Genomic DNA, 57,671 nt, shown 5'->3' with positions numbered 1-57,671 from the left:
CGACGGCGCCGGATTGCGCTTTTTTGACCTTTGCTGGCAGGTGAGACCATGAGCTTTGACCCGCACTCCTTCCGGAATTTTGCCGATGTACTGTCCTTCCATGCCGAGGAGCGCCCCGATGCGGCGGTAATCCGTCATATCGTGCAGGACAACGAGTCGCCCGACATCACCACCTACGGCGTTCTGCATCGACAGGCCCGGGCGCTGGCGGGCTACCTTCAATCCCACCTGGGGCCGGTCGCGGGTGAGCGTTGTTTGCTGATGCTGCCCAGCGGGCCCGACTTTGCGGCGGCGTTTTTTAGTTGCTTCCAGGCTGGCGCGATCGCCGTACCTGCATTCCCGCCGGAAAATAACCGTCAGGCCTACCTGGACCGGCTGGCGGGGATCATTCGTGATGCCAAGCCCAAAGCAGTATTTGGGCTGGTGGCGGACCTGGATCGCTACCAGCAGCAGCTCCAGTCACTACTACCAAAAGAGGGCCAGTTGATTGCGGTAGATCGGGTGCCCCTGGACTATCGGGAGGCATTGCAGCCCCACCGCATCGATCAGAACGACCTGGCTTTCCTGCAATACACCTCCGGCTCGACCTCGGCTCCCAAAGGGGTGATGGTCTCTCACGCCAATCTGATGGCCAATGAGCGCGCCATGGCCAAGGGGTTCGGCGCGAGCCAAGACGATGTCTGGGTCAACTGGCTGCCGCTGTTCCACGATATGGGACTGATGGCCGGTCTGCTGTTGCCAATCCTGCACGGCCACAGCGTGAACCTGATGACACCGAAGTTCTTCCTGGCGCGACCGGCGCGGTGGCTGGAGGCGATCAGCCAGAACCGGGGCACCTTCTCTGGCGGCCCGGATTTCGCCTACCGCCTGTGCGCCGAGCGCATCCGTGATGAGGACATCGAGACGCTGGATCTGTCCCATTGGCGGATGGCGTTCACCGGCTCGGAGCCGATTCGTCCGCAAACGCTCGCACGGTTTGCCGAGCGCTTCGCTCCGGCTGGATTCCGGGAGCGGGCCTTGGCGCCGAGCTACGGCCTGGCCGAAGCGACCCTGTTTGTCTGCTCCCACGCCTTCAACGGCGAACTGCGGGAATACCGCTTCGATCACGAGCAGATGGCTGCCGGCCCCGCACTGGAAGCGGCGAAGAGTAGCAAACTGGTGGGCTGCGGCTGGGCGGACGAGGATCACGCCATTCGTGTGGTCGACACCCAGGATGGCCGCGTGCTCGGCGCGGGCGAAGTGGGCGAAATCTGGGTCGCGGGGCCGAGCGTGGCTCAGGGCTACTGGCAGAACCCGGAAGCGTCGGCGGCCACGTTTGTCGAGGCCGACGGCCAGCGTTGGGTGCGCACAGGCGACCTGGGGATTGCATGCGGCAACGATCTGTTTATCGCCGGCCGACAGAAGGACATGATCATCCTCAACGGTCAGAACCTCTATCCGCAGGACATCGAGAGCGTCCTTGAGCGGGAGGTGGAACTGTTGCGCCAGGGTCGGGTCGCTGCGTTCGCGACCGAGAAGGATGGCGTAGAAGGCATTGGGCTGGCGCTGGAGATCAGCCGAAGCGTTCGCAAGATGATCAAGCCGCGGAAGATCTGCGAGACCATCGCGGAAACGCTTACCGAAACCCTGCAAGTCGCGCCGCAGCTGATCCTTCTGCTGGAGCCCGGCACTTTACCCCGCACCACCAGCGGCAAACTGCAACGTTCCGCCTGCCGGGTTGGCTGGCAGCGCAAGCAGTTGGCCGTCTTTGCCGCCTGGCAACAGGGGCGAATGCTGGAGAATGACGACGAGCAGGAAGCGGGCGCAGCTGACGACTTGCTTCCGGAGGTGGTCGCTGCCTGGCAGGACATCCTCGAGCAGGACACGCTGGATGGCGAGTCCCATTTCTTCTCGCTGGGTGGCGATTCAGTAGCGCTGGTGCAAGTCGTGTCCCGGTTGAGCACGGAGCTGGGCATCGATCTCGACCCCGGCGCCTTGTTCGAAGGCCCCCGCCTGGCGGCGTTCTCTGAGTGGGTCGCGCAGCAGAAGCAGGCAGGCTCGGGGCGTGGCGCTATCCAGCCGCGTCCGGCCGATGCTGCGCCATTGCAGTCCTATGCCCAGCAGCGCCTATGGTTCCTCGACAAGCTCGAAGGCCGTTCGACAGCCTATCACCTGGCCGGTGAATGGCAGTTCAAAGGCGAACTTGATCGGGCTGCACTGCAACGCAGTCTCGATAAGCTGGCGGCCCGGCACGAGAATTTGCGCACAGTGTTTGCCGAAGATGCCGAGCAGCGTGCGATCCAGTGGGTTCTGGCCCCCCAGCCGGTTCCGCTTCATGTCCATAGCCTGATGGCCGCCGACGACCCCGAAGCCGCGCTGGCCGCGCTCAATCGCTTGCTGGTCGGTCAGGCCATGAACCTCGAAACCGGGCCGCTCTGGCAGGTGCACCTGGCCCAGGTTGGCGAGGACGACCACCGGCTCCTGCTGATCATCCATCACATTATCGCCGACGGCTGGTCGGCCCAGATCCTGGTGAAGGAGTTTGCCGAACTCTATGCGGCGCAGGTTGAGGACAGGGAAGCCAGCTTGTCCGCACTGCCGGTTCAATACACCGATTTCGCCTACTGGCAGCGCGAGAGGCTGGCCTCCGGCGAAGGCGAGCGCCAGCTCAATTGGTGGAAACAGCACCTGGGGGACGATCAGCCGGTGCTGGAACTGCCGGCAGACCGACCTCGGCCTAAGGTGCAAAGCCATCGCGGCGCGCGTGTCGGCTTCCAGTTCCCGGCTGAGCTGAGCGACCGGCTGCGGGCATTGGCCCGGGAGCAGTGCGTCACCCTGTTCATGCTGATGCTGGCACTCTACAAGACCCAGCTCTACCGCTATTCCGGTCAGCGCGATATTCGGGTCGGTGTGCCGGTGGCCGGGCGCGGGCGGCCAGAGACGGAGGGGCTGGTCGGCCTGTTCGTCAACACCCTGGTGATGCGCAGCCAACCCAGCGCCAGCATGCGTTTCACCGAATTCCTGGAAACCGTGAAGCTCACCACCCAGGGCGCGCAGGCGCATGCGGACCTGCCGTTCGAACAGCTGGTGGACGCGCTGCAGCCGGAGCGTAACCTTCGACACAACCCGCTGTGCCAGGTGAAGTTCACCCAGCAATTCTCGTTGCCGGAAAACATCGAATTGCCGGGCCTGAATCTCACCATGCGTCAGCGTGAAGACGACACCGCGCATTTCGACCTGGGCTTCGATATTACCGATCGGCCGCACGGCATCGAAGGCGTGCTGACCTACGCGTGCGACCTGTTCGACGAGGCCCGGGTTTGTGGCTTTGCCGAGGACCTGGTCAACCTCGCCGGGCAAATTACATCAAATCCCGCGTGCGCTTTAGGTGAGCTCGAGTTACTGGCCGTGCCCTCGGCTCTGGAAGGTCCACAGGTGATCTTTCCTGTGAAGGACTTGGTGTCGCTCTGGAACGGTCACATCGATGCCAGCGCCCAGCGCCAGGCGTTGCACTACGAGGATCAGGCCTACGACTACGCCTGGCTTGAAGCCGAATCCAACCGGCTCGCCCGCGCGCTGAAAAAACGGGGCGTCACCGCGGATGCGTCAGTCGGCCTCTGCCTGGACCGTTCCCCCGAGTTTGTTGTCAGCGGGTTGGCGGTGTTGAAAGTGGGCGGCGCGTTCGTACCGCTCGATCCAAAATGGCCCGAAGATCGGCAGGCATTCGTGTTGCGTGACTGTGGAGCGCAGTGGCTGCTGGGACACGAGAGCGTATCTGGTTTTGAAGGCACCGTGATCGACTTCTCTCCGGGTGCGGAGTGGCGCACCGAGCCCGACGCCCGGCTCGACTCTGTTACCGATCCGGCCCAGGCGGCCTACATAATCTACACCTCTGGCACCAGCGGCACACCCAAGGGAGTGGTAATCAGCCACGGTGCCATCGCGAATTACGTTCAAGGTGTATTACGCACGATCAAACCGTCCGAGAGCGCCAGCATGGCGATGGTGTCCACGGTTGCGGCGGATCTGGGGCACACGACCTTGTTTGGCGCCCTGTGCAGTGGCCGCACGCTCCATCTTCTGAGCGCCGACCGAGTGATGGATGCCGAAGCGTTCGCCAGCTACATGGCGGAGCATCGGGTCGACATCCTCAAGATTGTCCCGACTCATCTGAGCGGCCTGTTGCAGGCAGCCGACCCGGCCCGTGTTCTGCCACGGGAAGCGCTGATCCTGGGCGGCGAAGCCTTGCCAACGACGTTGGTTCGACAGGTTCGTGAATTGCGTCCCGATTGCCGGGTGTTCAACCATTACGGCCCGTCCGAATCTACCGTGGGCGTGCTGACCACGGAGGCGGGCGACGCGTCCGGTATCACCGTGCCGTTGGGCGCACCGCTGCCCAATATTCGGGCCCAGGTGCTGAACGAAGAGCGTCTGCCGTTGCCTCAAGGGGCTACCGGCGAACTCTACCTCGGCGGCGCCGGTTTGGCCCGCGGCTACCTGGGACAGCCGGAACAAACCGCTGCGGCCTTTATCGCCGATCCACTTCGGCCTGGCGAGCGGCTCTATGCGACCGGCGATTGCGTCAAGTTGTTGGCCGACGGTCGATTCGATTTCCTCGGCCGCAAAGATGACCAGGTAAAAATCCGTGGTTACCGGGTCTCTCTCGGCGAGATCGCCCAGTGCATCCGCGGATTCGACGGCGTCAGCGATGCGCACGTGCAGTTAGACGAAAACGGACAGATCCTGGCCTATCCGCTGGCATCGGCGCTGGATATTCAGGCGCTGCGCGCTGCCCTGGAAATGCAGCTGCCGGACTATATGATCCCGGCCCATATCCTGCCTGTGACAGAATTCCCCCTGACCGCAAACGGCAAGCTCGACCGTAAGGCCCTGCCACAACCGGAGCGTCAGGGTGAGGACTTCGCCGCACCGCTCGAAGGCGTGGAAACCATCCTGGCCGAACTCTGGCAGGCGCTGCTGCACGTGGAACGGGTTGGCCGCCACGATAACTTTTTCAGCCTCGGCGGCGATTCGATCATCAGCCTCCAGGTGATCGCGCGGGCGCGTAAGCAGGGCGTAAAGCTCACGCCCAAGCAGCTGTTCGAGAAGCAGACCATCGCCGAACTGGCGCAAGTCGCCGAGGTCCAGCAGGCCGCTGGAACCGAACCCAAAGCTAACACCGAAGCCGCTGAGGCGTTCGCACTGACACCGGTCCAGCAGCGTTTCTTCACACAAGCGATCGACAACCGCAACCAGTGGAACCAGGCGGTCCGCTTGAGTGTCCGCACCCCGCTCGAAGCCGGGCCGTTGCGCCAGGCACTGGCTGCGGTGGCCCAGGCCCATCCGGCCTTGCGGCTGCGTTTTGATGCCGATAAACGCACACAGACCTATGTCGGTGAAGAAACAGCCGACCTGCTCTGGACCGTGGAAGCCGGGGATGAGTCGGCGTTGCTGGCCACCTTCAACGATGCGCAGCGCAGTCTCGATCTGACCGGTGGGCCGCTAATGCGCTGTGTGTTGGCCACAAGGCCAGGTGATCGGCAGACGCTGATGCTGGCCGCCCATCACCTGGCGGTGGATGGCGTGTCCTGGCGCGTGCTGCTGGAAGACCTGCAAGTGGCCTACGAACAGGCGGCCGCCAGCAAGCCGATCACGCTTGAAGGGGAAGCCGCTCCGCTTCACGACTGGACGAACTACCTGCACCAGACGTTGGCGGATGGGCGACTGGACGACGAGCTGGGCTATTGGCAGGCGTTTTCCGGCGAAGATGCAGCGCTACCTTGCGACTACCCCGAAGGCAGCTCGCGCGTCGCTGACGGCGAGCGACTGCGTATGTCCCTGGATGCGGACCAGACCCGGCGCTTGCTCAATGACGCGCCCGCCGCCTTTCGAACGCAGATCAATGACCTCCTGCTGACCGCGCTGGCCCAGGCGCTGGGCCAGTGGACCGGGCGGGTGCGCAACGTGATCACCCTCGAAGGTCATGGGCGGAACACCCTCGGTGACGGCCCGGACGTCAGCCGCACTGTGGGCTGGTTCACCACGCTTTTTCCGGTGGCCCTTGAGACTGCCGACGACGCGATTGCCACGCTCAAGCACACCAAGGAAATGCTGCGCCAGGTGCCTGGCGAGGGGCTCGGCTACGGTGTGCTAAAGGAACTGGGCGGCGCCCAGCTGCCGGAATTGACCGGCGCCGGGCTCACCTTCAACTACCTGGGTCGGTTTGATGCGGATGCGGACACGCCGTTCGTGCTCAAAGACGGACCGGTAGGCGACATGCGTCACGTCTCCGGACCCTTGGCCAATGCGCTGGTGGTCGACGGCCAGGTCCGCAACGGCCAGTTGCAGTTGGACTGGACCTACAGCCGGGCCCGATTCAGCAAAACCCGGGTGGCCAGGCTGGTTGAACTCTACCACGATGCGCTCGCAGCGCTGATAGACCAGTGCGTGACTCATGCTGGCGGTCTGACTCCCGCCGATGTGCCGCTGGCCGATCTGGATCAGTCGCAACTGGACGCCCTGGAAAATCCCGCCAATATCGAGGATATCCTGCCCCTGGCGCCGATGCAGGAAGGCATCCTGCTGCACAGCCTGTTGGAGCAGGGCAGCGGCATCTATCTCATGCAGGACCAGTATGACGTGCGCAGCGAGGTGGATTTCGACGCCTTCAAGGCAGCCTGGTACGCCGTGGTCCAGCGCCATCCGATGCTCAGGACCGCCTTCCATGGGCTGGATGGCGGTACCCAGCACCAGATCGTCTATCGTGATGTGCCGTCGCCCGCACAACTGATCGACCTCAGCCATCTTGACCGGACGAGTGCCGAAGCGGAACTGGACGATCTGCTGGTTCGGGAGCGCCGTGAAGGATTCGATTTCTCCCGGCCGCCACTGCTGCGCCTGCGCCTTGTGCGCTTCGGCGACGCGGACTACCGCATTGTCCAGAGTCACCACCACGCCTTGATCGACGCCTGGTGCCGGGGGCTCATGCTGGCGGAATTCTTCGACAACTACCGTACCCTGGTCGCGGGTCGCCAGCCGGTGGTGACGCCGGCCCGTCCCTATCGCGACTTTATCGCCTGGCTGCACCGCCAGGACGCGGAACAGGCCCGCGGCTTCTGGCGCGGCAACCTGAGCGGCTTTACCGACATCACGCCGCTGCCGTACCAGCATACCGCCGCGGGTGAGTCTTCGATCCAGGCTGTTTCTCTAGCACTAACGGCTGATGAGACGGCACAACTGGGTGAGCGGGCCCGAAGCGAGAAGCTGACGGTCAACACCTTTATGCAGGCGGCCTGGGCGCTGTTGCTGATGCGCCACAGCGGGCTCGACGACGTCCTGTTTGGTGTCACGGTGGCCGGCCGCCCGGCGGAGTTGGAGGGCATTGAGGACACCCTGGGCCTGTTCATCAACACCCTGCCTTTACGCATCCACGCTGAAAATCCGGCGCAGTCCGGTTTGGACTTCCTGCACGCCTTACAGTCGGCCAATGCCGCCATGCGCCAGCACGAGCACCTTTCCCTGGCAGAGGTGCAGAACCTGGCGGATACACCTCGCGGTGACGCACTGTTCGATAGCCTGTTCGTGTTCGAGAACGTGCCTATGGGACCAGAGGTCCAGCAAGCGGCCGAGGCATACGGCATCAAGCCTCGGGCCAACCGGACCCACACCAATTATCCTCTGACGGTGGTGATCCTGCCGGGGGAGACCTATCAGGTGCAGTTCAGCTATGACCAGCGCTTTTTCCGGGGGCGGGACATGCAACGGCTGTTGGCGCAATACCATCAGGTTCTGCGTCAGTTGATGGATGCGCCGGAGCAGCCGTTGTCGCGCATCGAGCTGGTATCCGACGACGAGCGTGGCGAGTTGTTCAAGCTGGGCCGGGGCCCTCTCGAGCCAGACTGGACGAGCCTGAGCTGGCTCGAACGCTTTGAAGCCTGGGCGCTGGCCGATCCGGGAAGGGAAGTGGCTCGCTGCCAGGGCGAATGTCTCAGCTACACGAACCTGAACCGGCGCGCCAATCGCATCGGCCACGGTCTGATAGAAGCCGGTGTGCAGCCGGATCAGGTGGTGGCGATCTACTCGCCGCGCAATCTGGACTTGCTGACGATGATCGTCGGCGCCTTCAAGGCGGGCGGGGCCTACCTGGCCTTGGATGAGCGCCACCCGCCGGCACGCAGCGGCCGCATGCTGCAGAGCAGTCAGGCACCGGTGCTTGTGACGCCGCGGACCTGTCTGGATCAGGTCGAGGCCATACTGGCTGAAACCGAAGCCAATCCGCAGGTCATTACGCTCGAGACATTGCTGGCGGTCGACAGCGACCGTAATCCGGGCCTCTATCCGAGCATGGATCAGTTGGCCTACGTGATCTACACCTCCGGCTCCACGGGCGAGCCTAAGGGCGTGATGGTCAACCAGCAGGGCATGCTCAACAACCAGTTGTCCAAGGTGCCGTACCTGGAACTGGGTGAGGGGGATGTGATCGCCCAGACCGCCGCCACCGGGTTCGACATCTCCGTCTGGCAGTTCCTGACTGCGCCGCTGTTCGGCGGACGTCTAGAAATCATCCCCGACGAGATCACCCACGATCCCCAGCGACTGGTGCAAACCGTGGCCGAAAGCGGCGTCACCTTACTGGAGAGCGTGCCGGCGGTGATCGAGGGTATCCTCGCGGTGCCGGAACATCGTCTCAACCTGCGCTGGCTGCTGCCCACCGGGGAAGCGCTCGGCCGCGAGCTGGCTCATCGCTGGTTCGAACGTTATCCGCGTATTCCTTTGGTCAATGCCTATGGTCCTGCTGAATGCGCCGACGATGTGGCGCTGCATACGCTGATCGGGGTTGCGGATACGCGCGCGGCGATTCCGATCGGCAAGCCCACGGATAACAACCGCCTGTATGTGCTCGATAGCTATCTGGATCCGGCACCGCGTGGCGTGACGGGTGAACTCTATATCGGCGGTACCGGTGTCGGCCGGGGCTATGCCGGCAAACCTGGGCTCACGGCGGAGCGCTTCGTGCCCGATCCCTTCGGCCATCCCGGTGAGCGCCTGTACCGCACCGGTGACCTGGCGCGCTGGAACGAGAACGACGTGCTGGAGTATGCCGGCCGCGCGGACTTCCAGGTGAAGATTCGCGGCCAGCGCATCGAGCTCGGCGAGATCGAATCCTGTCTGCTGGCCTTTAACGGCATCCGGCAAGCGGTCGTTGCGGCGCAGGATACGCCGCATGGTCCCCAATTGGTCGCCTATCTGGTGCCGGAAGATGGTCTCCACCTGGAAACCGAAAGCCTGCGGGATCGCCTGGCCAACGAGCTGCCGGCGGTCATGGTGCCGACCCACCTGATGGTGCTCGACCGGCTGCCGTTGAACGTCAACGGCAAGCTGGACCGCAAGGCACTTCCGCAGCCGGAACTGGAGGCGCGTCGCTACGAGGCCCCAGAGGGCGAGCTGGAACAAACCCTGGCCGACCTCTGGAAAGACCTGCTGCAGGTCGAGCGGGTGGGCCGCCACGACCACTTCTTCGAGCTGGGCGGCCACTCCCTGCTGGCCACACGTCTGTTGTCCCGCATCCGCGAACGCCTAAACGTCAATGTACCCCTCGCAGAAGCCTTCGAGGCGACCACAGTGGCCAGCATGGCAGAGGTGATCGAACGCGTACGCGGTCAAAGCCTGGACCAGGATCGTCTGGACAACCTCGATGCATTGATGAGCGAACTTGAGGAGATCGAATAATGCAGGACAATGCGATGGCCCTGTCACGCCGCTTCCTGGGGCTGAGCGCCGACAAGCGTCGGGTCTTCCTGCGCAAACTGCAGGCGCAGGGGCTGACGCTGTCAGCCCTGCCGATTCCCTCGGGTGTGGCAGGGGAGGTCAGCCCCGCCTCTTTCGCCCAGCAACGGTTGTGGTTCATCGATCAACTGGAACCCGGCAACCCGGCTTACCACCTGCCTGGCGCCATCCGCCTCACCGGTACGCTTGACCACGCCGCCTTGCGCTCGGCCTTCGATACCCTGGCCCGTCGCCATGAGAGCCTGCGTACGACGTTTCGGGCGAATGATGATGGCGAGCCGCAGCAGATCATCAATCCGGTAGCCCCGGTGGAATTCCTGCAGTTGAGCGCTGATAGCGAAGCCGCGTTCCAGGCCCGCGCAACTGAGGTGGCGCGACAGTCGTTTGACCTGGCCAAGGGGCCGCTCTGGCGGGTGGTTCTGGTGCGGATGGCGGACGACGATCATCGCCTGGTGCTGTGCCTGCATCACATCATCGCCGACGGCTGGTCGATCCAGGTCATGCTGATGGAGTTTGCCCAATGCTATCGTGCAGCCCTGGCTGGTGACGTGTCCGACCTGCCGCCATTGCCGCTGCAATATGCCGATGTCGCCTTGTGGCAGCGCCGGGCCCTGGAAGCGGGTGCCGGGGAAGCCGACCTTGAATACTGGACGCAGCAACTGGGCGACGAGCCGCCGGTACTCGAATTACCCACAGACCGACCCCGGCCGGCGCAGCAGTCGTTCCGGGGTGGGCGGTACCACTTTGCCCTGGGTGACGGGCTGTCTGAATCCCTGAATACCCTGGCCCTTAGCCAGGGAACCACGTTCTTCACCGTCATGCTCGCGGCCTACAAAGTGCTGCTGCATCGTCTGAGTGGTCAATCCGACCTGAGTGTGGGCGTGCCCATAGCCGGCCGCGAACGGACCGAACTGGAAGGGCTGATCGGTTTCTTCGTCAACACCCAGATCCTGCGCAGTGCCCTGGACGGTAGCGAAGCGTTTACGGTAGTGCTTGCCCGCGAGCGCGCCGTAGCGCAGCAGGCACAGGCGCATCAGGCCCTGCCGTTCGAACATCTGGTCGACCACCTGCAACCCGAGCGCAGCCTGAGTCATAACCCGCTGTTCCAGGTGCTCTACAACCACCAGCAGCGTGACGGCGAGCGTTTCGAACTGGTCCCTGGTCTGACCGCGGAATTGCTGCCGCAGGATACCGGGGCTGCCCAATTCGACCTGGCGTTGCATACCTGGGCTTTTCCGGGCGGCCGGGTCGGCGGTAACTGGAACTACGCCACGGATCTCTATGACGAAGCGTCCGTAGCCCATCTTCACCAGCGATTCGAGCGCTTGTTGCAGCAAATCGTGGACGCGCCGGACGCGGCTATCGGCGATTATGATCTATTGGATGCCTATGACCGCATGCGTTTGGTGGACTGGAATGCCACGGATGAGGATTTCGGTCAGCCGCAGCCGGCGCATCGTCTATTCGAGCATCAGGCCGAAACGCACCCGGATCGCGAAGCCCTGGTCTTCGGCGACCAGCGCCTGAGCTATGCCGAACTGGACCAAGCCGCCAACCAACTGGCGCATGCCTTGATCGGGCAGGGCGTGGACGGCAACAGTCTGGTCGGCGTGGCCGCCGAGCGTTCGATAGCGATGGTGGTCGCGCTCTACGCCATCCAGAAGGCGGGCGCTGCCTATGTGCCTATCGATCCGGATTACCCCGAAGCCCGTCAGCAGCAGGTGTTGGCGGATGCCGGTGTCGATCTGTTGCTGACTCATGATGCAGTGATCGACCGGTTGCCTGAGTTGAGTGGTTTGGCGGTACTAAATTTGGACCAACTCGATCTGGCCGAACAGCCCACGACTGCGCCGACTGTTAAGATCCATCCGGAGCAGCGGGCTTACGTCATCTACACCTCCGGCTCTACCGGTAAGCCGAAGGGCGTGGCGAATACCCATGCGGCGTTGTACAACCGGTTGCAGTGGATGCAGGCGGCTTACGAATTGGGCGAGGGCGATACGGTCCTGCAGAAGACGCCCTACAGCTTTGATGTCTCCGTCTGGGAATTTTTCTGGCCGTTTATGGTGGGCGCACGTTTGGTGGTAGCTCAACCGGGTGATCACAAAGACCCGACCAAACTCGTTGACCTGATCCAGCGCGAAGCGGTCACCACGCTGCACTTCGTACCCTCTATGCTGTCCGCCTTCCTGATGCAGGACGACCTCACCGGCTGCGAGAGTCTGCGCCGGATCGTCTGCAGCGGTGAAGCGCTCCCCAAGGACCTGCAGGACGAAGCAATCCGCCGTCTGCCGCAAGCCCATCTGTACAACCTCTATGGCCCCACCGAAGCGGCCATCGACGTGACCCACTGGACCTGTGGCCAGGATGAGCGCACCACCGTCCCGATTGGTCAACCCATCGCCAACCTGCAGATCCATATCCTCGACGAGCGTCTGAATCCACAACCCGTCGGTGTGCCGGGGGAACTCTATATCGGCGGCGCGGGCTTGGCCCAGGGCTACCATGGCCGGCCGGACCTGACGGCGGAGCGCTTCGTGCCCAGTCCGTTTGCCACAGGTGAACGGCTCTACCGCAGCGGCGACCTGGCACGGTGGTGTGTCGACGGCACGCTAGAATACCTGGGTCGGCTGGATCACCAGATCAAGCTGCGAGGACTGCGGATCGAACTGGGCGAAATCGAAGCCGCCCTGCGCGAGGCGGCGCGGGTGACCGACGCGGTGGTGATCGCCCGTAACGAGCAACTGGTCGGCTATGTACTGGGCACCGGCATCGACCACGACGCCATTAAAGCTGAACTCAAGCGCCACCTGCCGGACTACATGGTGCCGGCGAACATCGTGGCCCTGGACCACTTCCCGCTGTCGGCCAACGGCAAGCTGGACCGCAAGGCCCTGCCAGATCCGGAGATCGACACGGCCGCATACGCCGCTCCGCAGGGCGAGATGGAACAGGCTCTGGCCGCATTGTGGCAAGAGGTGCTGGGCGTTGAAAAGGTAGGTCGCGACGCCAATTTCTTCGCTCTGGGCGGTGATTCGATCCTCAGCCTGCGCATTATTGCGAAGGCCAAAACCCGCGGTGTCGCGCTCACGCCACGGGACCTGTTCGAGCGCCAGACCGTCGCCGAACTGGCGCAAGTTGCCCAAGCCATCGAAACCAAAACGGTTCACGTCATCGACCTCGACCGTGCCTTCCCGCTCTCGCCAATCCAGCAATGGTTCTTTGATCAGGCAATGCCGCATCCTTCGCACTGGAACCAGTCGCTGCTGCTGAAGCCGCAAACGCCGTTGCAGCCGGACGCAATGGCGAGGGCACTGAACGCACTGCTCAATCATCATGATGCGCTGCGCCTGTCCTTTAATCTGGATGGCGAAAATAGGCTGCAGCGTTATCGCCCCGATGTTTCCGAGCATGCTGTGCTTTGGGTACGGAACAGCGATGAAGCGGGTTTGGAGGCCGTTTGCAACGAGGCCCAGGCGAGCCTCGATATTGCCGACGGTCCGCTGCTCCGTGCAGTACTGATCCGATTGGGCAACGGTGAAGAGCGACTGCTGTTGGCGATCCATCACCTGGCTGTTGACGGCGTGTCCTGGCGAATGCTGCTGGACGATTTGATGCGCGCCTACCAACAGGCCTCGGACGGTGAAACACCCGAACTGGGCGACAAATCCACTGGGTTCCAGACCTGGGCCGACAAGCTTAATGACGAACGCTTTGATGGCGAGCAAAGCTACTGGTCCGCCATTCCGCAACCTCAGCCCCTACCGGGGACGCACACTGACGGCGCAAACACCGTCGCGCATCGGTCCGAGCAGCGGTTCCAACTCGACAGCGAGCGCACCCGGCAATTGCTGGAGCAGTCGCCGGCGGCGTTCCGCACCCAGATCAACGACCTGTTACTGACCGCACTGGGCCAGGCATTGCGTCAGTGGACCGGTCAGTCCTCACCGGTCATTGCCCTTGAAGGTCATGGCCGCGAAGACCTTTTCGACGGCGTCGATCTATCCCGGACGGTGGGCTGGTTTACGAGCCTTTATCCGGTCCAGCTGCCGTGTGGCGACGATCTGGTTTCCAATCTCAAAGCCACCAAGGAAGCGCTGCGCGCTGTACCCCACGGTGGGATTGGTTATGGCGTATTGCGCTATCTTAAAGACGCACGGGACTTGCCTGATCTATCTCCTGCGGTCCTCTTCAATTATCTCGGTCAGGTCGGCGGCGAGGCTGATGCAGGCATGACCCTGGCCAGCGAATCGCCTGGCATCACACGTGCCCCGAATGCCCCGCTAGGTTTCGAACTGTCGCTGGATGGACAGGTGCGGGATGGCCAGCTGGAGTTGGTCTGCAGCTATAGCGCCGAGCGCCATGCGTCTGACGCCATTGAAACGTTGATGGCCTATTTCCAGGACGCCCTGGATGCAATGCTCGCAGTGTGCCGGGAGCAATCGGGACTGACGCCATCCGATGTTCCCCTGGTCGCGCTTGATCAGACTGCATTGGATGTGCTTCCCCTCGAACCGGGAGCCATCGACGACATCCTGCCGCTGACGCCTATGCAGCAGGGGCTTTTGTTCCATAGCGAGTTAGGCGGTTCGACGGATCTCTATGTCAATCAGGTGTCGGTCACGATCGACGACCTGCCGCTGGATGCCTTTAAGCAGGCCTGGACGGATGCGGTGAGCCGTCATCCCATCCTGCGGGCCGCCTTCATTCACGCGCCGGGCACCCAGGTGCCGCTGCAAGTTATCCATCGCTCAGCAACGTTGGCGATCCGGGAGCTGGATGGACGGGATGATGCTTCGGTGGATCTGGACGCCCTTTGCGAACAGGAAAAGGCCACGCCGTTCGATCTTGCCCAGCCGCCGTTGATGCGGCTGGTGCTGGTGCGGCTGGACGAGCGGCGTTGGCATATGGTGTGGACGCTGCATCACATCCTGCTCGACGGTTGGAGCAGTGCCGCGCTAATAAGCGAAGTCATGGCGCAGACGCTGGGCGACCGGCCGCAGACAGCGGCCCGGTATCGCGATTACTTCCAGTGGCTGGCTGGCCGGGATACGGCGCGGACTGAGTCCTTCTGGCGTCGTCAGTTGGAGACGGTCAGCGAGCCCACCCGTTTGGTGCCCTTGTTGGCCGACGCCGGCAAGACAGGCGAAGGCGATGCCAGCGGCGAGATCGTCATGGCGCTGGATCACCAGCGTTTGGGAGACTTTGCCCGAGAGCAGCAGGTTACGCTGAATACACTGATCCAGGCCTCTTGGACATTGCTGCTGCAGCGCTACACCGGTCAGCGCCAAGTGGCTTTCGGCGCCACCGTTGCCGGCCGTCCGGCGGACGTGCCGGGGATGGACCGGCAGCTGGGGCTGTTCATCAATACGCTGCCCGTGGTGCAGGCGCCCGCACCCGAGCAACGGGTCGGCGACTGGCTGGCTGAACTGCAGGCCCACAATCTGTCCCTGCGCGAGCACGAACATACGCCGCTCTATCAGATCCAGCAACTGGCGGGGCAGGCCGGCCGGGAATTATTCGATACCTTGCTGGTGTTCGAGAACTTCCCTGTAGATGAAGCGCTTCGAGGTAACGACGCTGAAGAAAGCAACGGAAGCCGTCTGCGTTTCAGTGACCTGCAGATCAGCGAACGGACGCATTATCCACTTAGTCTTGCGGTCGAGGCCGGCCTGGTGCTGCATCTTCATTACCAGAAATCGCAGGTTTCGGACTGCCGAGCACAGGCGCTCTCCGAGCATTTGCAGCAGTTGCTGACCGCTATGGTCCAGCATGCGCAGCAATCCATCGGCGATCTGCCGTTATTGACTGACGCCGAGCAGAAAGTCTGGGATAGCTGGAACCGGCCCGACCATTCGCCGGTTGATCCACGCCCCATCTGCGCCCTGATCGCCGACCAGGCGGTGGAACGCCCGGAAGCCATCGCGGTGGTGCACGGCGAGAATCGCCTGACCTTCGCAGACTTTGATGCCCGCGCCAACCGCCTGGCCCACTGGCTGATCGGGCAGGGCATTGGCGCAGAGAGCCGCGTTGGTGTGGCCCTGGAACGGGGTGTCGACATGCTGGTGGCGCTCTATGCGGTTCACAAGACCGGCGCCGCCTACGTGCCGCTGGATCCGGACTATCCCGCCGAGCGGGTGCGCTACATGCTGGAGGATTCCGGCGCCGCCCTGCTGCTGACCCATGACGCTGCCCTGGATCGGCTGCCGGTGGTGGACGATGTCGAGACGGTGAACCTGGATCACCTGAAGGTCGATGATCAGCCGTCGACCGTGCCGAATGCCTTTATCCACCCGGAACAGCTGGCCTACCTGATCTACACTTCCGGCTCCACTGGTAAACCCAAAGGCGTGGCCGTACCCCACGGCGCGATGTCCATGCACTGCCAGACCATTGGCGAGCGTTATGGCCTGACACCGGAGGACCGGGAACTGCACTTCCTCTCCATCAGCTTTGATGGTGCCCACGAGCGCTGGCTGACGGCGCTCAGTCACGGGTCCCGCATCGTATTGCGGGACCAGGCCCTGTGGAGTGTGCAGGAAACCTACGACTGCCTGATCGAGGAAGGCATCACCGTCGCCGCCTTCCCGCCCAGCTACCTGCGCCAGTTGGCCGAATGGGCGGAACTCAAGGGCCAGCCACCGGGCGTGCGTATCTACTGCTTCGCCGGCGAAGCCTTCAGCCGTCAGATGATGCACCACGCCATCGAACACCTGAAACCGGACTGGGTGATCAACGGCTATGGCCCGACCGAAACCGTGGTGACCCCCACGCTCTGGCGGGTCCCGGCAGAGACCGCAGACTTCGACAGCCCCTATGCGCCCATCGGCGATCTGGTGGGCGACCGCCAGGGCTATGTGCTCGACGGCGACCTCAACCTGTTGCCCCCGAATGTGGCGGGGGAACTCTACCTGGGTGGCGCCCTGGCTCGCGGTTATCTGGACCGTCCGGGAACCACCGCCGAGCGCTTCGTACCCAATCCGTTCCGTTCGGGCGAGCGGCTCTACCGCACCGGCGACCGGGTGAAGCTGAACCCGGACGGTCAGTTGGAATACCTGGGCCGGATGGACCAGCAGGTGAAGCTGCGGGGCTTCCGGATCGAGATCGGGGAAGTGGAAGCGGCCTTGAAAGCCTGTGCGGGGGTGAAAGATACCCTGGCCGTCGTCAAGGACACGCCGGCCGGCCAGCGCCTGGTGGGTTACGTGTCCGGTGAGGAACTGGATGAGCACGCCATCAAGGCCCGGCTCAAGGAACAGTTGCCGGAGTATATGGTGCCATCCCATATCGTGACGCTGGCGCGGCTGCCGCAACTGCCCAATGGGAAGCTGGATCGCAATGCGTTACCTGAACCGGCGGTGGGGCAAACCGATTACGAGGCCCCGGCAACGGCCAGCGAGCATCGCCTTGCCGCCATCTGGCAGGACTTGCTGCATCGCGAAAGGATCGGTCGCTACGATCATTTCTTCGAGTTGGGTGGCCACTCGCTGCTGGCCACGCAACTGGTGTCTCGCATCCGTCATGAGCAAGGTGTCGAGCTGCCGCTAAAGGCGATCTTTGAAGCGCCCCAATTGGCCGACCTTGCGACATGGCTGGATGATCTGGACGGTCAAGCCGATCGTCATGGCATTTGTCGCTTGGGATTGGAACAGGCCCCGCAGTCCTTCGCGCAGCAACGTCTCTGGTTCCTGGACCAGTTGGAGCCGGCATCGACGGCCTACAACCTGCCGGGTGCACTGCGGTTGACCGGTGACCTCGACGAGCAGGCGCTCAAGCAGGCCTTCGATGGGCTGATGGCCCGTCATGAAGTGCTTCGCACCCGGCTTCTGGCACCTAGCGACGGCGCTGATGTTCCGCGTCAGATCGTCGACCCGCCGAAGCCGGTCACCCTCGAACGCGTGGATCTGCGCAAGTCTGCCGATAGCGAGGCCGCTTTCCGCGCCCATGCCCTTGAGTTCATGGCAAGGCCCTTCCGCTTGGCGGACGAGCCCTTGTGGCGGGTTGGCCTGGTGATGCTGGGTGATCGTGAATGGCGCTTGCTGCTTTGCATGCATCACGGCATTTCTGATGGCTGGTCCGTGTCAGTCCTGCTGAGGGACTTTGCGGCGCTCTATCAGGCTGCGTGCCAAGGGCATGCGCCAGGGCTGGACCCGTTGCCCATCCAGTATGCGGACTTTGCGGTCTGGCAGCGGGAATGGCTGGCCGGCGGTGAGGGCGAGCGCCAGTTGGATTATTGGCGACGGCAACTGGGGGATGACCATCCAGTGCTGGAATTGCCCATGGACCGCCCGCGCCCGGCGCGGCAGAGTTTCCGGGGAACCCGGCATCCTTTTACTTTCGACAGCCCCTTGGCCGAACAGCTGCGCGAGCTTGCTGCAGCTCATGACGCAACCCCTTTTATGGTATTGCTTGCCGCGTACAGCGTGCTGTTGCATCGGCTGAGCGGTCAGGATGATGTGCGGGTCGGCGTACCAGTGGCGGGTCGTAACCGTCAGGAAACCGAGGATCTGATCGGCTTCTTCGTCAATACCCAGGTGCTGCGTTGCCAGGCGGAACCGACGATGACCTTTAAACAGGTGCTCGATGCAGTCCGCAATACGGCCATTGATGCCCAGGCCCATCAGGACCTGCCGTTTGAGCAACTGGTCGAAGCGCTTCAGCCGGAACGGAGTCTCAGCCACAACCCGCTGTTCCAGGTCGCTTACGACCATCAGCGTCGTGACCATACCGGCCTCGCCGACTTGCCGGGGCTGGATGTGGACATGCTGGAGCTCAATGACGGCAATACCCAGTTCGATCTGGCGCTGAATACCGTCGAAGACGCCGATGGCGAGCTGTCCGGCAACTGGAATTACGCCACGGACTTGTTCGATGCCGCCACTATTGAGCATCTGCATGAGCGGTTCGAGCAATTGCTGGCACAAATCGTCATGGCGCCTGAGCAGGTTATTGGCGATTACGACTTGCTGGATGCCGACGACCGCACACAGTTGGCTGACTGGAATACCACCGCCGTGGACTACGGCTCGCCGCAGTCGATACACCGGTTGTTCGAACACCAGGCCGAAACGCATCCGGACCGCGAAGCCCTGGTCTTCGGCGACCAGCGCCTGAGCTATGCCGAACTGGACCAGGCGGCCAACCGCCTGGCGCATGCCTTGATCGGTCACGGCGTTGGCAGCAACGGCCTGGTCGGTGTTGCGTTCGAGCGCTCGATTGAGATGGTGGTTGCGCTCTATGCTATCCAGAAAGCGGGCGCCGCCTATGTGCCTATCGATCCCGATCATCCTGAAGCCCGTCAGCAGCAAGTACTGGCGGATGCCGGTGTCGAATTGCTACTGACTCACAATCCGGTGATTGGTCGATTGCCTGAATTGGGCGATTTAGCGGTGCTGAATCTGGACCAGCTCGATCTGTCTGGTCAGCCAATTTCCGCGCCAACTGTTGAGATCCATCCCGAACAGCGGGCCTACGTCATCTACACCTCCGGCTCTACCGGTAAGCCGAAGGGCGTGGCCAATACCCATGCGGCGCTGTACAACCGGTTGCAGTGGATGCAGGCGGCCTACGCCTTGGGCGAAGATGATGTCGTGCTGCAGAAGACCCCCTACAGCTTCGATGTGTCGGTCTGGGAATTCTTCTGGCCGTTGATGGTGGGCGCACGCTTGGTGGTGGCTCAACCGGGTGATCACAAAGACCCGACCAAACTCGTCGACCTGATCCAGCGTGAAGCGGTCACCGCGCTGCACTTCGTACCCTCGATGCTGTCCGCCTTCCTGATGCAGGACGAGCTCACCGGCTGTGAAAGCTTGCGCCGGATCGTCTGCAGCGGCGAAGCCCTGCCCAAGGACCTGCAGGACGAAGCGCTGCGTCGCTTGCCGCAAGCCAAGCTCTACAATCTGTACGGCCCCACCGAGGCGGCCATCGACGTCACCCACTGGACCTGTGGCACGGACGAGCGCACCACCGTCCCGATCGGTCGACCCATTGCCAACCTGCAAATCCATATCCTGGATGAACGGCTGAACCCGCAACCCATCGGCGTGCCGGGCGAGCTCTTTATCGGTGGTGCCGGGCTCGCGCAGGGCTACCACGGCCGACCGGACCTGACGGCGGAGCGCTTCGTGCCCAATCCGTTTGCCAGAGGTGAACGCCTCTACCGCAGCGGCGACCTGGCGAGGTGGTGTGTTGATGGCACCCTGGAATACCTGGGGCGGCTGGATCACCAGATCAAGCTGCGTGGACTGCGGATCGAACTGGGCGAGATCGAAGCCGCCCTGCGCGACGCGGCGCAGGTGACCGACGCGGTGGTGATCGCCCGCAACGAGCAACTGGTCGGCTATGTACTGGGCACTGACATCGACCAAGACGCCGTCAAAGCCGAACTCAGGCGGCGCCTGCCGGACTACATGGTGCCGGCGCACATCGTGGCCCTGGACCGCTTCCCACTGTCGGCCAATGGCAAGCTGGATCGTAAGGCCCTGCCAGATCCGGAGATCGACACGGCCGCATACGCCGCTCCGCAGGGCGAGATGGAACAGGCTCTGGCCGCATTGTGGCAAGAGGTGTTAGGCGTCGAGCGGGTAGGGCGGAACGATAACTTCTTCAGCCTTGGCGGGCATTCACTGCTGGGCGTAAATCTGGTTCATCGCATCCAGAAAACCCTGAATCGCACGCTGCCGCTAAGTGCGCTGTTTGAATCAGCATCCCTGGCCGAACTGGCGTCTACATTGGCGACTGAACCTGAAAACCAGACAACAGCTTTGCAGCCCTACAACCGGGGACAGCTTGCCCCGCAATCCTTCGCCCAGCAGCGCCTGTGGTTCCTGGCGCAACTGGAGCCCGAGAGCAGCGCCTATCATCTGCCGGGTGGCCTGCACATGCAGGGGAATTTGGACGAGCATGCGCTGATGGCGGCGTTCGAGCAGCTCGCGCAGCGCCATGAATCCTTGCGCACCTGCTTCCGCCACGGCGATGACGGCGTTCCCCAGCAGTGGGTGCTGGCCGCCTCAGCGGTGCGGATAGAGCGCCACGACTTGAGCGATGATGACGAGGCTGAGAGCGCTTTTGACGCGCTGTTCCGCGAATTCAGCCGCCGTCCCTTCGATCTGGAAAACGCGCCGCCCTGGCGTGTGGCGTTGGTGCAGATGAATGCATCCAACTGGCGGCTGTTGCTGTGCATGCACCACATCATCTCCGATGGCTGGTCGATGCAATTGCTACTGGAAGAACTGGTCGGGTTCTATCGCCTTGCCTCGCTGGATGAACCTAATCCGTTGGAACCCTTGCCGGTCCAGTACGCGGATTATGCCCTTTGGCAGCGGGAACACCTGACCGGCGCAGAACTGGATCGTCAGCTGGCGTGGTGGGAAGGGCAACTGGGCGAAGATCACCCCACTCTGGACCTGCCGACCGATCGGCCACGGCCGGCCCAACGGGATGGGCGCGGCGCGCGCCATGCCTTTACCCTGCCGCCAGTGCTGGTCGAGCAGTTGCGCAAAGCGTCCAGCGAACAGCAGGCGTCGCTATTTATGGTGATTCTGGCGGGGTTAGAGGCCTTGTTGTATCGCCTGAGCGGCCAGCGTGACCTGAGGGTAGGCATCCCGGTATTTGGCCGCCATCAGCCAGGTACCGAAGGGCTGATTGGGTTCTTCGTCAACACCTTGGTGTTGCGTGCCGAGATCGAGCCCGGTGATCGGGTGAGCGACCTGATCGCCCAGGTACGCGAACGCATGCACGGTGCCCAGGCCCATGCGGATCTGCCGTTCGAACGGCTGGTGGAAGCCCTGCAGCCCGAGCGCAGCCTGAGCCATAACCCGTTGTTCCAGGTGAGTTACAACCATCAGGTTTTCGACGAGCAGCCCTTGTTGACGATGGATGCACTGAGCTGTGAACCACTGGCTTGCCCTGCGGAGAACGCGCATTTCGATCTGGTGCTCGGCACCCAAGAATATTCGGATGGCCGGATCGAAGGCTACCTGGATTTCGCCACGGATATCTTCGATGCTGCCACGGTGGAGCGCATGGCTGAGCAGTTGCAGGCGATGTTGGATGTGATCAGTCGCGAGCCTGATTCGCACCTGGGCGAACTGCCCTTGCTCACCCCGGACGAGGAGGCGGTTTGGGCACGTTGGAACCGGCCCGAGCATTCACCGATCGATCCACGGCCCATCTGCGCCCTGATCGCCGACCAGGCGGTTGAACGCCCCGAGGCCATCGCGGTGGTGCACGGCGAGAATCGCCTGACCTTCGCAGACTTCGATGCCCGCGCCAACCGCCTGGCCCACTGGCTGATCGGGCAAGGCATTGGCGCGGAAAGCCGGGTTGGCGTAGCCCTGGAGCGGGGCGTTGAGATGCTGGTGGCGCTCTATGCGGTCCATAAGACCGGCGCGGCTTATGTGCCGCTGGATCCGGACTATCCCGCCGAGCGGGTACGGTACATGCTGGAGGACTCCGGCGCCGCCCTGCTGCTCACCCACGACGCTGCGCTGGATCGACTGCCTGCGGTGGGTGGCGTGGAAACGGTCAACCTGGATCACCTGAATCTTGATGATCAGCCCTCGACCGTGCCGGATGCCTTTATCCACCCCGAACAGCTGGCCTACCTGATCTACACCTCCGGCTCCACCGGCAAGCCCAAGGGTGTGGCGGTGCCCCATGGCGCGATGTCCATGCACTGCCAGACCATTGGCGAACGCTATGGTTTGACGCCGGACGACCGGGAACTGCACTTCCTCTCCATCAGCTTCGATGGCGCCCACGAACGCTGGCTCACGGCACTCAGTCACGGCGCCCGCATCGTATTGCGGGACCAGGCGCTGTGGAGCGTGCAGCAAACCTACGACTGCCTGATCGAGGAGGGCATCACCGTCGCCGCCTTCCCACCCAGCTACCTGCGCCAGTTGGCGGAATGGGCGGAGCTTAAGGGCCAACCGCCGGGCGTACGCATCTACTGCTTCGCTGGCGAAGCCTTCAGCCGTCAGATGATGCATCACGCCATCGAACACCTGAAACCGGACTGGGTGATCAACGGCTATGGCCCGACCGAAACCGTAGTGACCCCCACGCTATGGCGGGTCCCGGCAGAGACCGCGGACTTCGACAGCCCTTACGCACCCATTGGGGATCTGGTCGGTGATCGTCAGGGCTACGTACTCGACAGCGACCTCAACCTGTTGCCCCCGAATGTAGCGGGGGAACTCTACCTGGGCGGCGCCCTGGCGCGTGGTTACCTGGATCGACCGGGAACCACCGCCGAGCGCTTCGTGCCGAACCCCTTCAGTCCGGGCGAGCGACTCTACCGCACCGGTGACCGGGTGAAGCTGAACCCGGACGGCCAACTGGAATACCTCGGACGGATGGATCAGCAGGTAAAGCTGCGGGGCTTCCGGATCGAGATCGGGGAAGTGGAAGCGGCCCTGAAAGCTTGTCCGGGGGTGAAAGACACCCTGGCCGTCGTCAAGGACACACCCGCCGGCCAGCGACTGGTGGGTTATGTCTCGGGCGAGGAACTGGACGAACACAGCATCAAGGCCCGGCTCAAGGACCAGTTGCCGGAGTATATGGTGCCATCCCATATCGTGACGCTTGAGCGGCTGCCGCAACTGCCCAACGGCAAACTGGACCGCCACGCTTTGCCGGAGCCCGCGAGTACAACACGCCAGCGCGAAACGCCCAAAGGAGAACGCGAAACCCTGCTGGCCGAGCTGTGGCGGAACGTACTTGGCGTGGACGAGGTCAACCGCGGCGATAGCTTCTTCGAACTCGGGGGCGATTCGATCCAGTCGCTGGGGTTGATCACCCGTCTGCGACAGTCTGGCTGGCAATTGACGCCGAAGACGGTATTTCTCAAGCCTATATTGTCTGAGATGGCGGCTGCGCTGGCGCTCGTGGCAGAAGAGGTTGGCGGTGCTATCGAAAAAGCGCACGGCACATTGCCGCTGACGCCGATCCAGGCGCATTTTTTCGAGCAGCCCATGCGCGATCCTTCGCATTGGAACCAGTCGCTGCTGTTGGAGGTGAAGCGGCCTCTGGAAGAGGGGCATTTGCGTCGGGCAGTGGAGGCGTTGATTGCGCATCACGACAGTCTGCGACTGGGTTTCCGGCGAGTTGATGGCAACTGGCAGTCGTTCTATCGCGAGCAGGAATCGGCTGCGAGACTGCTCCAGGTGATCACGTTGGAAAGCTCCAAGGAGGTGACTGTGGCGTGCGATGCCATACAGCGCGGTTTCGACCTGGAGCAGGGACCCCTGGCCGGCCTGTTGCTGGTCAATCTGCCCAACAACGAGCAGCGTCTGCTGTTGAGCTTCCATCACCTGATCGTCGATGGCGTGTCCTGGCGCATTCTGCTGGAAGATCTCACCCGAGCCTACCAGCGGGTCGAATCCGGTTTAACGTCGGACTTGGGGCCCGCTAGCGCCAGCTATCAGCAGTGGGCGCACCATCTGGCCGATGCTTCGGACTCAGGCCAGTGGGATTCTGAGCTGGATTACTGGGCCCGCTTGGGCGAGGGCGCCGAAGCTTGGCCAGTCGATAATCCGGATGGCCGGAATGCCACTATCGACGCCACCCACTGTGAGTGGCGCCTCCCGGCCGGTCAGACGCGCCGCCTGCTAAGGGAAACCCTGGCGGCTCGTAATGTCGGTATCGACGATTTGCTATTGGCTGCCCTGGCCGAAGGGCTGCGGGCCTGGGGCGGCCTGAGGGAACCGCTGATTGCCGTCGAGGGTCATGGCCGCGAGCCGCTGGATGAGACGCTGGACCTCAGTCGCACGCTGGGCTGGTTTACGAGTCTCTATCCGTTGCGCGTCCATTCCGCTGGTGATCTCGAAACAACCCTTGATGCCATTCGCACCATACGTGCCGAGGTCCCTGGAAAAGGGGTTGGCTTCGGGGCCCTGCGCTATCTCGCCATGCCCGAAGTGCGTTCACGCATTGGGGAAGTACCGGAGCCCTTGCTTGCCTTCAACTATCTGGGGCAATTCGACCAGGACCTGGCCGACGGCCGCTTTCAGGCGGCTGAGGAATCGCCGGGCGATCTGGTCGATCCCTGGACGCCGCTGGCTCGTGAGCTTGAAATCAACGGCCAGGTGCAGGACGGCCAACTCACCCTGAATTGCCGCTTCAGCAGTCAGCGTTATCGGTCGCGAACGGTCCAGCGACTGCTGGATCACGTCGGCATGGCGCTCGAACGCCTGATCGAGCAGACCGATGTCCGGCACGCTCCCTCCGCGTCGCGCCCGAAGCCGGCGATGCCTATGGATGGCAGCCAGCTCAATTCGTTGCTGCGACTGGGTGGTTCTCGTGCTGCGAATCCGACGCTGTTCTGTCCGCATCCCGTCAGCGGCACCGTCGTGGGTTACTACCCGCTTGCGGGCCGCTTGGCGGCGGACTGGAATGTGTGGGGGCTACAGAACCGCCAGATCCTCGATGGCCGCTGGCGAGATGTCTCCCTTGCGGCGATGGCGCGGGACTATGTTCGCGCGCTTCTGGAGAAACAAGGCAGCGGTCCCTATTACCTGCTTGGCTGGTCCATGGGTGGTGCTTTGGCGCTGGAGATGGCGACGCTGCTTGAGCGGCTGGGCAAGCACGTCGCGTTCGTCGGCCTGATCGATGGATACGTTCCCGGGGCGGGGCAGGCAAGGGCTGATGTGGAGGATTCGCCCTCGCCGGAAGGTGTCAGCGAGGATCAGTGGCAACAACTACTGGCTCTGGAGCGCCACATGCGTCAACTGGCGCGCAACCACCGCGACATTCGTCCGCTTAGAGCGCCGGTCCACGCCTGGTGGGCGTCGCAATCACCGGAAAACAACGCGAATGCGGAAGCTTTGCTGGAGGCGGCCATCGAGCGTCCGCTGGCGTCCTCTGCATGGCTAGATGCGGATCACCTGAGCATCGTGCGGGATCAGACCTTTATCGATCAGTTGGAGGAGGTTTTGCATCTACTGGCGGTACGTTCGACACCGTTGGATGAGCTCCAGGGTGCGGAGTGATCGCTGTCGTTTGAGTGTGGTGGGGAGCGCACGAATCGGCGTTTGCCACTCTGGCATGCGAGGGAGCGAAGGCTGCTTGTATGTGCTTCCTTCGCGGCATCCTTCGGAATTGGCTTCGTTGTATTCATGAATGAGAATTCATATCATTTACATTGGTATTAAAATTCATTAAGGTGTGGTCGTTTTTGGGGGCAGCGTTCGGGGAACGCTCATTGAAATAAAACACAGACGGATGTCAGTCATGAATCAAATGGACAAGCGCCTTACGACCTTCCGCCGCAGCTTGCTGGCCGCGATGGTCGCCGCAGCACCGGCCTACACGGTGGCTCAGGACAACAACGCGGATACCACGGAACTGGACGAGATCACCGTTACCGCCGACAAGGAAAACCCCCTGGGCCCGGACGAAGGTTACAAAGCCGAGCGCAGCCTGACCGCTACAAAAACCGACACACCTTTATCTGAAACCCCGCGCTCAGTGTCTGTTGTGACCCGTGAGCAAATCGAAGATCAGGGCGCGCAGACCCTGAGCGACATCCTCGACTACGTGCCTGGCATCTCCACCGCCAACTACCCGGCAGGCGATGCGCTAGCCGGGGACATCTTCTATATCCGCGGTATGAACCAGCGTGACTACGGCTATGGCACCTACCGCGACGGCCTGCGTATGCAGCCGAACGCCTACAGCACATCCGCCGAGCCCTATGGTCTGGAACGGGTTGAAGTGTTCAAGGGGCCGACCTCCGTCCTCTACGGCGAGAACGTTCCAGGTGGTCTGGTCAACCTGGTGAGCAAGCGCCCGACGGACGAGCCGCAGGCGGAGGTCAACCTGAGCTACGGTACGCACGACCGTAAGCAAGTTTCGACTGATGTTTCCGGTGCCCTGGTCGACGATGGAAGTGTCCGTGGTCGTTTGGTTTTTCTGGGACGCCAGTCTGACACCCAGACCGATAGCGTACCCGACGATCGCGTTTATATCGCGCCTTCTATATCCATCGATCTTACTGACAGAGATACGCTCACGCTCCTGACTCAGTACCAGAAGGACGAGACAGAGATTCAGCTTGGCCTGCCGGCGGCCGGTACCTTGCTGGACCATCCCAATGGCCAACTGGATACCGATACCAACCTTGGACATCCGGATTGGGATACCTTCGACCGGGAATTTTGGTCGCTGGGTTATGAGTATGAGCACCTGTTCAATGAGGAATGGGCGTTCCGTCAGAACGCGCGTTATGTGCGGTCGTTGGTTGATCGGCAGGAAACCTGGTGGACCTTCCCGCCTCCTTTGCCTGTAGTGCCCGGATTGTTGCCCAATGGCGCGGCAGGCGATGGATATGATGATTTCGTACTGGCGTATGGCCGTGATCGGCACAACGATTCGAAAGTTTTCTCCATTGATAACCAAATCGTTGGCAATATTAACTCTGGCCGGTTCGAAAATACCGTATTGGTAGGGGCCAGCTTCGACAAAGTCTCGTTCGAACAAACGCAATATATTGGCCAGCCACCGAACACCACAACACTGGCTCTTAACGATTACCAAATTATCGGTATCTTCGACCCGCAATGGATGGCTGAACCTCAGACTTTCGTCCTGGCTTCCAAAGATGAGCTGAAGCAGGACCTGGCTGGTGGCTATGCTCAGCTCCAGACCAAGGTGGGAGGATTGATTGCTCTGGTTGGTGGTCGCTATGACTGGGCAAAGAGCGAGATAAATGATCGGTCACCAGCCAATAATGATAGTGATCGCTCCGACAGCGAATTTACGTGGCAGACTGGCCTCATGTACCAGTTCGATTTTGGTCTCTCTCCCTACGTAAGCTATGCGACGACCTTCGTCCCGGTTCAACAGATTTCCAACGATGCGGGCGATACGTTTGAGCCTATCACCGGCGATCAAATCGAAGTAGGGGTGAAATACGAGCCGATCGGCTGGAATACGTCGATCACAGTAGCGGCATACGATCTGACCAAGGAAGACGATGTCGTCTACGATGAGCGGGAGACAGTCGAGGACTATCGTCAGGTTGGCGAGACCGAGTCGAGGGGCGTTGAGGTTGAGGTCAAGAGCGACATTACAGAGAGCTTCAATCTTACTGTGTCTTATAGCTATACCGACGCAGAGATCACGGAAGACTGGCCGGGATCCCGGTTCGAAGACGAGCAGATCACCGGTGTACCCCGCCATCAGGCATCGTTGTGGGCTAACTACAGGTTCATGGGCGGTGCCCTGAATGGCCTGCAAGCTGGTTTGGGCGCGCGATACCTAGGCAGCTCGTACGCGTATCCGCCAAAGGATTTGGCCTACGGCAAGCTTAAAACCGACGATGAAACTCTAATCGATGCGGCCCTGGCTTATGCTCTTACCGACAATTGGAGCGCCAGGGTCAACGTGAAGAACCTGTTCGACAAGGAGTACATCGCCCAGTGTAACAACGCAGGGCGTTGCTACTACGGTTCCGAGCGGACGGTTCAGGGCACGGTGTCCTACAACTGGTAAGTCTTTCTCAAAGTATTGTTGCGTTTGGGGGCGGTTCGCCGCCTCCGTTTTCTTGAGTACTTATAACCTCCGAACTTTTCGTTCCGAGGTTTTTTTGTCGTTTGTAGCCACAAGGAAGATTGAGTGAACAGGACATTGGCGGTCGGCTGGACTTCCGAACACACGTCCTCATCGAACACAGCCAGGGGAGCCTGGGCCGGACTCGCGCTGCTGGCAGTACTGATGCTTTGGCAGGGTTTTTTGCGTTATCCCGGGATGGACTTCCAGGCGCTATGGGCGCCGTGGCAAGTGAATCCGACCCTGGATGGCTTGCTGCTTTGGTGGTCCCAATTGCCCCGCGTCGTGGCCGGGCTGGTGGTTGGTGGCTGCCTTGGGCTGGCCGGGGCCCTGATGCAGTTGATCACCCGTAACCCGCTGGTGTCGCCGGATCTGTTGGGTATTACGGCGGGCGCCCAACTTGGCGTTATCCTGGCGTTCCTCCTGCCGGCGAGCCTGGGATTACCTGTCATATTCCTGGGCGGTGTCACTGCCGCGATGCTCACCTTTGCGCTAGCCGGAGGAAGCCGAACCACGCCCCCGAGGCTTGTTTTGGCCGGGGTTGCGATGGCGCAAGCGTTCTATGCACTGATTACGCTGTTCCTTACGTTGAACCAGCAGGCCGCCATGGTGGTTTCCCTCTGGGACACCGGCTCCCTTAGCCAGATGGGCTGGGGTGCGCTGAAGCCTGCGTTCTGGCTGGTTCCGCCGCTGTTGTTGCTGGTTATTCTGCTGCGCCGCCCCATCAATATGGCGCTGTTGGGCGAGGCGCAGATGCGCACGCTGGGCCTGTCGCCGCGTATGTTGAAAGCGGTGGTGATTCTGGTTGGCACGGTGCTCACGGCTCTGGCCATTCATCTGGCCGGTCCGCTGGGATTTATTGGTCTCGTGGCTCCTAATTTCGTGCGCTATGGGCTGGGCGTTCGCTGGCCAACACGCTTGCTGCCGCTGGCCGCGCTCTGGGGTGCGGTACTGACCCTGGCGGCTGACGTCCTGGTTACCTCGCTGAAGGACTGGCTGGATCTGCCCCTGGGCACCCTGTCTGCCATTATCGGCGCACTGGCCGTGCTTATCCTGCTGCGATTCACCCACAGCCGCGGTGTGGTTGGGCAGCCCGACACGATGGCTGGCGAACCCACCGGCGTGCGTCTACCGTTGTGGCCGACGGTGTTGGTGTTCGGTGCCGGGCTGGCTTGGATACTCTGGAATGGCACCCTGGGCGGGCCAGCACCGATTTCCCTCGCAGCTTTGGATGCCAGGGAGAATTGGGCCTGGACGCTCGTCGATCTACGCTTGCCACGCTTGTTGGTGGACGCTTGCGGTGGCGCCATGTTCGCCACAAGTGGGCTGATCTTGCAGGCGGTCACCCGCAATCCGTTGGCCAGTCCCAGTGTGCTCGGCGTGAGCCAGATGGCGGCGCTGGCGGTCCTGGCGGGACTCGTTATTGCGCCCGACATGCTCGCCGCCTGGCGGCTGCCGTTCGCCTGGGGTGGGGCGGCCCTGGCCTTGTTCCTGATTATTGGGCTCAACCTGCGTCATGGGCTGGAACCGCTGCGGCTGATCCTCACCGGGTTTGCCCTGACCGGTCTGGCCATGGGGGTAACCAGCCTGCTGATTGCCTACTACAGCCAGAACGTCACCCTGGCTTTGATCTGGATGGCCGGCAGCAGTTACGCCAGTACCTGGTACGATGTCTGGAGCCTGGCACCCTGGCTCGGAATCGGGCTGTTCCTCGCTGGGTTGACCGTTCGCTGGATGGATCTCCTGGCGCTGGGGGATGGTGTTGCGGACAGCCTGGGTCTGGCCTCGACCCGCAAGCGCCTTTGGCTGCTGGTACTGGCGAGCCTGATGATCGCAGCAAGTGTCAGCGTGCTTGGTCCGGTGGCCTTTATCGGCCTGCTGGTACCCCACGCCGTACGGCTCTTGGGTTTTCACGGTTACCGGAATCGGCTGATCGTGACACCGTTGATGGGGGCTTTGCTGCTGGTCGTCGCCGATGTCCTTGGCCAACGGGTGCTGGCACCGCTGGATATTCCGCTCGGCATCATGACGGCGGCGATTGGCGCACCGCTATTCCTGTTGTTGCTCAGCCGCACATACTTGCGCAAAGGATGAAGCCATGAGGTTATGGATTCTGGTCCTGCTGATCGTCGTTACTATTGGTGTGCAGGCGAACGGCGATATTGTGGCCTACCAGTCGGGCGACTTGCCCCAAGCGCCCAAACGCGTTGTCAGCCTCGACGATCTTTCCACTGAATTGCTGGTTTCCCTGGGTATCGAGCCGGTCGGCGTTGGCAACCTGGAAGGTTATCGCCGTTGGGTGAAATTGGGGAGCGACCACCTGGCGAAGAGCGAGCCCCTGGGCTCGGCCCAGCAACCGAACCTGGAGCGCCTGGTTCAACTCAAGCCGGACCTGATCGTCGGTATCTCCAGCCTGCATTCGGCCCTCTTCGAACGGCTCGATGCACTGGCACCGACGGTACTCTACGACGTGTCCATGGCGCCGTCTTCCCGGGATGCCGTCACCGCTGGTGAGCAGATGCTTACTCACCTTGCGCGGCTGACAGGGCGTGAGCCGGAAGGCCGGAAAGTGCTGGATGAGATGCATGATGCGCTGGCGAATGCGCGAGCGGTGGCAGAACAGGCGGGCATCAGCCGGGAACCTCTGGCCGTGCTTTATCCGCTAACCCAGCAGGGCCTGTTTATCGTCTCTAATGAGCAGACGCTTGTGGTCAGTCTGGCCAATCGATTGGGTGGTCGAAACCCCTGGCCTTTGAACGAATCCCATAGCCTGCACCAGCGTATCGAGGTGAACGAAGTTGCACATCAGTCGGACCTGAACCTGCTGTTTATCGGCGGTTTCGAAGGTGCGCCTTTCTTCGAGAGTACGCTCTGGCAGGCGTTGCCGGTTGCACGGCATGGCGCCTATGGCTTCCTCGAAACGCCTTATTGGTCGTTTGGCGGCCCCTGGTCGGCAACGGTGATTGTCGGGCAGATGGCGGAGGCTTTAAACGCGATGGGTAAAGCTCCCTGAATTTTGGTATCTCGCGAGTTAGCGTGACAGGAGGGCAGGAGTCGTCACATGAGTCGTGAGACCATGGGCACCTTCGGCGCCTCAGAAGCTAAAGCATCTGCTACATGCTCGAGTTACCTGGGGAATGTAGCCGACGCTTCAGCTTCGGTGCAGCCCGCCGGGCTGCCCATTCCCGGAAGACTTCCGGTTATACGAATTTCCGCCAAAGCTCGTTAAGCTTAAATTTTTTATGGGCTCGTCCGTCTTTACTGATGAAACAGACCACGGGCCAAAAGGTCCGCGAATTCCATCGGTCAGGCGAGGTGCACAATGAGTTTTGATAACGACAAGACCGTCTTCCAGGTTGTCATCAATCACGAGGAACAGTATTCCATCTGGCCGGACTACAAGGCGATTCCGGAAGGCTGGAAAGCGGTAGGCGTGAGCGGCGACAAGGCAACCTGTCTGGCGCATATCGAGGATGTCTGGACGGATATGCGTCCCAAGAGCTTGCGTGACGCCATGGCCGGGGCGTGAAGCCATGGATTCGGTAATCGGCAAGCCTGAAGCTGCCTCCCTTTCCATAGAAGAAGGCTTGCCGCTGCGAGTCAGCCCGACGGCATCCGGCGTCAGTCTACAGAGCGCTTTTGCTGCGGTTCGCAAACTGGTGGATCAGCGACTGGAGACGGACGGCGCCATTCTTTTCAGCGGCTTTGAGGACCCCGGTGTTGAGGGTTTCCAGTCCTTTGCCGCGTTCTTCGGGCATCCGCTACTCAGCTACGAGTTCGGCTCGACACCCCGCAGTCGGGTGACCGGTGGCGGCGTTTACACCTCCACCGAGTACCCGGCCCATCGCTCGATCCCCTTGCATAACGAACAGGCCTACACCACGGAATGGCCTATGCGTATCTGGTTCTACTGTGCCCATGCCGCGCAGGAAGGCGGCGAGACGCCGATCGCCAACAGCCGCGAAGTCTACCGACGTATCGACCCTGCATTGCGCCAGCGGCTCGCCGACCGCGGTCTGCGCTATGTGCGCAACTACGGTAACGGGCTGGATGTGGACTGGCAGCAGGTATTCAACACCGACGATAAGGCCGAGGTCGAAGCCTACTGTCGCAAGAAACATATCGACCTGCAGTGGAAGGATGACGGCAGCTTGCGAACCTCGCAGTTATGCCAGGCCGTTGCCGTGCATCCTCGAACCGGGGACGCGGTCTGGTTCAACCAGGCACACCTATTCCACGTGTCGGCGTTGGATCCGGAAATGCAGGAGGTGCTATTGGGGACGGTCGGGGAAGAGGATCTGCCGCGCAACGTTTACTACGGCGATGGCTCGCCACTGGAGACGGCGGCACTCGATGAAATTCGCGGCGTGCTGGACGAATGCCGCATCTGCTTCCCCTGGCAGACCGGTGACGTGCTGATGCTGGACAACATGCTCACGGCCCATGCGCGCCAACCGTTCAAGGGGCCTCGCAAGGTTGTCGTTGCCATGGCGGAAGGCCATGCGCTGAACGCCAACAAGCTGAACGCCAACAAATAGTGACAGCGCTGGACAACGAAACGATAAACGGGTGCCCCATGCTGCAATCCTTGAATACCAACGTGCTTCCGCTGCCTGACGGGCAAACGCTCAGAGCGACCCGTTCAGACGATCGGGTGACTGTGGCGCTGGAGAGCCAGCCGCTGATGCAGTTCCGTCTCTCGACGACGGAGCTGGGCCTGGCAGTATCAGTACTGGAGTACGATGCTTCAGACCAGCGCCAGGCGGTATGGGCGGCCTGCTACTGGCTTTTCGCCAATCATCCGGAGTGCTCGAAGCTCGTCTGGGAAGGACTTGAGGCAGCGCCCGAGCTCTTGCGCAGCGGCCTTGTTGCACCTTCAAGTGCGGCGGATGACACCTTGCAAAGTTCCCGCACCCAATTCTGGCAGGCGGCCGGCCCTTGGGTCCGTACGGAGAGCAGCGCGGGCTATCCCCAGGTGATTGTCATGAATAACGGTGTGCGCTTCCCCCAGCGGCCACCCAAGCCCATCGGAGAAGTCTATCGTCGTTACGATGCCCGTCTCGGCAGCTGGATATCCTTGCGTACCCTTGATGTCGACGCAGATCTGGAACGCTTCAACCGTTGGCAAAATATGCCGAGGGTGGAAGAGTTCTGGGAAGAGGGCGGTAGCCTTGAGGAACACCGGACGCACCTGCAGGCGTTGGCTGCCGATCCGCATTGTCTGCAATTGATTGGTTGCTTCGATGACGAACCTTTCGGGTTCTTTGATACCTACTGGGCGCGGGAGGACCGGATCGGGCCCTATTACGAATCCGATCACTACGATCGCGGAATCCATATGCTGGTGGGTGAAGACCATCACCGCGGACCGCACAAGGTCGCCAGTTGGCTGCCGGCGCTGGTCCACTACCTGTTCCTGGACGAGCCGCGTACCCGGACCATCGTCTCGGAGCCTCGGTCTGACAACGATCGAATGATCAACCACCTCCAGCGTGTCGGCTTCCATCGGCAGAAGGATTTCGACTTTCCCCACAAACGCGCTGCCATGATGGCGCTCACACGTGAATGCTTCTTCGATCGCTGCACGATATGCTGAGGCCGAAAAGCCATTTCCGTGGATAAACCTCTAAACCGATGATTTCTGCCCTAGCACCCCTGTTTGTCGGCGACTTCGCTCACTACCGTGATGTCCTTGTTCTTGAGAATGATCCGCGCCCGTCATTCCCTGCGAGAGATCTTACTGAACCTGACGTCGTTGTATGGCTGCTGGAGCAATACGAACACGACGTGTCGAATGTCGACCGGCGGGCTCTCGTGTCCCAGTGGTCGCGCACCTATTTCCTCAAGCTGACGGTACCGACAGTGGCGGCTAACCTGGTCCTCAATCGGCAGTTGCCGGTAGGGCTGGATACGATGGAGATCGTTCTGGACGACGAGGGGCTGCCGGCAGCGTTCAAGATTCCGGATGAGGGTCAGGTCTGGAGTAAACCGCCGGCCGGACCTTTCGAGCGATTTGGTGCGCTGCTGGACGGCAACTTCTCTCCCTTCATCGAGTCGATGCATCGCCAGGTGAAAGTGTCGCGCAAGGTGCTGTGGAGCAACGCGGCCAATTACTTTGAGTGGCTGATTTCAGCAATGGCGCACTTGTCGGTCCCCGAGCCGATGCTGAAGGACGGTAGGGCGCTGATCGATACCGAACGTCGTACGGACGGCTCGCGCAATCCGATGTATGCACCGGTGCGTTACGTTGAGCGGGCAACGGGACCGTCGCCGTTACGGCAACGTCGGCATTGCTGTATACGCTATCTCTTGCCGGATCTGGATCTTTGCGAGAACTGCCCGCATATCGATAATCCGCCGAAAGGCGCAGGAGTAGCGGGTGCCCAAAGGTAACCGTCGGAGATAACCTTCCATCGATAGAATGATGCGGTTCACGTTGTTCACCGGCATCCTACGCGGGAACCCTTGATACCGGGAAACGTAGGATGCTGGTAAGGCTTGCCGAACCGCATCAACCGTTCGCCTACCCTTTAGTAAACCACCGCAATCCGATCCCCCTCGGTGTTCGGGTGGGGCATGACCGACATCGGGATGCCGTAGATGGCCTGCAGGGTATCGCTGCTCATCAGTTCGTCGGGACTCCCCTGGACCAGCAGTTTCCCGCTATGAAGGGCGATCAGGTGATCGCAGTAGCGGGCGGCCATATTGATGTCGTGGAGGACCACCACCACGCCGATATTCAACTGGTTGCAAAGTTTGCGGACCAGGGAGAGCACTTCCACCTGGTGGGCAATGTCCAGGGCGGAGGTGGGTTCGTCCAGTAGCAGGTAGCGCGCGTCCTGGGCCAGCAGCATGGCCAGCCAGACCCGCTGGCGTTCGCCGCCGGAGAGTTCGTCCACACGACGGTCGGCGAACTGTTCTGTGTCCGTCAGCGCCATGGCTTTTTCGACCTGGGTCCGGTCCTCGCTGGAGAAGCGGCCCAGTGCCCCGTGCCACGGGTAGCGGCCAAAGCGAACCAGGTCGATGCCGGTCAGGCCTTCGGCGGACGGCAGTTGCTGCGGCAGGTAGGCAATCTGGCGGGCCAGGGCCCGGTCCTTCCAATCCTTCAGGGGCTTGTTTTCCAGCGTGATCTTGCCGTCGCTGACGGTGAGCTGACGTGCAAGTAGCTTGATCAGCGTGGATTTGCCGGAGCCGTTATGGCCAATCAACCCGACCATGCGGCCGTGATCGATGTGCAGGTTCAGCGGATGCAGGAGGGTTTTGCCCGGAATCCGGTAGGTGACGGCATCCAGTTTGAACATTGGGATCCCAGTTTACGGCTCAAGTGGAGGCATGATGGTATGGCAAACGCTAATGGTTATCAATCGTCAGAGGATTAGATTGGGCGTTTGCCAACTTAAGCTTCGACTGCAACGAGACTGAGAACGCGTCCATTCCTGTTAGTGAAATGCGCGTCCAGCTCGCGGTCGGAGCACCAGTCAGTTGACAGATCAGTCAGCAGGCGAAGACGGGAAGATCCATCCGGATTTGTATCTACCAACTCGGCGTGCTCGAAGTAGAAGCGTTGGCGGGTGAGAGGATACAGGGCCTTGAAAAGGCTTTCCTTGAGGGAGAAGGCCAAGGTGAGGAATTCGCCGGGCGTGTTCGCCATCTGGCCGGCGAAGCGATCCTGTTCGTTTGCCGTCAGGATCTGATGGGCGAGTTTCAGGGCACGTGCGTCTGGCATGATCTGTTCCACATCCAGTCCCAGCCCGGCGTAGTGTGTCCTGCGCCCGACCACGGCCGCGGCCCAGCCGTGGCTGTGGGTAATCGAGCCAACGCAATCCCTTGGCCAAAGTGGAGCGCGATCTTCGCCGGTGCCGGGGCAGGCGGTGATTCCCAAAGACCGAAATAAGGCTTCGCGCGCGCAGAGGCGACCAGCGAGGTATTCAGTCTTGCGTTTGGCAACCGCGCGCTGGACGGAAGGTGGGGCGTCAATACCGCAGCGCAGGAAATCGCCGTCCTGCAGGGCTGTAGTGTCGAAGTTGAGGGCAATCAGCTGTAAGTCAGGCAGCGGCTGACGCCAGGGCCAGCTGTCGTCCAGCGCGCTGCAGCAGAGCGGCAGGGAGGTCATGTTCGACGTCCCCGGTGTGATTTATACGTTGAAGCGGAAGTGAATCACATCGCCGTCCTGAACGATGTAATCCTTGCCTTCCAGACGCCAGCGGCCAGCGTCTTTTGCGCCCTGTTCGCCGTTATGGGCGACGAAATCATCGTAGCTCACCACTTCAGCGCGGATGAAGCCCTTCTCGAAATCCGTGTGGATCACGCCTGCTGCCTGGGGGGCCGTGGCGCCGATCCGAACCGTCCAGGCGCGCACTTCCTTTACGCCGGCGGTAAAGTAGGTCTGCAGGCCCAGCAGTTTGTAGCCGGCGCGAATCACACGATCCAGCCCTGGCTCTTCCATGCCCATTTCTTCCAGGAAGATGGATTTCTCATCGTCTTCCAGTTCGGCGATTTCGGCTTCGAGCTTATTGCAGATGGGTACGACTACGGCATTCTCTTGTGCTGCAATTTCGCGCACCTTATCGAGGTGTGGGTTGTTCTCGAAGCCGTCCTCGTTGACGTTTGCGATGTACATGGTGGGCTTGACGGTCAGCAGGCACAGTTCGCGAATCAGCGCCATCTTCTCCGCATCCAGGTCCATGCTGCGTACCGGCTTGCCTTCGTTCAGTACCGGCAGCAGGGTCTGGAAGACTTCAAGCTGGGCCTTAGCGGTCTTGTCGCCACTCTTGGCGACACGTTCGACCCGTTTGATACCTTTTTCCACGGTGTCCAGGTCGGCCAGTGCCAGCTCGGTGTTGATCACCTCAATGTCGGATGCCGGGTCGACCTTGTTGGCAACGTGGATCACGTTGTCGTCTTCAAAGCAGCGCACCACCTGGGCAATGGCGTCGGTCTGGCGAATATTGGCCAGGAACTGGTTGCCCAGACCTTCACCCTTGGACGCGCCTGCCACAAGGCCAGCGATGTCCACGAATTCCATGGTGGTGGGAATAACTTTCTGCGGCTTTACGATCTCGGCCAGCTTGTTCAGGCGCGGGTCCGGCATGCCCACGACGCCCGCATTGGGCTCGATGGTGCAGAAGGGGAAGTTCTCAGCCCCGATACCGGCTTTGGTCAGCGCGTTGAACAGGGTGGATTTGCCGACGTTGGGAAGGCCGACGATGCCGCAGTTGAAACCCATGTAAAGCCTCTGCTGGATGCGAAAATTTGAAGCGGGAATTATACCGATGTGGCGCTATGGGTGCGAGGATCGAGGTGCAGGGAACCAGGACACGGCGCGAGGGTCAGGCTTCCGGGCGCACGCTGTGCAACGCATTCATCGCCCGGGGCAGTTCGCCGTTCAGGGCGTCGGGCAATACGCGCATGATCTCCGCGCTGATGTTATCCAGATGCGTGGTGTCCGCCTTGGTCAGGCGACTGAGTACATAGCCGGTGACCTGACGACTGTCGCCGGGATGGCCGATGCCAATGCGTAGGCGATGGAAGTCGTTGGTGCCCAGGTGGGCAATAATGTCCCGTAGACCGTTATGCCCACCATGACCACCGCCGCGTTTGAGCTTGGCCGTGCCAGGTGGCAGGTCGAGCTCGTCGTGAGCGACCAGGATCTGTTCGGGTTTGATCTTGAAGAAATCCGCGAGCGCTTTAACGGACTGGCCGCTGCGGTTCATGAACGTGGAGGGGTTCAACAGGTGCAGGTCGAAACCCTGCCATTGAACGCGGGCATAGAGCCCGAGGTATTTCTTTTCAGGTCGCAGGCTCTGACCCGCATCGCGGGCCAGGGCCTCGACAAACAGGGCGCCGGCGTTGTGGCGGGTGTTCTCGTAATCCGAACCAGGATTACCCAGCCCCACCACCATGACGATTGACTGTGCCATGTGCCGTCGTCCCTAGAGAGAGGATTACTCCTTCTCTTCGCCTTCTTCACCTTCAGCATCTTCGGCTTCGTCAGCCTTGGTGCCCTTCGGCAGGTGAACGGATACAACCGCCTGGTCGTAGTCCTCGCCCTGCAGCAACGCGGCAACCTTCACGCCTTTCGGCAGCTTGAGGTCGCTCAGGTGCAGGGTCTGGTCCATCTCGATGTCCATCATGTCGACTTCGATAAACTCAGGCAGGTCCTGCGGCAGACAGATAACTTCCACTTCGTTCAGCTGGTGGTTAACGGCACCACCCTGCAGTTTGATAGCGGGCGCAGCGGCTTCGTTAAGGAAGTGCAGCGGAACGTTGACGTGGATTTCGTGATCCTTATCGACGCGCTGGAAGTCGGCGTGGGTCAGGATCGGCTTGTACGGGTGACGTTGCAGATCCTTCAGGATGACGCTTTCTTTCTTGCCATCGACGTCCAGGGTCAGGATGTGAGAGAAGAACGCTTCGTTTTCCAGCGCCTTCTTCAGATCGTTGTGCCACAGGGAGATGGACTGCGCGTCCTTGTCGCCGCCGTAGACGACTGCCGGGATCTTACGTTCTTCGCGACGCAGGCGGCGGCTCGCACCTTTCCCCTGGTCGTCACGAAGGAATGCTTCGAGAACAAAATCTTGGGCCATGGTAATTACCTCAATAAACACCGGCACTGGCTCGCGACCAAGTTACAGCGCGGTGGTTTCAAATGTCCCGGAAATCAGCAACCGTAGAGGCACCGTTTTTCCCGGGTGTTAAACAAACGCGGAGCCATTGAGGGCTCCGCGTCTATTATTTCTTTTCGAAATTAAGGGCTTATTCAAACATTGCGCTGATCGATTCCTCGTTGCTGACGCGACGGATCGATTCGGCGAGGAGCCCTTCCATTCCGAGGGGGCGGATTCTATCACAGTTAGCGGCTTTGTCACCCAGGGGGATGGTGTCGCAGACGACCAGCTCATCCAGTTGCGAGGCGTTGATGTTCTCAATCGCCGGGCCGGACAGTACAGGGTGGGTGATGTAAGCCACAACGCGGGATGCGCCATGTTCTTTCAGGGCATTGGCCGCCTTGCACAGCGTGCCGGCCGTATCCACGATGTCATCTACGAGGATACAGGTCTTGTCGGTGACATCACCGATGATATGCATGACCTGGGAAACGTTAGCTTTCGGACGACGTTTATCGATGATGGCCAGGTCGGCATCGTTCAGGCGCTTGGCGACAGCTCGGGCGCGCACGACGCCGCCTACGTCAGGGGAGACCACGACGAAGTTTTCGAAACGCTGGCGTTCGATGTCGTCGAGCAGGACCGGCGTGGCGTAGATGTTGTCCACCGGGATGTCGAAGAAACCCTGGATCTGATCCGCATGTAGGTCGACGGTGAGTACGCGGTCGATACCGATGCTGGTGATCATGTCCGCTACGACCTTGGCGCTGATGGATACCCGGGTGGAGCGCACGCGGCGATCCTGGCGGGCATAGCCGTAATAAGGTATGACTGCGGTGATACGCGTGGCAGAAGCGCGCCGCAGGGCGTCGGCCATCACGATCAGTTCCATCAGGTTGTCGTTGGTTGGGTAGCAAGTGGGCTGGATGATGAAGACATCGTGGCCGCGGACATTCTCGTTGATTTCAACGGTGGTTTCACCATCGCTGAATCTGCCGACAGTTGCCTCGCCCAAGGGGATATGCAGTTTCTGGGCAATCTTTTGGGCAAGTTCCGGGTGGGCATTACCGGCAAAAATCATCAATTTGGACACGACGGAGTCCTTCTCAGTTTCAGCGTTGTGTTCAGAAGAAGCGGGAGAAAGGTGGCTGGGGTGGCAGGATTCGAACCTGCGCATGACGGGATCAAAACCCGTTGCCTTACCACTTGGCGACACCCCAGTATCGTGCTTTTTCGGCATCATTCCAGCTCTGTCAGCTTTGTGTGAAGCGGTGAACGATTCACCCCTCTTGTGACGAACCCGTTGATGCCGGAGGGTTTGCTTGCCCAAACTTCAAGGGCCTTGGATTCTGTTGGGAAACGTCCAAATATGCAAGCCCCGGTTCCGGTTAATCTTGCAGGTCCGAATTGTGAAAGCCATTCCTGGCTCTTTCTAACCTCCGGATACAGTTTAAGGACTATATCCTCGCAGTCATTTCGGTACCTCGAGGCGTCTCCCTCAAAAGCGGGCGCTATTGTGATTCTCGGGGTATCCCTTGTCAACCCTTCCTGTGAAAAAATAAGTCCGGTGTTTATATCGCAGTCAGGTTTGAGCACAACGAACCAGTCTTCGGGGGGGTGGACGGGCGTCAGGACCTCGCCCACGCCTTCGGCAAAAGCCGCAAAGCCGCGCACGAAGACGGGCACGTCTGCCCCGAGTTGAAGGCCCAGTTCAGCAAGCCGATCGATCGACAGATGTAATTGCCACAGGTGATTCAGTCCGAGCAGTGCGGTGGCGGCGTCGGAGCTGCCTCCGCCAACGCCGCCGCCCATGGGGAGCCGCTTGGTCAGCGTAATACGGACACTCCGCAGCGGCTGGTCGGTCTCCTGCTGGAGCAGGCGAGCGGCGCGGACAATCAGGTTGGCTTCGTTCGGTACGTCGGGCAGCGCCGGTTCGAGGATGATCTCGCCGGTGCCTTCCATCGGTTCGAAAGTCAGGTCGTCCCCATGCTCAAGGAACTGGAACAGGGTCTGTAACTCGTGATAGCCGTCCGAGCGCCGGCCGGTAATGTGCAGGAACAGGTTGAGCTTGGCCGGTGCCGGCAAGGTAAAGATCACGGCTGGGTCCCGGTTTCCTGCCATTGGGTGACGACCATGCGAATGCGCCGCTCGCCCTTGAGTGCAGTTATTCGGGCGGGCAATTCAGGGTAGCCGTCAATGAAATCCTTACGGCGGTCGAAACGAATATCCCAACCCTGTTGGCGGATGGAGGCCAGGTTGCCCTGATCATCGAATAGTAGCTCAAAGTCGCCCTCGGGCGCGGGTAGGCCACGTATCCACCAGGCCAGACTGTCTACCGGAAACTGCCAACCGGTGGCGGCCTCGATCAGCGCTTGGGGGTCCGAGGAACGGTAGGTTTCGCCGTCAGGCATCGTCAGGGTCAAATAACCCGGCATGCCCTGAAGTTCGGTGCGTCCCATCCCGAGGAAGGCTGAGGAGAGCAGTAGATGGTACTGCTCGTTCATCTGCCGCCATTGGTTGATCACCGCCGAACCGCTGTCGTCGGGCTGACGGATGGCCAGCTTGCCCTGCAGTTCCCAGTGGGTGAATTCTGAGAGCGCCTGGACACGTTCGGCCCAATCTGCCGGCGGCTGATTGGTCAGGCCTTCGGGCAGCGGTTCGCGCGGCACGCTGGCACAGGCTGCCAGGCTCAGCGCGATCGCCAGTACGAAGCCATGTTTGACGGTGCGATGGATTCCTGCGATCAAAGGTCCTGCTCCACGCCCAGGCGTTCCAGGGTGGCAGGGATGATCGTATCGTCCGGATGCTCGTCCAGGGCACGGCGCCAGACGACGCGGGCCTGATCCTCCTCGCCGTTCACGTACAGGGCTTCACCGTAGTGTGCCGCAACTTCCGGGTCCGGAAAGGCGTCGTAGGCCTGGCGTAAATAGTCCAGGGCCTGCGCCATGTTACCCAGCTTATAGTGAACCCAGCCAACGCTGTCGAGGATGGCAGGGTTTTGTGGGTCCAGGTCCAGGGCGCGCTCCAGTAACTCGCGCGCCTCCTGCAGGCGATCCGTGTTCTCCGTCAGGATATAGCCCAGGGCATTAAGCGCCACGGCATTGTCCGGTTGGGCTTCCACGATCTGCCGCAAATCGGCTTCTGCCTCTGCAATGCGATCCATCTCGTCGAACAGCATGGCCCGGGTATAGCGGATGCGGGCGTTCTCTGGATACTCCTGCAGGGCTTCGGTTGCGGCGCCTAGCGCATCGGCCTTCTGATCCAGATCGAGCAGGGTATTCACTTCGATCAGCCAGAGGTTTTCGGCCAGGTCCGGGTTCTGCTGGCGCAGGGTGCGCAAGTCCGCCAATGCGCCTTCCAGATCCCCGGTAGTACCGCGCAGATAGGTGGCGCGTGACAGGGAGGGCAGGAAATGCGCGCCTTCGGTAACCTGGCTGTAGTGTTCGATCGCTTCCTTGGGTTGCCCGGCTTCATCGTCCAGGCGACCCAGGTAATAGTGAGCCTCGTCGAGGTGATGGCCTTCTTCCACCAATTGGGTCAGGTTTTCCTCGGCAGCGTCCGCGTTACCGTTTTCCAGGGCAACCAGGGCGTAGGACAACTGCAGTCCCGGCACATCCGGGAAACGTTCCATCAGGGACTGGAACTGATCCTCCGCGGCCTGCATCTGCTCTTCTTCGATCAGCATGCGGCCATAGAGGGTGCCCAGCTTGCGGTTGTCAGGGAAGCGGCGGGACTGGTAACGCAGGTAGTCCAGGGCTTCCTGCTGCTGGCCCATCTGGTACAGCAAGTCACCGCGTAGGATGATGGCCGGCTGGAAGGGCGCCTGTTCGGACTCATCCAGTAGGGGTTCGATCTGTTCGAGGGCTGCTTGCGGGTCGCCGCCGGCCTTGAGCAGCAGGGCGATGCCATAGCGGATTTCGCGGTTATCGGGGTGGCGTTCAGCCAGGTCGCGGTAGAGCTTGAGCAGCTGTTGCTGATCCTCAGCCGGCAAGCGCGCTGAAAGAGCGGCCAGGTCATCGAAGTCGGCGTCCTCGCCTTGGGCCAGGATCTGCTCCATATGGTAGAGCGCCAGATCGAAATCCTTCTGCCTGACGTATTGGATGGCCGCGATCCGGTGGGCCTCAAGGTTGTTGGGTTCTACCTCAAGCCAGAGGTTGGCCAGCTGGAGCTGGGCATTGTCGCCGTTGAGGGACTGGGCAATGCGCATAGCCCGCTTGATAACGCCGATATCCCGCGACGATTTGGCGGCCTCGACGTAGTTGACCAGGGTCACGTCGTAGCGGCCGCGCTGAGCGGCGACCTCGGCAGCCAGCAGGCTGTAGAGGGTTTCCTGGTCGAAGTCGGCGTAGTTGATGGATTCTTCCGCAGGCGGTTGTGGCGCTTGCTGGGTAGTCGGTTCGGCGGACTCGGTCGCTTCTTCAGAATCTGATCCGGTGAGGTGGGCACAGCCCACAAGCCCCAGTCCCAACAGAACAGTGACAGCAGAAAAAACTGGTTTCATGATGCGTCCAATGGCGATTGGCTTGGGGAGCCTGGCGTCGGGTCCATAACGGTTCGGGCCCGTAAAAAGTGAAGTCCTGTTCATTCACGCCTACATTAAGGATGAAAGCCAGGGCAGGCTCCAATGTGCGCGGAACTATAATGGCACAAGGTTAAAGCCTTGCCCAATGACCGTTTGCTCATGGCCCTCCGCAAATTGCCCATGGCTGTCAGGCAGTTGCGCTTGGCCTATGCCAATGTCCTGGAGTCCGGGAATTTCCGCGTATAGCCTGGATTGCCGATAATACGGATAGTTCCCGGGTGGCATGGGGGCCGGCCCCTCGCTAAAATGTCGAACCAGGCTTTGTCCGATTCCGGCCGGCTATCTTCTATTATTGGACATAGTTAGGGTCGATCATGCCGTTTCTTGACCTGGGTTTCCGTCGATCCACGACGTTTCAGGCATAGTTTTAAATACGGCTTTGACACAGTTTCTCAGACGCAGGTAGCAATCCGGATTCATGGCATTACTCACGTTAGGCATCAATCATCGCACCGCGCCGCTTGAGCTGCGCGAACGCGTTGCGTTCACCCCCGAACACCTGGGTGAAGCCTTTTCCGCGTTGAAGGTCGCGGCCGGTGTCAAGGAAGCCGCCATCCTGTCTACCTGCAACCGCACCGAACTCTATCTCGCCGCGGAAGATGAATGCTCTGAAACCGTGTTGCGCTGGTTGGCAGGCTTCCACGACCTGGACCTGGCGGAGATCACCGAGTCCTTCTATACCCACGTTAACGAAGATGCCGTGCGTCATATGATGCGGGTAGCGGCGGGGCTGGATTCCATGGTTTTGGGTGAGCCCCAGATTCTGGGTCAGCTCAAGGAAGCCTACGCCATTGCCCGTTCCCATGGCGCCAGCGGCTCCCTGCTTTCACGGTTGTTCGAACAGAGTTTCTCCGTCGCCAAGCGGGTCCGCACGGAAACCGCGATCGGTGAGAACCCGGTTTCCGTGGCCTATGCCGCGGTCAGTATGGCTCGCCACATCTTCGCCGACCTCCGCCGCAACAAGGCACTGCTGATTGGCGCCGGCCGCACCATCGAGTTGGTTGCCCGTCACCTCCGTGATGCGGGTGTGCCGGATATCATCGTTGCCAACCGGACTTTGGAGCGCGCGGAGTCGCTGGCACGGGATTACGGCGGCCATGGCATCCTGCTGTCCGATATTCCTGAAAACCTGGCGGGCGTGGATATCGTGATCGCATCCACCGCCAGCCAGTTGCCCGTGCTGGGCAAGGGGGCTGTCGAAAGGGCGCTGAAGAAACGTAAGCACCGCCCCTATTTCATGGTGGATATTGCCGTACCGCGGGATATCGAGCCGGAAGTTGCACAGTTGGACGACGTCTATCTCTATACCGTGGACGACCTGCGAACCGTTATCGAAGAAAACATTCGCTCTCGGGAGGGGGCTGCTCGCGAGGCCGAACGCCTTATCGAGTCAGGGGCAGAGGATTTCCTCTACCAACTACGTGCGTTGGACGCGGTGTCCACGCTCAAGCAATACCGCCATCATGCCGAGCAGCTGCGCGACCAGGAAGTGGAGCGCGCATTGAGGGCGCTGCGCAATGGCGGGGATCCTGAAACACTGTTGCGTAGCCTGGGGCGCGGCTTGACCAACAAGTTGTTGCACGAGCCATCGGTGCAGGTGCGCAAGGCGACAGCCGAAGGCCGCACCGAGGTGACCCATTGGCTGCGGGAACTCCATCAGTTGACACCGGCGGAGTCGTCGAAACCAGCACCGGTTAACGATCCGAAGCGAATGAACACTATCGATGCCGATCACGAAGCATCGGGCTCACGCTATCATGATCCTCAGTATCATGATTCCTAGCGTCATCAATTATCGTTACAACACCTGAATACGCTGCCTAATTTCGGCTTGCGGTCCCCAGGGCGGGACCGGAGCTGCTGACCTGGACACTGCATGAAACCTTCGATTCAGAACAAGCTCGATCGGCTTAACGACCGCTTCGATGAAGTCAACGCGCTACTCAGCGACCAGTCGGTGATCGCCGAACAGGAGCGCTTCCGCGCGTTGTCCAAGGAATTCTCCGAAATTGAGCCAATCGTCCAGTGCTATCGGTCGTACCTGAAGACGGGGGAGGACATCGCCGAAGCCGAGGAGTTGATGCGCGACGGCGATGCCGATATGCGGGCCATGGCTGAAGATGAGCTGTATGCGGCCAGGGACCGTCAGGCCGGCCTGGATGAAGAACTACAGCACCTGATGATGCCCAAAGACCCGGATGACGATAAGAATGCTTTCCTGGAAGTCCGGGCCGGCACCGGTGGTGACGAGGCGGCGCTGTTTGCCGGCGACCTGTTCCGCATGTACAGCCGTTTCGCGGAGGCGCGCGGCTGGAGGGTCGAAGTGATCAGTGAGAGTCCTGGTGAGCACGGTGGCTATAAGGAAATCATTTCCCGTGTGAGCGGGGACCACGTCTACGGTGCCCTGAAGTTCGAATCCGGTGCCCACCGGGTCCAGCGTGTACCCGAAACCGAATCCCAGGGGCGCATCCATACCTCGGCCTGTACCGTGGCCGTACTGCCGGAGGCGGACGAGTCCGAGGCCATCGAGATCAGCAAGGCCGATCTCCGGGTTGATACCTTTCGCGCGTCGGGTGCCGGTGGCCAGCACGTCAACAAAACCGATTCCGCAATCCGTCTGACCCACCTTCCGACGGGCATTGTGGTGGAGTGCCAGGACGAACGCTCTCAGCACAAGAACCGAGCCAAAGCCATGAGTCTGCTGATGGCCAAGCTACAAAGTGCCGAGACCGAGCGACAGCAGCAATCCGAGGCGGCCCAGCGCAAGAGTCTGGTCGGGAGTGGCGACCGCTCAGAGCGTATCCGCACCTATAATTTCCCCCAGGGACGGGTGACCGACCACCGTATCAACCTCACGCTCTATAAACTGGATGAAGTGATCGCCGGCGACCTGTCATCGGTGATCGGACCGTTGCAGCAGGAACGTCAGGCCGAGCTACTGGCCAGCCAGGCGGATGAATAAGGTCGAGCTCACAGTCGCTGAATTACTGGTTGATGCCGCCGGCCGGATTGGCGGCGACAGCCCGCGACTCGATGCCGAGCTTTTGCTTTCGGCGGTCCTCGATCGCAGCGCCACCTGGTTCAGGACCTGGCCCGAGCGTGTTGTTGCGACCGATGATATCGTCGCGTTCGAGCGTCTCGTCCAGCAGCGTGTGGCCGGCCATCCGATCGCCCATCTGCTGGGGCACCAGGGTTTCTGGAGCCTTTCCCTCAATGTCAGCCAACATACCCTGATTCCGCGACCGGATACTGAATGTCTGGTTGAAGCAGCGCTCGAGCTTCCGCTTCCGCAAGATGCCCGTGTGCTGGACCTGGGTACAGGCACTGGAGCAATCGCGCTTGCTTTGGCCAGCGAGCGGGGCGGCTGGACAATCATGGCCACCGACGCGGTGGACGACGCTGTGACCCTGGCGCGCGATAATGCGCGGCATCTGGGACTTCCGGTGAAAGTCGAAAAGAGTCACTGGTTTCGGGATTTGACCCCGGAACGCTTTGATCTCATCGTGAGTAATCCGCCTTATATTGCTGCAAATGACCGGCATTTGGGCGAGGGTGACGTTCGTTTCGAACCGTCGTCGGCCCTGGTCTCCGGCGCCGATGGGCTGGATGCGATTCGGGAGATTACGACCCAGGCGCCTGACTGGCTCGTCCCGGGCGCGTGGCTGATGCTCGAGCATGGCTTCGACCAGGGTAAGGCCGTTCGTGCTCTGTTCGACAAGTCCGGATTCGATACCGTGGAAACGCGCCGGGACTATGGCGGCAATGACCGGTTCACGGTGGGTCGATGGCAAGCGGATAGTGATCCGGCAACAACAGAACGGGCGGGGGAGAAATGATGCTGAATGACGACGAACTGATGCGCTACAGCCGCCAGTTGCTCCTGCCGCAACTCGACGTGCAGGGCCAGCTCCGGCTCAAGGGAAGCCAGGTGCTTATCGTGGGCGCTGGTGGCCTGGGGTGCCCGGTGGCGCTCTATCTGGGCGGCGCCGGTGTCGGAAAGTTGGTCATCGCAGATGACGATACCGTTGAGCTGCCGAATCTCCAGCGTCAGGTGGCCTTTCGTCACACCGATCTCGGCCGGGCCAAGGCGGAGTGTCTGGCTGAGCAGGTTCGCGCTACCAACCCAGAGATCGAAGTTGATGCCCTGACCTGCCGGCTGGCCGGTGAGGCCATGATCGAGCAGGTGCGCGGCGCCGACGTGGTGGTTGACTGCACCGATAACTTCACCACCCGGTTCGCCATCAATCGTGCCTGCGTTGGTGCCGGTGTTCCGCTCGTCTCCGGCGCAGCTATCCGCGGCGAGGGGCAGGTCAGCGTGTTCGATAGCCGTCAATCGGATACGCCTTGCTATCAGTGCCTCTATCCCGAAACCGGCGATGAAGCCCTCAGTTGCTCCGAAGCAGGCGTTATCGGACCGTTAGTCGGCCTGATTGGTGCCTGTCAGGCCATGGAAACCATCAAGGTGATGACCGGTGTCGGCGAGCCCCTGACCGGGCGCTTGTTGCTGCTGGATGCCTGGCGCATGGACTGGCGCGAGATGAAACTGGCTCGCGATCCGGCATGTCCGATATGTAGTGGTTAGTCGGCGCCTCAAAAGCGGAAGCCTCCGCCACATATTCAGGTCGACTGGAGTGTGTAGCCGACGCTTTAGAGGGTGTTGCAAAACGTAGCGAGCGAAGGCCAGGCAAGGCGGAAATTCGCGAAAAAACGCAGTTTACTGGTAGTAAATGAGCAATTTGAGCGGATTTCCAACGCCGCATGGCCGAGCGCAGTAGTTTTGCAACACTCTCTTTAGCTTCGGAGCAGCCTGTAAGGCTGGCTCGCGCAAGAACCCCCAACGTTGTTGACTAGGCTTCTATTTCCCAATAACACGTTTTTCCCGGTAACGCGCTGCCGTTATTTTTTCAGGGCCTGAAACCGGGCGATGGCATCCTTACGACTTTCCTTGAGGTCGACGATGGGGCGAACGTAACCCTTAGGCACGGTGCCGCCGGCGGATGGATTGTGGATACGTTTATTGTCCAGGTCCCGCAGTTCGGGCAGGTAGCGGCGAATGAAGTCCCCGCGTGGGTCGAAGCGCTCACTCTGCGTCATCGGGTTAAATACCCGGAAGTAGGGCGCTGCATCGGTGCCGGTGGATGCGCTCCACTGCCAGCCGCCGTTGTTGGAGGCGAGGAAGCCATCCACCAGGTTCTGCATGAAGTAGGCTTCACCCAGCCGCCAGTCGAGGAACAGGTTCTTCGACAGGAACATCGCGGTCACCATCCGCAGTCGATTGTGCATCCAGCCGGTCTCGTTGAGCTGGCGCATGGCAGCATCCACCAGTGGCACCCCGGTACGTCCTTCCTTCCAGGCCTCCAATACATTCTCAGGGTCGTTCCAGGTGAGCTCCTCCGTCTCCGGTTTGAAGGCCCGGTGCATGCTGACTCGCGGATAGTGATAGAGGATGTTGACGTAGAAATCACGCCAGCAGATTTCGTTGAGCCAGGTGCGGATGCCCTTGGAGCTGGGTTGGGACTTTAGCGCTTCCCGCCCAGCTTGCACGCATTGGCGGCCGGACAGGATGCCACTGGCCAGATACGGCGAGAGCAGGCTCGTCCCATTGAGCGACGGGAAATCGCGCTCGTCCTTGTAGTGGTTCGCGCGCTCATCGAGAAATTCCTGTAGCGCATCATGTGCGGCATCTTCACCGCTCTTGACCAATGGGGGCGGCGCCTTGCGGAAGTTCGAAGGCGTTTGGGGGCGTTCTGGCGCCTTGATTTTTGGACCCTGGGGTTTGGGGATTGCCAGGCTCTGGGGATTGGCTTTCTCGACCCAGTCCCACCAACTGCGTGAAAACGGTGTGAACACCGAATAGGGCTGGTCCTGCTGGGTGAGGATTGTGCCGACGGGCGCGACGGTCTGGTCCCGGTATTTGTGCAGTGCGATGTCCAGCTTCTGCAGACGCTGGTGCGCCGTCTTGTCCCGGCGTCTTTCGTTGACCGCATACTCCTCGTTGATATGGACCGTAGTGACGCTGCGTTCCTTTGTCAGCTTTTCCAGAGCGTCCAGGCTTTCGCTGAAGCGCTTCGCCTGCAGGATATGCAGGGGAATGCCGAGTCCCGCAAGCTGTCGCCCGAGGTCTTCAACGTGGTCGAGGATGAGGTTGACCCGTGCGGGCGACCAGTCATGCTCCTGCCATTGGTCCGGCGTCAGGATGAAACACGCTTCGACCTTATCATCCTCATTGCAGGCGGCCACCAGGGCCGGGTTGTCGGCGACGCGGAGGTCGTTGCGGAACCAGACCAGTTGCGGCATGAGTCGTCCTTGTAGCGTTGAAGGGTTAACTTGTCGTTTATTCGCGGCAAGTGGTCCTTTGGATTATAGTTAAATGAAATTATTAGTTTTTATCGTGCGCGTTATGCGGATTAGTGCTTACTTGAGTCCTTCTGGAATCCAGTCTACATAGTGCGCCTTGTCGTATCGTTGGCGGTCAGTCGCCGCCAGTCTCTTTTTTCCATTCAAAACAGGCGATAACAGGGAGTCATGGAGCAAGTCCAGGACGATTACGGCCGTTGGTATCATCCTTATCACCTCGAATCCGGCCAAACGCAAAAACATGAGCTGAGCGAGACCCGCTTCTGGGTCACGTTGCTGGATAACGAATGGCAGGTCCGTTGGGAGCGCGATTCCGGGGAGACGGACTGGACCGAATGGCGCCAGTCGATCAGCCACGTTCTGCCGGTGGGGGAGGTCAAGACCCACCGGTTCGTGCGTCCCGATGACGGCAACCAAATCATCTTCATGCCGGCCCTGGCTGACCGGCCCACCATGATCCGCCCTTACCAGCCACTGACGATTCCGGCGGGGCGAGAATGTACGATCTATGTGGCGACGCTGGTGTGGCTACGCATCCTGGTGGGCAGGACCCAGACCCAGTTGCTGGAAATGCCGCTGGCGGAGCCGTCACTGACCTGGGTCGGGCGCTCCACCATGGATGGTGACTTGTGCTATACCGCGCCCACATTCGCGCGACTGGTGCTGGACGCCGTACCCAAGCGTCCATGGCGCGTTATCACACCCGTGAATATCCGCAACCGCCGACCGGAGCCGTTACTGTTGGAGCGCTTTAGTTTGCCGACACCGTTGTTGCCACTGTATCGGAATGACCGTCGTCAACTCTGGACGCCCAAGGTCACCGTGATTTGCGAAACGGACATCGCCGAAGCGCGCCTGAAGGTATCAAGCAAGATGCCTGTCGAGGCGGGCGAGTGTGAGATGCTGGCCGCCCCGCGAACCCGTAGCGAACGGGGGGTATTGATCAAGACCCTGGACCGCATTTTCGGTTAGAACCCTGACAGGAGTAGCTTAGCGTGGAGATCTGGCAGTCGCTGGTTGGCGAACTGACATCGATAAACTGGGGCGCCTGGATTCGCGTTGCGGTGCTGCTGGTGGTCGGCTTCGTGCTGGCAACCCTGGCGGCCCGCAGTACCACCGGCTTCCTGCGCAGCCGCTCGTCGCGCCATGTGACGGCGATGTTCCGGCGCGTGGTGTTCTATGCGGTGTTCGTGATCTTTATCGTCGCCGCCTTGCGGGAAGCTGGATTTGCGCCGGATGTGTTGCTCGGGGCTGCGGGTATCCTTACGGTCGCCATTGGTTTCGCGTCCCAGACTTCAGCCTCCAATATGATCAGCGGACTCTTCCTGTTGGTGGAGAAGCCGTTCGAGATCGGCAACTTCATCGAAGTGGAAGGCACGATCGGTGAGGTCATCGGCATCGACATGCTGAGCGTAAAGCTGCGTACGGCCGATAACCTCTACGTGCGCATTCCCAACGAGACCATCATCAAGACCCGCGTGATCAATCGTTCGCGTTTTCCCATTCGTCGCCTGGACCTGACCATCGGCATCGCCTATAGGGAAAACGTGCGTCGCGTGGAGGGACTGCTGCTGGAGCTCGCCCGAAGCAACAGTCATTGCCTGGAGGAGCCCAGACCCTTTGTACAGATGACGGCCTTTGGCCCGTCGTCCGTGGACCTGCAGTTTTCCTATTGGGTTCCAGCCGATAAGGTATTGGAAGGCCGTAGCGAAATGATGGAAGACATCAAGGCGACATTTGATCGGGAGAACATCGAGATCCCGTTCCCGCATACCAGCGTCTATGCCGGTAGCCAGTCGGCACCGTTCCAGATAGAGCTGGTTAGTGGGAAGGGAGCCAAACAGGACGTGACCCATGACGAAAAATGACACCGCGGCTTCGGCCAGCAAGAACCTGGTTGCCCTGGGGTGGCGTGAATGGCTGGGATTGCCGGAACTGGGTATCGAACGGATCAAGGCGAAGATCGATACCGGTGCCCGTACTTCCTGCCTTCACACCTTCAGGATGGAGCCGTATACCCAGGACAACGAACGTCGGGTGCGCTTTTGGGTGCACCCCTACCAGAACGATCTCCATACGGTGGTGGAATGTGATGCTTCTGTTCTCGACGAGCGGGTGGTGTCGGATTCCGGTGGTCACCGGGAGCAGCGATTGGTGATTGTCACGCCGGTAGTGGTGGGCGATACCAGCTGGGACATCGAGATGACACTGACCAATCGCGATTCCATGCGATTTCGCATGCTGCTGGGTCGCACGGCGATGGCCGGCCGCGCCTTGGTACAGCCCCAACATTCTTATCTGGCCGGAGAGCCGGCCATCGGGAGCAATCAATGAAAATTGCCGTACTTTCGCGCAATAAGTCGCTCTACTCCACCCGACGACTGGTCGAGGAAGGCCTTAACCGGGGGCATGAGGTGCGGGTGGTCGACTGCCTCCATTGCTATATGAATATCACCTCGGCCAACCCGGAAATCCATTACCGCCGGGAAATCCTGGATGATTTTGATGTGGTGATCCCGCGTATTGGTGCGTCAGTCACCTTCTACGGCACTGCGGTGCTGCGCCAGTTCGAGATGATGGGCGTGTTCCCGGTCAATGAATCGGTGGCCATCAGCCGTTCCCGGGATAAGCTCCGGTCGCTGCAGCTCCTGGCGCGCAAGGGTGTGGGTATGCCGGTCACCGGTTTCGCCAACAAACCGGACGACGTGCCCGAGCTGATCCGCATGGTGGGCGGATCGCCCGTGGTGATCAAACTGTTGCAGGGCACTCAGGGTATCGGGGTGGTATTGGCGGAAACCCGCAAGGCAGCTGAAAGTGTGATCGAGGCCTTCATGGGTCTGAAAGCGGACATCCTCGTGCAGGAATTCATCAAGGAAGCCGGTGGTGCTGACATTCGCTGTTTCGTGATCGGTGAAAAGGTGATCGCGGCCATGAAGCGCCAGGCCGGGGAAGGGGAGTTCCGCTCCAACCTGCATCGTGGCGGTACAGCCTCGTTGGTGCGCATTTCGCCGGAAGAGCGCCGCACTGCAATCGCTGCTGCAAAAGCGATGGGTTTGAACGTAGCCGGGGTGGATTTGCTACGCTCCAGTCGTGGGCCGTTGGTGATGGAGGTGAACTCCTCGCCGGGGCTTGAGGGCATTGAAACAGCGACCGGCAAAAACATCGCGGGTATGATCATCGATTGGACGGAAAAGAACCAGAAGCCCTGGAAAACCCGTACCAAAGGGAGAGGTTGATATGGCACGGGCGCCTTTTAAGATCGCCGGTGAAGAAATTCCGGCGGGCACGCGGAAGACGGTTGAAGTTCCCGTGGCTAAGCTCTATACCCATACGCCGTTGCATATCCCCGTGGAAGTGGTGCATGGGCGTCGCGAGGGGCCGGTGCTACTGGTATGCGCGGCGATTCACGGTGACGAGATCAACGGCGTGGAGATCATCCGGCGCGTGCTGCGCTACGGGGCATTGCGCCACCTGCGCGGTACCCTGATTGCGGTGCCGATCGTCAACGTCTTCGGTTTTGTCCAGCGCACCCGCTATCTTCCTGATCGGCGTGACCTCAACCGCTGCTTCCCCGGTTCCGAGAGCGGTACCCTGGGTGGACGGATTGCCTATCTGTTCCGCACCCAGATCATGGAGAATGTCACCCATATCATCGACCTGCACACCGGGGCTATCCATCGCTTCAACCTGCCGCAGATCCGCGCCGAGCTGAAGAATCCTGAAACGATTCGCATCGCCGAAGCCTTCGGCGCACCGATCATCCTCAACGCCAGCCTCCGAGAGGGGACCCTGCGGGAATATGCCGACTCGCTGGACATCCCGGTCATCACCTACGAGGGCGGCGAGGCGCTACGGTTCGACGATGTCATCATCTCCAGCGGTGTACGAGGCATTATCCGGGTCATGCGTGCGCTCGAGATGCTGCCGCCCAAGGCATCGCGTATCAAAGTTACGAAGCGGTCTGAAGTCGCGGCGACCTCAACCTGGGTACGGGCGGATATTGATGGCATCATGCGTCCCATCGTCCGGCTTGGGCAGCGCGTGCGCAAAGGGCAGAAGCTGGCGGTAATTGCAGATCCATTCGGCGAGACCGAAACGGCGCTCACGGCCTCGGTGTCCGGCATCGTCATCGGCATGAACAATCTGCCGCTGGTGAATGAAGGCGAGGCGATCTACCACATTGCCCGGTTCGATGAGATTGCCGAGGCAGAGAAGGCGATGGATTACTTCCGCTCCAAGCTGGACCCGGAAGTGACCGAGGCGGTGTTGCCGGTCCATCCTTGGGATGATCAGCAAAAGTAAACTGCGGCACATGGTTTGTCTTTATGTAGCTGATGGGATGGTCCCCTCCCACTCCTCGGCATCGATGTGCCATGGTTGATTGTGCAAACAAGTCAACTGCGAGCTTATAAGGAGGGGACCCATGACAGTGTCAGTAATCGGACTCGATATTGCAAAGAACACGTTCCAGGTCCATGGCGTGGATGAGCAGGGGCAGCGCGTAGTGAACCGGTCCTTGAAGCGCCATCAGTTGCGGCAGTGGTTCGCGACCCTGGATCGCGCGGAGGATTGTGTGGTCGGCATGGAAGCCTGTGGCACGTGCCATTACTGGGCGCGCGAGCTGGAGAAACTGGGTTACCGGCCACGGATCATGAAGGCGGCTTTCGTTAAGCCCTTCCGTCGGGGGCAGAAGAACGATGCCCGGGATGCCGAGGCGATCTGCGAAGCGGTGCAGCGGCCCTCGATGCGCTTTGTGCCGCTGAAGACGGTCGAGCAACAGGCCATGTTGGGACTGCTACAGGTCCGCGAGCGTCTGATCCGGGAACGCACCCGCCTGATCAACCAGACGCGGGCGCTGTTACTGGAACAAGGCATCAGTATTGGCTTGGGCCGCAAACGTTTCCGCGAGACGCTGCCTGACATTCTTGAGGATGGTGAGAACGACTTACCAATGCTGCTGCGGGACACGGTGGCGGACATCTATGATGACTACCGGGTTCTGGAAGGCCGTATCGAACGTCTGACGCGGCGTATTGAGGCCGTTGCCCGACAGGATAAGGTTTGCCAGCGGCTGCAAGCCCTCGAAGGTGTGGGGGCCCTGACGGCCACCTTGCTACGGGCGCTCATCGGCGATGCCAAGCCCTTCCGTTGCGGTCGCGACTTCGCCGCGTATCTGGGGCTAACGCCACGCCAGCATTCCAGCGGCGACAAGGAGCGCTTATTAAGTATCACCAAGGCAGGTAACGGTCTGCTCAGGCGCTTTCTGGTTCACGGGGCACGAGCGGCCTTACAGCGTGTAGGGGACAAGCAGGATGCCCGCTCCGCCTGGCTGCAAGGCCTGTTGCGGCGCCGGCCCCACAATGTGGTGGTTGTGGCCCTGGCCGCCAAGAACGCGCGCATAGCCTTGGCTATGGTCAAGGGCGACAGCGCTTATACGCCGGCCTGAGACGATCGGCGGGGCAACAATAGAACAGACTACGAGACACCTGCCTTAGGCAGAGACTCGTCCCGAGGTTTGCGATCTCCCTGAGATCATGGTGAGCGGCCAAGCCGACATCCTCTGAAAACTGTTGAAGCGTCTGGATTATTAGATCCGCGTAGCTGATAAGGAGTTGAGGATGAGCGGAACCCATGAGGGCCCGGAAGGGCCCCTCTAACACCGGCAACACCGGCAGTCCTGCGGACTGCTCCGAAGCTGAAGAGGGTGTTGCAAAACGTAGCGAGCGAAGGCCAGGCAAGGCGGAAATCGGCGAAAAAGCGCAGTTTACAGATAGTAAATGAGCGTTTTGAGTCGATTTCCAACGCCGCATGGTCGAGCGCAGTAGTTTTGCAACACCCTCTGAAGCGTCGGCTACATGTGTTGGAGGTGCTTCGTCCTTCGTCTCACCCTAAGCCGACTTGCGTTTCCCCCTGTTTTGCCTTCGGTACCAATAAAAAGCCGGCTCTACGAGCCGGCTTTTCTGTGCCTTTCCTATCTAAAGATTCGCCTCCGCAAACTCTGCCAAGGCCGACCTCGGCACTCCCTGAAGGTGGATGTGCCCCCCGTGCCGGAAGTTCTTGAAACGCTCCGTCATGTAGGTCAGACCCGAACTCAATCCACTTAGGTAAGGCGTATCGATCTGCGCGAGGTTACCCAGGCAGATGACCTTGGAGCCATTGCCGGCCCGGGTGATGATCGTCTTGATCTGGTGCGGGGTCAGGTTCTGGGACTCGTCGATAATGATCAGGCTATGCTGGAAGCTGCGTCCGCGGATGTAGTTCAGGGATTTGAAGTGTAGCGGCACCTTGGACAGGATGTAGTCCACGCTGGCAGTCATGTTTTCGTCGTCTTCGTGGAGGGCTTCCAGGTTGTCGACGATTGCCCCTAGCCAGGGTTCCATCTTCTCCGCCTCGGTGCCGGGTAGGAAGCCGATATCCTCGTCCAGGCCCTGGGTGCTGCGGGTGGCAATGATGCGCTTGTAGGTCTTGCTTGCCACGGTCAGCTCAATACAGGCGGCAAGTGCCAGGATGGTCTTGCCTGAGCCGGCGGAGCCCGTGAGGTTCACCAGGTGGACGTCCGGGTCCATCAGCAGATTGAGGGCGATGGCCTGGTAGATGTCCCTGGGAGTGAGGCCCCAGACTTCCCTGTTCAACAGATCCTGCTGGTGGAGATCCTGCAGCACTAGCTGCTCTTCCTCGATATCTACCACCTTGCCGACAAAGCCCTGCTCGTCGATGACGAACTCGTTGATGTTGAGTTTCGCCAGTTCGCCCTCGCGCTTGAGGATATGTTCGGTCACGCCTTCGCGCTGGATGGTTTCCACCTTGGCGATGTTGTCCCAGAAGGAATTGCTGAATTCCCGGTAGCCCTTGGGGAGCAGGTCGATGTCGTCCAGCAACTGATCGTTGTGGTAATCCTGGGCCTCCACGCCGAACCCGCGCGCCTTGAGGCGCATGTTGATGTCCTTGCTCACCAGGATGATGTCTCGATCCGTATGACGAGCCTGTAGGGCTGCCAGGGTATTGATGATCTTATTGTCGTTCAGATGCTCCGGAAGGGAATGACTACCCGTGTGCTCTGCGCTCATCAGGATCGACAGGGTCCCGAGCGGCTCCGCCTTACGCGCCCGTACGATGGGAACACCGCGCTCGATATTCTTCGGACTGGCGTCACCCAACAGTTTGTCGATGTTGCGAATCGCCTGACGGCAGTCCGCCGCGACTGCTTGCTTGCCGGACTTCAGGCTGTCCAGCTCTTCCAGGACAGTCATGGGGATGATGACATCGTGTTCTTCGAAGTTGAGCAGGGCGTTGGGGTCATGGATCAGGACGTTGGTGTCGAGGACGTACATCTTTTTCCGCTCTTGCGGTTCTGAGGGCATAGGGCTCGATACCTCGCAATGGACGTTGTGATCGGTCTCCTTCGGCGGGCCAGGGCGTGTAGCCGTATCAGTCATGGTAGGCAGCGGCGGGCCAGGTCGTCGTTGGAGATCAGTTTCAGCATGTCGTAGGTGGTGATGATGCCAGTCACTTCTCCTTCGTGGGTAACAAAAATCCGGTGCAGGTGTTCCTCCATCATGAGATCGGCAATCTCCCGGACCGGCGTGTCCTCGGTCACGGATACAACGATCGGCGTCATGATGTCGCGGACTTCCACCGGCAGCTTGCTCATTTCCTCGAAGATGAACATGCGCAGACGGCGGGCTTCCTGCTGTTCCTCGGGGGTTAATTGCTGTTCGGCATCGGAAGGCCGCGAGGAGGACCAGCGGAATTCGGCAACATCCTTGAGGGTGGCGATACCGATGATGCGGCCCTCAGCGTCGCTCACAGGG

The 57,671-nt window shown here is 60.8% G+C and carries 31 protein-coding genes and 1 tRNA gene (1 of these 32 running past the window's edge); 19 read left to right on the top strand and 13 right to left on the bottom strand.

Annotated features, from left to right (window positions below; translation table 11 throughout):
• Positions 1 to 48: 48 nt before the first annotated feature.
• The 9 genes from RE428_RS17715 to fhuF all read left to right on the top strand — a co-directional run bounded on the left by RE428_RS17715 (position 49) and on the right by fhuF (position 34,707).
• Positions 49 to 9,708, top strand: a complete 9,660-nt coding sequence (locus RE428_RS17715) for a non-ribosomal peptide synthetase (protein ID WP_004583273.1) — start codon at positions 49 to 51, stop codon at positions 9,706 to 9,708.
• A complete protein-coding gene (locus RE428_RS17710) occupies positions 9,708 to 25,754 on the top strand; it encodes a non-ribosomal peptide synthase/polyketide synthase (RefSeq protein ID WP_004583272.1) in 16,047 nt (5,348 codons plus the stop codon). The genes RE428_RS17715 and RE428_RS17710 overlap by 1 nt, the downstream gene beginning before the upstream one ends.
• Before the next feature lie 241 nt (positions 25,755 to 25,995).
• Positions 25,996 to 28,257: a TonB-dependent siderophore receptor gene (locus tag RE428_RS17705; protein WP_004583271.1), complete on the top strand. Its 2,262-nt coding sequence runs from the start codon at positions 25,996 to 25,998 to the stop codon at positions 28,255 to 28,257.
• 123 nt (positions 28,258 to 28,380) lie between these two features.
• Positions 28,381 to 30,408, top strand: coding sequence for an iron ABC transporter permease (locus RE428_RS17700; protein ID WP_205624687.1), 2,028 nt, complete (start codon positions 28,381 to 28,383; stop codon positions 30,406 to 30,408).
• A gap of 4 nt (positions 30,409 to 30,412) precedes the next feature.
• Complete coding sequence (locus tag RE428_RS17695) at positions 30,413 to 31,327, top strand: iron-siderophore ABC transporter substrate-binding protein (protein ID WP_004583269.1); 915 nt, start codon at positions 30,413 to 30,415, stop codon at positions 31,325 to 31,327.
• Positions 31,328 to 31,636: 309 nt separating this feature from the next.
• Positions 31,637 to 31,843, top strand: a complete 207-nt coding sequence (locus tag RE428_RS17690) for an MbtH family protein (RefSeq protein WP_004583268.1) — start codon at positions 31,637 to 31,639, stop codon at positions 31,841 to 31,843.
• Positions 31,844 to 31,847: 4 nt separating this feature from the next.
• On the top strand, positions 31,848 to 32,852 hold the full coding sequence (locus RE428_RS17685) for a TauD/TfdA family dioxygenase (RefSeq protein WP_004583267.1): 1,005 nt from the start codon (positions 31,848 to 31,850) through the stop codon (positions 32,850 to 32,852).
• Between the two features lie 41 nt (positions 32,853 to 32,893).
• Positions 32,894 to 33,910 carry a GNAT family N-acetyltransferase gene (locus RE428_RS17680; RefSeq protein ID WP_040883919.1) on the top strand — a complete coding sequence of 339 codons (1,017 nt, stop codon included), beginning with the start codon at positions 32,894 to 32,896 and terminating at the stop codon, positions 33,908 to 33,910.
• Positions 33,911 to 33,948: 38 nt separating this feature from the next.
• A complete protein-coding gene (fhuF, locus tag RE428_RS17675; protein ID WP_004583265.1) occupies positions 33,949 to 34,707 on the top strand; it encodes a siderophore-iron reductase FhuF in 759 nt (252 codons plus the stop codon).
• 137 nt (positions 34,708 to 34,844) lie between these two features.
• Here the strand turns inward: fhuF and RE428_RS17670 are convergent, their stop codons facing one another.
• The 10 genes from RE428_RS17670 to RE428_RS17625 all read right to left on the bottom strand — a co-directional run bounded on the left by RE428_RS17670 (position 34,845) and on the right by RE428_RS17625 (position 43,422).
• A complete protein-coding gene (locus RE428_RS17670) occupies positions 34,845 to 35,615 on the bottom strand; it encodes an ATP-binding cassette domain-containing protein (RefSeq protein ID WP_004583264.1) in 771 nt (256 codons plus the stop codon).
• A gap of 95 nt (positions 35,616 to 35,710) precedes the next feature.
• Positions 35,711 to 36,427 carry a 4'-phosphopantetheinyl transferase family protein gene (locus tag RE428_RS17665; RefSeq protein ID WP_004583263.1) on the bottom strand — a complete coding sequence of 239 codons (717 nt, stop codon included), beginning with the start codon at positions 36,425 to 36,427 and terminating at the stop codon, positions 35,711 to 35,713.
• A gap of 21 nt (positions 36,428 to 36,448) precedes the next feature.
• Complete coding sequence (gene ychF, locus RE428_RS17660) at positions 36,449 to 37,540, bottom strand: redox-regulated ATPase YchF (protein WP_004583262.1); 1,092 nt, start codon at positions 37,538 to 37,540, stop codon at positions 36,449 to 36,451.
• Between the two features lie 103 nt (positions 37,541 to 37,643).
• Positions 37,644 to 38,234: an aminoacyl-tRNA hydrolase gene (gene pth, locus RE428_RS17655; RefSeq protein ID WP_004583261.1), complete on the bottom strand. Its 591-nt coding sequence runs from the start codon at positions 38,232 to 38,234 to the stop codon at positions 37,644 to 37,646.
• Between the two features lie 24 nt (positions 38,235 to 38,258).
• A complete protein-coding gene (locus RE428_RS17650; protein WP_004583260.1) occupies positions 38,259 to 38,900 on the bottom strand; it encodes a 50S ribosomal protein L25/general stress protein Ctc in 642 nt (213 codons plus the stop codon).
• Between the two features lie 169 nt (positions 38,901 to 39,069).
• Positions 39,070 to 40,014, bottom strand: coding sequence for a ribose-phosphate pyrophosphokinase (locus RE428_RS17645; protein ID WP_004583259.1), 945 nt, complete (start codon positions 40,012 to 40,014; stop codon positions 39,070 to 39,072).
• Between the two features lie 52 nt (positions 40,015 to 40,066).
• A tRNA-Gln gene (locus RE428_RS17640) sits at positions 40,067 to 40,141 on the bottom strand.
• A 19-nt stretch (positions 40,142 to 40,160) separates the two neighbouring features.
• Positions 40,161 to 41,042, bottom strand: a complete 882-nt coding sequence (ispE, locus tag RE428_RS17635) for a 4-(cytidine 5'-diphospho)-2-C-methyl-D-erythritol kinase (protein ID WP_040883812.1) — start codon at positions 41,040 to 41,042, stop codon at positions 40,161 to 40,163.
• A complete protein-coding gene (gene lolB / locus RE428_RS17630; RefSeq protein WP_004583257.1) occupies positions 41,015 to 41,668 on the bottom strand; it encodes a lipoprotein insertase outer membrane protein LolB in 654 nt (217 codons plus the stop codon). The genes ispE and lolB overlap by 28 nt, the downstream gene beginning before the upstream one ends.
• The gene (locus RE428_RS17625; RefSeq protein WP_040883810.1) at positions 41,665 to 43,422 is read right to left on the bottom strand and encodes a tetratricopeptide repeat protein; all 1,758 of its coding nucleotides are present in this window, start codon (positions 43,420 to 43,422) and stop codon (positions 41,665 to 41,667) included. Before RE428_RS17625 ends, lolB begins: the two co-directional genes overlap by 4 nt.
• Before the next feature lie 499 nt (positions 43,423 to 43,921).
• Here RE428_RS17625 and hemA point away from each other — a divergent pair, with 499 nt between their 5' ends.
• The 4 genes from hemA to RE428_RS17605 all read left to right on the top strand — a co-directional run bounded on the left by hemA (position 43,922) and on the right by RE428_RS17605 (position 48,085).
• Positions 43,922 to 45,286 (top strand): glutamyl-tRNA reductase, encoded by a 1,365-nt coding sequence (hemA, locus tag RE428_RS17620; protein ID WP_004583255.1) that lies wholly within the window; start codon positions 43,922 to 43,924, stop codon positions 45,284 to 45,286.
• Between the two features lie 93 nt (positions 45,287 to 45,379).
• Positions 45,380 to 46,465, top strand: a complete 1,086-nt coding sequence (prfA, locus tag RE428_RS17615; protein ID WP_004583254.1) for a peptide chain release factor 1 — start codon at positions 45,380 to 45,382, stop codon at positions 46,463 to 46,465.
• On the top strand, positions 46,458 to 47,339 hold the full coding sequence (prmC, locus tag RE428_RS17610; RefSeq protein ID WP_004583253.1) for a peptide chain release factor N(5)-glutamine methyltransferase: 882 nt from the start codon (positions 46,458 to 46,460) through the stop codon (positions 47,337 to 47,339). The genes prfA and prmC overlap by 8 nt, the downstream gene beginning before the upstream one ends.
• Entirely contained in the window at positions 47,339 to 48,085 is a 747-nt protein-coding gene (locus tag RE428_RS17605) for a HesA/MoeB/ThiF family protein (RefSeq protein WP_004583252.1), read from the top strand. Before prmC ends, RE428_RS17605 begins: the two co-directional genes overlap by 1 nt.
• Positions 48,086 to 48,399: 314 nt before the next feature.
• Here the strand turns inward: RE428_RS17605 and phrB are convergent, their stop codons facing one another.
• On the bottom strand, positions 48,400 to 49,800 hold the full coding sequence (phrB, locus tag RE428_RS17600) for a deoxyribodipyrimidine photo-lyase (protein WP_004583251.1): 1,401 nt from the start codon (positions 49,798 to 49,800) through the stop codon (positions 48,400 to 48,402).
• Between the two features lie 228 nt (positions 49,801 to 50,028).
• Here phrB and RE428_RS17595 point away from each other — a divergent pair, with 228 nt between their 5' ends.
• The 6 genes from RE428_RS17595 to RE428_RS17570 all read left to right on the top strand — a co-directional run bounded on the left by RE428_RS17595 (position 50,029) and on the right by RE428_RS17570 (position 55,306).
• Complete coding sequence (locus RE428_RS17595; RefSeq protein WP_004583250.1) at positions 50,029 to 50,832, top strand: hypothetical protein; 804 nt, start codon at positions 50,029 to 50,031, stop codon at positions 50,830 to 50,832.
• A gap of 23 nt (positions 50,833 to 50,855) precedes the next feature.
• Entirely contained in the window at positions 50,856 to 51,728 is an 873-nt protein-coding gene (locus RE428_RS17590; RefSeq protein ID WP_004583249.1) for a mechanosensitive ion channel family protein, read from the top strand.
• Positions 51,715 to 52,194, top strand: a complete 480-nt coding sequence (locus tag RE428_RS17585; protein WP_004583248.1) for an ATP-dependent zinc protease family protein — start codon at positions 51,715 to 51,717, stop codon at positions 52,192 to 52,194. The genes RE428_RS17590 and RE428_RS17585 overlap by 14 nt, the downstream gene beginning before the upstream one ends.
• Positions 52,191 to 53,096 carry a 30S ribosomal protein S6--L-glutamate ligase gene (gene rimK / locus RE428_RS17580; RefSeq protein WP_004583247.1) on the top strand — a complete coding sequence of 302 codons (906 nt, stop codon included), beginning with the start codon at positions 52,191 to 52,193 and terminating at the stop codon, positions 53,094 to 53,096. The genes RE428_RS17585 and rimK overlap by 4 nt, the downstream gene beginning before the upstream one ends.
• A 1-nt stretch (position 53,097) precedes the next feature.
• The gene (locus tag RE428_RS17575; RefSeq protein WP_004583246.1) at positions 53,098 to 54,162 is read left to right on the top strand and encodes a succinylglutamate desuccinylase/aspartoacylase family protein; all 1,065 of its coding nucleotides are present in this window, start codon (positions 53,098 to 53,100) and stop codon (positions 54,160 to 54,162) included.
• Positions 54,163 to 54,283: 121 nt separating this feature from the next.
• A complete protein-coding gene (locus tag RE428_RS17570; RefSeq protein WP_004583245.1) occupies positions 54,284 to 55,306 on the top strand; it encodes an IS110 family RNA-guided transposase in 1,023 nt (340 codons plus the stop codon).
• A 529-nt stretch (positions 55,307 to 55,835) separates the two neighbouring features.
• On the opposite strand, the gene RE428_RS17565 is transcribed toward RE428_RS17570, so the two are convergent.
• Both RE428_RS17565 and RE428_RS17560 read right to left on the bottom strand, forming a co-directional pair.
• Positions 55,836 to 57,191, bottom strand: coding sequence for a PhoH family protein (locus RE428_RS17565; RefSeq protein WP_004583244.1), 1,356 nt, complete (start codon positions 57,189 to 57,191; stop codon positions 55,836 to 55,838).
• A gap of 101 nt (positions 57,192 to 57,292) precedes the next feature.
• A protein-coding gene (locus RE428_RS17560) for a CBS domain-containing protein (protein WP_004583243.1) crosses the window boundary here: on the bottom strand, positions 57,293 to 57,671 show its 3' portion. Its footprint extends 110 nt past the window's final position; only the last 379 of its 489 coding nucleotides appear in the window; the start codon falls outside the window, past its right edge; its stop codon occupies positions 57,293 to 57,295.

It is taken from the genome of Marinobacter nanhaiticus D15-8W, assembly GCF_036511935.1.
Classification (GTDB): domain Bacteria; phylum Pseudomonadota; class Gammaproteobacteria; order Pseudomonadales; family Oleiphilaceae; genus Marinobacter_A; species Marinobacter_A nanhaiticus.
The sequence above is the reverse complement of the archived record's forward strand: the minus strand, read 5'-3'. Positions and strand labels throughout refer to the sequence as shown.

What these genes read in the sequence shown, in the direction of transcription:
- RE428_RS17715 (WP_004583273.1), top strand. Translation starts at nt 49, where the DNA reads ATGAGCTTTGACCCGCACTCCTTCCGGAATTTTGCCGATGTACTGTCC.
- RE428_RS17710 (WP_004583272.1), top strand. Translation starts at nt 9,708, where the DNA reads ATGCAGGACAATGCGATGGCCCTGTCACGCCGCTTCCTGGGGCTGAGC.
- RE428_RS17705 (WP_004583271.1), top strand. Translation starts at nt 25,996, where the DNA reads ATGAATCAAATGGACAAGCGCCTTACGACCTTCCGCCGCAGCTTGCTG.
- RE428_RS17695 (WP_004583269.1), top strand. Translation starts at nt 30,413, where the DNA reads ATGAGGTTATGGATTCTGGTCCTGCTGATCGTCGTTACTATTGGTGTG.
- RE428_RS17690 (WP_004583268.1), top strand. Translation starts at nt 31,637, where the DNA reads ATGAGTTTTGATAACGACAAGACCGTCTTCCAGGTTGTCATCAATCAC.
- RE428_RS17685 (WP_004583267.1), top strand. Translation starts at nt 31,848, where the DNA reads ATGGATTCGGTAATCGGCAAGCCTGAAGCTGCCTCCCTTTCCATAGAA.
- fhuF (WP_004583265.1), top strand. Translation starts at nt 33,949, where the DNA reads ATGATTTCTGCCCTAGCACCCCTGTTTGTCGGCGACTTCGCTCACTAC.
- RE428_RS17670 (WP_004583264.1), bottom strand. Translation starts at nt 35,615, where the DNA reads ATGTTCAAACTGGATGCCGTCACCTACCGGATTCCGGGCAAAACCCTC.
- RE428_RS17665 (WP_004583263.1), bottom strand. Translation starts at nt 36,427, where the DNA reads ATGACCTCCCTGCCGCTCTGCTGCAGCGCGCTGGACGACAGCTGGCCC.
- ychF (WP_004583262.1), bottom strand. Translation starts at nt 37,540, where the DNA reads ATGGGTTTCAACTGCGGCATCGTCGGCCTTCCCAACGTCGGCAAATCC.
- pth (WP_004583261.1), bottom strand. Translation starts at nt 38,234, where the DNA reads ATGGCACAGTCAATCGTCATGGTGGTGGGGCTGGGTAATCCTGGTTCG.
- RE428_RS17650 (WP_004583260.1), bottom strand. Translation starts at nt 38,900, where the DNA reads ATGGCCCAAGATTTTGTTCTCGAAGCATTCCTTCGTGACGACCAGGGG.
- ispE (WP_040883812.1), bottom strand. Translation starts at nt 41,042, where the DNA reads ATGGCAGGAAACCGGGACCCAGCCGTGATCTTTACCTTGCCGGCACCG.
- RE428_RS17625 (WP_040883810.1), bottom strand. Translation starts at nt 43,422, where the DNA reads ATGAAACCAGTTTTTTCTGCTGTCACTGTTCTGTTGGGACTGGGGCTT.
- hemA (WP_004583255.1), top strand. Translation starts at nt 43,922, where the DNA reads ATGGCATTACTCACGTTAGGCATCAATCATCGCACCGCGCCGCTTGAG.
- prfA (WP_004583254.1), top strand. Translation starts at nt 45,380, where the DNA reads ATGAAACCTTCGATTCAGAACAAGCTCGATCGGCTTAACGACCGCTTC.
- prmC (WP_004583253.1), top strand. Translation starts at nt 46,458, where the DNA reads ATGAATAAGGTCGAGCTCACAGTCGCTGAATTACTGGTTGATGCCGCC.
- RE428_RS17605 (WP_004583252.1), top strand. Translation starts at nt 47,339, where the DNA reads ATGCTGAATGACGACGAACTGATGCGCTACAGCCGCCAGTTGCTCCTG.
- phrB (WP_004583251.1), bottom strand. Translation starts at nt 49,800, where the DNA reads ATGCCGCAACTGGTCTGGTTCCGCAACGACCTCCGCGTCGCCGACAAC.
- RE428_RS17595 (WP_004583250.1), top strand. Translation starts at nt 50,029, where the DNA reads ATGGAGCAAGTCCAGGACGATTACGGCCGTTGGTATCATCCTTATCAC.
- RE428_RS17585 (WP_004583248.1), top strand. Translation starts at nt 51,715, where the DNA reads ATGACGAAAAATGACACCGCGGCTTCGGCCAGCAAGAACCTGGTTGCC.
- rimK (WP_004583247.1), top strand. Translation starts at nt 52,191, where the DNA reads ATGAAAATTGCCGTACTTTCGCGCAATAAGTCGCTCTACTCCACCCGA.
- RE428_RS17575 (WP_004583246.1), top strand. Translation starts at nt 53,098, where the DNA reads ATGGCACGGGCGCCTTTTAAGATCGCCGGTGAAGAAATTCCGGCGGGC.
- RE428_RS17570 (WP_004583245.1), top strand. Translation starts at nt 54,284, where the DNA reads ATGACAGTGTCAGTAATCGGACTCGATATTGCAAAGAACACGTTCCAG.
- RE428_RS17565 (WP_004583244.1), bottom strand. Translation starts at nt 57,191, where the DNA reads ATGTACGTCCTCGACACCAACGTCCTGATCCATGACCCCAACGCCCTG.